Annotated in this window: 53 protein-coding genes and 3 pseudogenes (2 of these 56 cut by a window edge); 19 read left to right on the top strand and 37 right to left on the bottom strand. The window is 45.2% G+C overall.

The features are described from left to right. The 3 genes from B212_RS0109065 to B212_RS0109055 all read right to left on the bottom strand — a co-directional run. On the bottom strand, positions 1-2,063 hold the 5' portion of the coding sequence (locus B212_RS0109065) for a P-loop NTPase fold protein (RefSeq protein ID WP_019910300.1). It extends 955 nt beyond the left edge of the window; only the first 2,063 of its 3,018 coding nucleotides appear in the window; the start codon lies at positions 2,061-2,063; its stop codon lies beyond the left edge, outside the window. Between the two features lie 43 nt (positions 2,064-2,106). Further along, positions 2,107-2,655, bottom strand: a complete 549-nt coding sequence (locus tag B212_RS0109060; RefSeq protein WP_019910299.1) for a restriction endonuclease — start codon at positions 2,653-2,655, stop codon at positions 2,107-2,109. 394 nt (positions 2,656-3,049) lie between these two features. Continuing rightward, on the bottom strand, positions 3,050-3,361 hold the full coding sequence (locus B212_RS0109055; RefSeq protein WP_019910298.1) for a DUF6809 family protein: 312 nt from the start codon (positions 3,359-3,361) through the stop codon (positions 3,050-3,052). Between the two features lie 201 nt (positions 3,362-3,562). Between B212_RS0109055 and B212_RS35915 the strand changes: the two are divergent. Together B212_RS35915 and B212_RS34450 are read left to right on the top strand one after the other, a co-directional pair. Continuing rightward, positions 3,563-3,664: pseudogene (locus B212_RS35915) on the top strand (AraC family transcriptional regulator); the annotation flags it as partial. Positions 3,665-3,889: 225 nt separating this feature from the next. Next, a pseudogene (locus tag B212_RS34450) lies at positions 3,890-4,165 on the top strand (EamA family transporter); the annotation flags it as partial. A 16-nt stretch (positions 4,166-4,181) separates the two neighbouring features. Here the strand turns inward: B212_RS34450 and B212_RS0109040 are convergent. The 6 genes from B212_RS0109040 to B212_RS0109015 all read right to left on the bottom strand — a co-directional run bounded on the left by B212_RS0109040 (position 4,182) and on the right by B212_RS0109015 (position 9,860). After that, the gene (locus B212_RS0109040) at positions 4,182-4,700 is read right to left on the bottom strand and encodes a hypothetical protein (RefSeq protein WP_198015843.1); all 519 of its coding nucleotides are present in this window, start codon (positions 4,698-4,700) and stop codon (positions 4,182-4,184) included. 58 nt (positions 4,701-4,758) lie between these two features. Further along, a complete protein-coding gene (locus B212_RS0109035; protein WP_019910294.1) occupies positions 4,759-5,106 on the bottom strand; it encodes a DUF952 domain-containing protein in 348 nt (115 codons plus the stop codon). 52 nt (positions 5,107-5,158) lie between these two features. Further along, complete coding sequence (locus B212_RS0109030) at positions 5,159-5,767, bottom strand: methyltransferase family protein (protein ID WP_019910293.1); 609 nt, start codon at positions 5,765-5,767, stop codon at positions 5,159-5,161. 325 nt (positions 5,768-6,092) lie between these two features. After that, positions 6,093-7,742: a DUF1593 domain-containing protein gene (locus B212_RS0109025; protein WP_019910291.1), complete on the bottom strand. Its 1,650-nt coding sequence runs from the start codon at positions 7,740-7,742 to the stop codon at positions 6,093-6,095. Positions 7,743-8,086: 344 nt separating this feature from the next. After that, complete coding sequence (locus B212_RS31130) at positions 8,087-9,490, bottom strand: M56 family metallopeptidase (protein ID WP_019910289.1); 1,404 nt, start codon at positions 9,488-9,490, stop codon at positions 8,087-8,089. A 10-nt stretch (positions 9,491-9,500) separates the two neighbouring features. After that, positions 9,501-9,860: a BlaI/MecI/CopY family transcriptional regulator gene (locus B212_RS0109015; protein WP_019910287.1), complete on the bottom strand. Its 360-nt coding sequence runs from the start codon at positions 9,858-9,860 to the stop codon at positions 9,501-9,503. A gap of 180 nt (positions 9,861-10,040) precedes the next feature. Here B212_RS0109015 and B212_RS0109010 point away from each other — a divergent pair, with 180 nt between their 5' ends. Further along, positions 10,041-11,201 carry a serine hydrolase domain-containing protein gene (locus tag B212_RS0109010; RefSeq protein WP_019910286.1) on the top strand — a complete coding sequence of 387 codons (1,161 nt, stop codon included), beginning with the start codon at positions 10,041-10,043 and terminating at the stop codon, positions 11,199-11,201. A gap of 207 nt (positions 11,202-11,408) precedes the next feature. Here the strand turns inward: B212_RS0109010 and B212_RS0109005 are convergent, their stop codons facing one another. The 7 genes from B212_RS0109005 to B212_RS0108975 all read right to left on the bottom strand — a co-directional run bounded on the left by B212_RS0109005 (position 11,409) and on the right by B212_RS0108975 (position 20,751). Next, complete coding sequence (locus B212_RS0109005; protein ID WP_019910285.1) at positions 11,409-11,636, bottom strand: hypothetical protein; 228 nt, start codon at positions 11,634-11,636, stop codon at positions 11,409-11,411. Between the two features lie 212 nt (positions 11,637-11,848). After that, positions 11,849-12,214, bottom strand: coding sequence for a hypothetical protein (locus tag B212_RS0109000; RefSeq protein ID WP_019910284.1), 366 nt, complete (start codon positions 12,212-12,214; stop codon positions 11,849-11,851). Positions 12,215-12,335: 121 nt separating this feature from the next. Continuing rightward, a complete protein-coding gene (locus B212_RS0108995) occupies positions 12,336-13,220 on the bottom strand; it encodes an amidohydrolase family protein (RefSeq protein WP_019910283.1) in 885 nt (294 codons plus the stop codon). Next, entirely contained in the window at positions 13,207-16,377 is a 3,171-nt protein-coding gene (locus B212_RS0108990) for a GNAT family N-acetyltransferase (protein ID WP_019910282.1), read from the bottom strand. The genes B212_RS0108995 and B212_RS0108990 overlap by 14 nt, the downstream gene beginning before the upstream one ends. A 34-nt stretch (positions 16,378-16,411) precedes the next feature. Further along, positions 16,412-17,359, bottom strand: coding sequence for a phosphotransferase enzyme family protein (locus tag B212_RS0108985; protein ID WP_019910281.1), 948 nt, complete (start codon positions 17,357-17,359; stop codon positions 16,412-16,414). A 125-nt stretch (positions 17,360-17,484) separates the two neighbouring features. Beyond that, entirely contained in the window at positions 17,485-18,663 is a 1,179-nt protein-coding gene (locus B212_RS31125; RefSeq protein ID WP_036668059.1) for an MGDG synthase family glycosyltransferase, read from the bottom strand. A 615-nt stretch (positions 18,664-19,278) separates the two neighbouring features. After that, the gene (locus B212_RS0108975; RefSeq protein WP_019910279.1) at positions 19,279-20,751 is read right to left on the bottom strand and encodes a protein adenylyltransferase SelO; all 1,473 of its coding nucleotides are present in this window, start codon (positions 20,749-20,751) and stop codon (positions 19,279-19,281) included. A 293-nt stretch (positions 20,752-21,044) separates the two neighbouring features. On the opposite strand from B212_RS0108975, the gene B212_RS0108970 reads away from it, so the two are divergent. The 6 genes from B212_RS0108970 to B212_RS0108945 all read left to right on the top strand — a co-directional run bounded on the left by B212_RS0108970 (position 21,045) and on the right by B212_RS0108945 (position 27,932). Then, complete coding sequence (locus tag B212_RS0108970) at positions 21,045-22,421, top strand: radical SAM/SPASM domain-containing protein (protein WP_019910278.1); 1,377 nt, start codon at positions 21,045-21,047, stop codon at positions 22,419-22,421. 69 nt (positions 22,422-22,490) lie between these two features. Further along, entirely contained in the window at positions 22,491-22,625 is a 135-nt protein-coding gene (locus tag B212_RS35665) for a hypothetical protein (RefSeq protein WP_019910276.1), read from the top strand. Between the two features lie 64 nt (positions 22,626-22,689). Continuing rightward, positions 22,690-24,060 (top strand): radical SAM/SPASM domain-containing protein, encoded by a 1,371-nt coding sequence (locus tag B212_RS0108960; protein WP_019910274.1) that lies wholly within the window; start codon positions 22,690-22,692, stop codon positions 24,058-24,060. 29 nt (positions 24,061-24,089) lie between these two features. Further along, positions 24,090-26,045 (top strand): B12-binding domain-containing radical SAM protein, encoded by a 1,956-nt coding sequence (locus B212_RS0108955; RefSeq protein ID WP_019910273.1) that lies wholly within the window; start codon positions 24,090-24,092, stop codon positions 26,043-26,045. 40 nt (positions 26,046-26,085) lie between these two features. Beyond that, on the top strand, positions 26,086-27,342 hold the full coding sequence (locus B212_RS0108950; RefSeq protein ID WP_156830100.1) for an MFS transporter: 1,257 nt from the start codon (positions 26,086-26,088) through the stop codon (positions 27,340-27,342). A gap of 59 nt (positions 27,343-27,401) precedes the next feature. Continuing rightward, positions 27,402-27,932, top strand: coding sequence for a CDP-alcohol phosphatidyltransferase family protein (locus B212_RS0108945; protein WP_019910271.1), 531 nt, complete (start codon positions 27,402-27,404; stop codon positions 27,930-27,932). Positions 27,933-28,036: 104 nt separating this feature from the next. Here the strand turns inward: B212_RS0108945 and B212_RS0108940 are convergent, their stop codons facing one another. Next, complete coding sequence (locus tag B212_RS0108940; protein ID WP_019910270.1) at positions 28,037-28,900, bottom strand: alpha/beta fold hydrolase; 864 nt, start codon at positions 28,898-28,900, stop codon at positions 28,037-28,039. A gap of 163 nt (positions 28,901-29,063) precedes the next feature. Between B212_RS0108940 and B212_RS0108935 the strand changes: the two genes are divergently transcribed. Beyond that, positions 29,064-29,966, top strand: a complete 903-nt coding sequence (locus tag B212_RS0108935; protein ID WP_019910269.1) for a LysR family transcriptional regulator — start codon at positions 29,064-29,066, stop codon at positions 29,964-29,966. Positions 29,967-30,082: 116 nt separating this feature from the next. Here the strand turns inward: B212_RS0108935 and B212_RS34445 are convergent. From B212_RS34445 to B212_RS0108895, 7 genes and pseudogenes are all read right to left on the bottom strand, one after another. Next, positions 30,083-30,163, bottom strand: a pseudogene (locus B212_RS34445) (cysteine hydrolase); the annotation flags it as partial. Positions 30,164-30,182: 19 nt separating this feature from the next. After that, on the bottom strand, positions 30,183-31,295 hold the full coding sequence (locus B212_RS0108925; RefSeq protein ID WP_019910267.1) for a copper amine oxidase N-terminal domain-containing protein: 1,113 nt from the start codon (positions 31,293-31,295) through the stop codon (positions 30,183-30,185). A gap of 167 nt (positions 31,296-31,462) precedes the next feature. Beyond that, complete coding sequence (locus B212_RS0108920; protein WP_028530701.1) at positions 31,463-32,053, bottom strand: chloramphenicol phosphotransferase CPT family protein; 591 nt, start codon at positions 32,051-32,053, stop codon at positions 31,463-31,465. 55 nt (positions 32,054-32,108) lie between these two features. Then, the gene (locus tag B212_RS0108915; protein WP_019910265.1) at positions 32,109-32,963 is read right to left on the bottom strand and encodes a hypothetical protein; all 855 of its coding nucleotides are present in this window, start codon (positions 32,961-32,963) and stop codon (positions 32,109-32,111) included. A gap of 828 nt (positions 32,964-33,791) precedes the next feature. Beyond that, entirely contained in the window at positions 33,792-34,604 is an 813-nt protein-coding gene (locus B212_RS0108905; RefSeq protein WP_019910263.1) for an ABC transporter permease, read from the bottom strand. Continuing rightward, complete coding sequence (locus B212_RS0108900) at positions 34,601-35,626, bottom strand: daunorubicin resistance protein DrrA family ABC transporter ATP-binding protein (protein ID WP_019910262.1); 1,026 nt, start codon at positions 35,624-35,626, stop codon at positions 34,601-34,603. The genes B212_RS0108905 and B212_RS0108900 overlap by 4 nt, the downstream gene beginning before the upstream one ends. A 250-nt stretch (positions 35,627-35,876) precedes the next feature. After that, entirely contained in the window at positions 35,877-37,442 is a 1,566-nt protein-coding gene (locus B212_RS0108895) for a hypothetical protein (RefSeq protein WP_019910260.1), read from the bottom strand. Between the two features lie 247 nt (positions 37,443-37,689). Here B212_RS0108895 and B212_RS0108890 point away from each other — a divergent pair, with 247 nt between their 5' ends. From B212_RS0108890 to B212_RS0108880, 3 genes are all read left to right on the top strand, one after another. After that, positions 37,690-38,514 carry a lipase family protein gene (locus B212_RS0108890; RefSeq protein ID WP_019910259.1) on the top strand — a complete coding sequence of 275 codons (825 nt, stop codon included), beginning with the start codon at positions 37,690-37,692 and terminating at the stop codon, positions 38,512-38,514. Positions 38,515-39,055: 541 nt separating this feature from the next. After that, a complete protein-coding gene (locus B212_RS0108885; RefSeq protein ID WP_019910258.1) occupies positions 39,056-39,520 on the top strand; it encodes a MarR family transcriptional regulator in 465 nt (154 codons plus the stop codon). 7 nt (positions 39,521-39,527) lie between these two features. Continuing rightward, positions 39,528-40,298, top strand: coding sequence for a DUF6544 family protein (locus B212_RS0108880; RefSeq protein ID WP_019910257.1), 771 nt, complete (start codon positions 39,528-39,530; stop codon positions 40,296-40,298). Here the strand turns inward: B212_RS0108880 and B212_RS0108875 are convergent. Next, complete coding sequence (locus B212_RS0108875; protein WP_019910256.1) at positions 40,292-40,699, bottom strand: hypothetical protein; 408 nt, start codon at positions 40,697-40,699, stop codon at positions 40,292-40,294. The genes B212_RS0108880 and B212_RS0108875 overlap by 7 nt on opposite strands. A 125-nt stretch (positions 40,700-40,824) precedes the next feature. On the opposite strand from B212_RS0108875, the gene B212_RS0108870 reads away from it, so the two are divergent. Beyond that, positions 40,825-41,277 (top strand): VOC family protein, encoded by a 453-nt coding sequence (locus B212_RS0108870; protein ID WP_019910255.1) that lies wholly within the window; start codon positions 40,825-40,827, stop codon positions 41,275-41,277. A gap of 253 nt (positions 41,278-41,530) precedes the next feature. Here the strand turns inward: B212_RS0108870 and B212_RS0108865 are convergent, their stop codons facing one another. Together B212_RS0108865 and B212_RS0108860 are read right to left on the bottom strand one after the other, a co-directional pair. Beyond that, the gene (locus B212_RS0108865; protein ID WP_019910254.1) at positions 41,531-42,046 is read right to left on the bottom strand and encodes a GNAT family N-acetyltransferase; all 516 of its coding nucleotides are present in this window, start codon (positions 42,044-42,046) and stop codon (positions 41,531-41,533) included. Positions 42,047-42,636: 590 nt separating this feature from the next. Beyond that, a complete protein-coding gene (locus tag B212_RS0108860; protein ID WP_019910253.1) occupies positions 42,637-42,924 on the bottom strand; it encodes a DUF6809 family protein in 288 nt (95 codons plus the stop codon). 77 nt (positions 42,925-43,001) lie between these two features. Here B212_RS0108860 and B212_RS35910 point away from each other — a divergent pair, with 77 nt between their 5' ends. Further along, positions 43,002-43,229, top strand: a complete 228-nt coding sequence (locus tag B212_RS35910) for a putative holin-like toxin (protein ID WP_442950100.1) — start codon at positions 43,002-43,004, stop codon at positions 43,227-43,229. A 139-nt stretch (positions 43,230-43,368) separates the two neighbouring features. Here B212_RS35910 and B212_RS33105 read toward each other — a convergent pair whose 3' ends face one another. Genes B212_RS33105 through B212_RS0108845 form a run of 3 tightly spaced genes read right to left on the bottom strand, consistent with a single transcriptional unit; the run spans position 43,369 to position 45,115 of the window. Then, entirely contained in the window at positions 43,369-43,998 is a 630-nt protein-coding gene (locus B212_RS33105; protein ID WP_019910252.1) for a DUF5071 domain-containing protein, read from the bottom strand. A 23-nt stretch (positions 43,999-44,021) separates the two neighbouring features. After that, a complete protein-coding gene (locus tag B212_RS0108850; protein ID WP_019910251.1) occupies positions 44,022-44,513 on the bottom strand; it encodes an SF0329 family protein in 492 nt (163 codons plus the stop codon). Positions 44,514-44,545: 32 nt separating this feature from the next. Beyond that, complete coding sequence (locus tag B212_RS0108845) at positions 44,546-45,115, bottom strand: hypothetical protein (RefSeq protein ID WP_019910249.1); 570 nt, start codon at positions 45,113-45,115, stop codon at positions 44,546-44,548. A 125-nt stretch (positions 45,116-45,240) separates the two neighbouring features. Between B212_RS0108845 and B212_RS0108840 the strand changes: the two genes are divergently transcribed. Beyond that, the gene (locus B212_RS0108840) at positions 45,241-45,837 is read left to right on the top strand and encodes a hypothetical protein (RefSeq protein WP_019910247.1); all 597 of its coding nucleotides are present in this window, start codon (positions 45,241-45,243) and stop codon (positions 45,835-45,837) included. Between the two features lie 23 nt (positions 45,838-45,860). On the opposite strand, the gene B212_RS0108835 is transcribed toward B212_RS0108840, so the two are convergent. The 7 genes from B212_RS0108835 to B212_RS0108805 all read right to left on the bottom strand — a co-directional run bounded on the left by B212_RS0108835 (position 45,861) and on the right by B212_RS0108805 (position 53,376). Next, complete coding sequence (locus B212_RS0108835) at positions 45,861-46,655, bottom strand: SDR family NAD(P)-dependent oxidoreductase (protein WP_019910245.1); 795 nt, start codon at positions 46,653-46,655, stop codon at positions 45,861-45,863. Positions 46,656-46,789: 134 nt separating this feature from the next. After that, positions 46,790-47,800 carry a helix-turn-helix domain-containing protein gene (locus tag B212_RS0108830; RefSeq protein ID WP_028530699.1) on the bottom strand — a complete coding sequence of 337 codons (1,011 nt, stop codon included), beginning with the start codon at positions 47,798-47,800 and terminating at the stop codon, positions 46,790-46,792. A 235-nt stretch (positions 47,801-48,035) separates the two neighbouring features. Beyond that, positions 48,036-49,919 carry an FtsX-like permease family protein gene (locus tag B212_RS0108825; RefSeq protein ID WP_019910243.1) on the bottom strand — a complete coding sequence of 628 codons (1,884 nt, stop codon included), beginning with the start codon at positions 49,917-49,919 and terminating at the stop codon, positions 48,036-48,038. Beyond that, entirely contained in the window at positions 49,891-50,658 is a 768-nt protein-coding gene (locus B212_RS0108820) for an ABC transporter ATP-binding protein (RefSeq protein WP_019910242.1), read from the bottom strand. Before B212_RS0108820 ends, B212_RS0108825 begins: the two co-directional genes overlap by 29 nt. Positions 50,659-50,770: 112 nt before the next feature. After that, positions 50,771-51,766: a sensor histidine kinase gene (locus B212_RS0108815; protein WP_019910241.1), complete on the bottom strand. Its 996-nt coding sequence runs from the start codon at positions 51,764-51,766 to the stop codon at positions 50,771-50,773. Continuing rightward, the gene (locus tag B212_RS0108810) at positions 51,763-52,467 is read right to left on the bottom strand and encodes a response regulator transcription factor (RefSeq protein ID WP_019910240.1); all 705 of its coding nucleotides are present in this window, start codon (positions 52,465-52,467) and stop codon (positions 51,763-51,765) included. Before B212_RS0108810 ends, B212_RS0108815 begins: the two co-directional genes overlap by 4 nt. Before the next feature lie 3 nt (positions 52,468-52,470). Beyond that, the gene (locus B212_RS0108805; RefSeq protein ID WP_019910239.1) at positions 52,471-53,376 is read right to left on the bottom strand and encodes a WD40/YVTN/BNR-like repeat-containing protein; all 906 of its coding nucleotides are present in this window, start codon (positions 53,374-53,376) and stop codon (positions 52,471-52,473) included. A gap of 161 nt (positions 53,377-53,537) precedes the next feature. On the opposite strand from B212_RS0108805, the gene B212_RS0108800 reads away from it, so the two are divergent. The 3 genes from B212_RS0108800 to B212_RS0108790 all read left to right on the top strand — a co-directional run. Further along, positions 53,538-55,412, top strand: coding sequence for an LTA synthase family protein (locus tag B212_RS0108800; protein ID WP_019910238.1), 1,875 nt, complete (start codon positions 53,538-53,540; stop codon positions 55,410-55,412). A 194-nt stretch (positions 55,413-55,606) separates the two neighbouring features. Continuing rightward, entirely contained in the window at positions 55,607-56,950 is a 1,344-nt protein-coding gene (locus B212_RS0108795) for a hypothetical protein (protein ID WP_019910237.1), read from the top strand. A 110-nt stretch (positions 56,951-57,060) separates the two neighbouring features. Continuing rightward, positions 57,061-57,671, top strand: the 5' portion of a protein-coding gene (locus B212_RS0108790) for an alpha/beta fold hydrolase (RefSeq protein WP_019910235.1). It continues 199 nt past the right edge of the window; 611 of the gene's 810 nt are visible here — the first part of the coding sequence; it begins with the start codon at positions 57,061-57,063; its stop codon lies beyond the right edge, outside the window.

Genomic DNA, 57,671 nt, shown 5'->3' with positions numbered 1-57,671 from the left:
AAAAAGGGGAGAGTGAAGCTCCTCATTCCAATTCCAATATCTTCGATCTCAATACTTGAATATTGCGGTAAAGAGTATAGGGCATAAAGAATAACTTCTTTTGCCTTTTCAGATGAAAATTCATTCTGAGGGGAATTAACCAAAACTCTCCATAGTTGATTATGATTGGTCTCCCCTATTGAAAAAGAAAATTCCGCACGTTTGACAACCTTAGCAATGTCTTTATTATCTTTCAAAATATCATTTTTTAAATTCACGTAAAATTTATACTGCTCGGTGTGAGCTGGACGTGATACTTTAATTATTAGATTTAAATATTGTTCAAGATTCCTACCACCAGAGTCCCAAGAAGATCCATTAAAACAAGCATATGATGCTAATTGTTCCTCAGAAATATTTCTCGTCGATTCCAATCGTTGATCCGCATTAAAAATTTTATCTACAATAAATCTTTGATTTTCAGTTAGACTCTCTATATATTTAGTATATTTTGTGGAATTTTTATAACCCTCTTCTTTATCATTAGGGTTGTTATTTTTTGGATAATCACCATCATATTTTCTTACAAGTGAAAAAAAGCCTCGTTTACTTTGTGTTTCAGTATTGTATATTTTTCTGAATATATTAGGGTAGTTAATGTATATTATCAGCAAATGAATAAGATCATGCTTATCAAAGTCCGAATTCGAGAAATCTAATTGCTCAACTTCAAGTAAAAGAATTGTATTTACTAGTCTTTTTAATTTTCTTGCATCACCTATAAATGGAATGTACAAATAATATTCTTTTGAATTAAATATATCCTTGAGTCCCTCTACTGCTTTTGATACCAATTCTGGATTACTCAGTAGGTTTCTAGCCAATGATTCATCTTTGTGTTCAGTAAAATAATTCAATAATAGCCTATGATCTATGTACAAACTCGTTTTAATGTTGATGAATTTTTCTAAAAACTCAATGATTTTTTCAGTATCTAGTTTTTGATGTTCAAGTGCAGTAATATTCTCTGTATCGTAACAAAGTACATAAGAAATATTAGGGAGAATAAAAGATTTTTTAATAACAAACAGGATCTCTTTTATACTTGAAAAATTCAAGCGATCTAAATCATCTACAACAATAACAATTTTTTTATCTATTCTTCTTATGACACTTTCCAAGCGTTCAAATGTTTTATCAATAGATGAGTTATCGAAAGGCACACCAAACCTAATTCCAAAAATCGAGAAAGTTACCTTAGCGTTATTTAATAACTTTACATATTTTGAGATAAGAGACTCTAGTTCGGGTGCAAAAAAATTCCCTTTAATTACTTTTAATAGTCCATCCACAAATTTATCCAATATATTATCACTATTTTCAAATCTTAGTGGATCGAACGTGTACACTATAATTTCATCACTATAGTTGCTATTCCAATGTTCTTTGCAAAGATTTATGAAAGTTGATTTACCCGTCCCCCAAGGTGCATCAATTCCGAAAACTAAGCTTTCAGATGAACCTTGATTATATACTCTTTCTGCAAATCTTTTTGATGTTTCAAAAAACTCAAACGCGTCATCATCTTTACTTTGTCCTTCTTTATCACTCATGAAACTCGAATCTTTATCAATCATTTTCTCCATTTTGATTTGCAATTTTCTTGAATTTATCGCCACAAAAAAAACAATTGGAAGTGAAAACAATATAAACATATGTAACCAAGATAGCAAAGATATGCATTTCCCGAAATACTCCATCCCTATACCACCGAATAAAAATATTGTGGTAGCACCTGAAGCAAAAACAATAAGAATATCAAATCTCCTACTTTGAATAATAATTTTAATTTGTCGCCATACTTCTCTTTTGAAAAAGTAAGTACCAGCTATTAGAAGATATAAAGCGACATTAATCCAGAACCAAACTTCCTTTTGATTTTGTATAGAACTATTTTCGAAACTTAGGAAAATTACTTTAATGCCAAGTACAAATTCAGCCAATAAGACCCCCAGGAAGAACGATTTATATAGCAAGTAATAGTTTAATTTGTTTAATTGATATTTTTTGTTTGGTTCTTTCACGTCGATTCCTCCACGATACAATAAGCCCCAATTTGTTTGTGCTTTAATTGCAATTTAAAACAAATTCTCTCAAATACTCAGATATTGAGATATTGGTACAGCCAATGCTACTATCATTAATTTTATATTGAGCAATTCCTATAAACTGAGGGAGATCAGGAGGATATGCTATTTCATTCACTTCCTTACTTCTCACATTATATGTTATTTTCCCATCAACGATTTGTAATAAGGCAATGCCATGCGACGAAGCATATTCAATTGCTCCAGATTGAAAATATGATGTTGTGGCGAGTATGCCTTTGTGAGCCCCAATAATCCGTAGCTTATCGTAAAGAACTTGAACTTTCTCCCTAGAAACAGCATGCTTGTACATTTTACATTCTACTAGCGTTAAATATTCTACTCCCATAAGTTCAAATCTAATTGTACCGTCAATCTGATATGAGCCTTCTTTGGTCTCAATAATCTCATCATGCTGAACTACTACATTAGGCAAACCATCACTTGCCTTTTTTAATAAGAACATTACAAATTGTTCGAATTGACTTGAAGACATCTCAGTAAAATTTTCTTTTGTAGGAATTATCATTAATCCTCCTTAAAATCGAGTAGGAACCTAATTAAGATTCCTTCTCTTTTTGAAATTCCATGTTACTTTGCTCTGGTTAAAAAATTGCTGGAGGCTGTAATCTATCGAAATGCAGAACACAAAAAGGACAACATATTACTAAGTCAAATGCTCAAGAATTTTTAATATTCTTTTTCACTATTCCACAGTAGCTAAATTTAATATTTGTCGTCAGTTATATATCTGAAAGACTAAAGTAATAGGGATATTGTACCATATAAAAAGATACCTCTGGAAAATATTCCAGAGGTCACCAATGCAAATATCCTAATCTCTACCAACCCAATTCTTCCGATTCTCTTCCCGATTATAAACAATATCCTCCACCAGCCTCTTCAACAGTCGATTCTTCTTGTCACATGTCACCACTGTAATCCACAACAACCCCATTACCCTTCTCACCCACCCCCAACACCTCAATCATCATCAAAGCCCCCATCCGAAACCCTTCCGTATAAGCCGCCGCAGAATACATAGATGTCGATTGCCCTAGCAAATCCATTAACTTCTCCAACTCATCGTACTCTTCTGGTGAGAGCTTATTGTGATAGGCATCTATTAATGAAGAAATCTTGCGGTTAAGGCTGTGATATTCGGAATTTGTAGGGTGTATACATTCGTCTGGTCTGATGTTTCCATAGAATAAATTTTCCAAAATACTGCCCATGATTCTCCTCCTATGTATTGCAGATGTATGCTCCCGGGCACAGTGCCCTGTGTGTATCATACCTCATCTAATTGCTGCACATTGTATTTTAGCGATATAACCGCTAACATCCTTCATTCACCCTAAAGCAACACTATCCAAGAATCCTTCGATCGTTCATATTATAATAACCGTACATTACGGAACAAGAAGGTGCAGGCGGTGGCTCGTGAAGTTCGGACGGACGTTATTGATACAGATTTGAAGCTTGAGGCGTATCAGTATGAAGGGATTATGCAGAAGTTCCCGAACCATTTTCATGAGAGTATGTCCAGGAAATTACGGGAAGCAATGTTTTTGCCGCGATTTACACAGCCCGTTCTCTACCAGAGTGAGCTTTTTTTATAGGAAAAGAAATTGAATGTTCAATTTGTTACCGGATTTGTGATTGCGTTAGGAACTTGCTCGCCCCTGCTAACTGGGTCATTTATTCTGTGTTGATGCGTAAAATTAGCAGGCTGAAGTTCACCCCCTTGGGGCTACACGCAAAATGTAACAAACCTTCTATACTTAGGGCTGGGAGCCTCAGCCTTGTGTTTTGTGACCTGGAACCGGTTGGTAGGAATCTTGGGAGCGGTAATAACAAGCGTGTACATCTACATTGTGCCAGTAGTTACAGTCGCGGCCTCTGCCCTTATTTTGCATGAAAAGATCACTTGGGCAACTGTAGCGGGAACCTTACTGACTCTGACCGGTTCCTATATTTCTGAACGCAAAATCAAAACGACCCCCAAGAAGAGGATCACTGTAAGTAGTATGGAGTGATCGCTGCTTGCAAATATTACATTTCCTTTGCACCAAACATCTCATTAATACTATGCAGTTCAATTCTGTCATTCTCTGCCCGGTTGTCTGAATACTCATGTTCCTTGTCAATAAAGATCTCATTTTTGTTTAAGAACCCAAGCAACCTAACGGCTTCTTTTCTTATACTTTCCATGTAACTACCAAACTCGATAGGGTCTCTTTTTAGAATCTCCTTGTACTCGTCGGCTGTCATAATGAAGGTTAATGCAATATATCTTAGAAAATTGTAACCATCACAATACTCGTCATACAAAACCGCTAGCGTTTCCAAAGTATCAGCTTCATCTTCATTTGTTAGGAGATCATATAGAGCCCGTTCTAGTCGCTCTTGTTCAAATTGGCCAAAATTGATCAGTCTTCTGATTTGCTTTTCCGTTTCGTGATATGCATATTTGTCTTTATAGTCTCTGGAGATGAGTTCGTAGTATTCATCCTTACCAAGGATCTCTTCCAATTCATCATTCTCATACACCCATTGCTCGAAGTTCAGCATAGACTGCTCATTCTTCTTATTGTTAATGAAATAATACAAATAACGTTCCGCCGAGATTTTATCCATTAATTTCATCGGGCAACGAAAATGTTCCGTCCGGGTTAGGCTCGAACGCTACAGTCTTCAATACAGCATCCAGATTGAGTTCACCGTAGATATGCGGGTATTTGCTTCCTTCATTGTACAAATCTTCCCATTTGACTTCAGACGTTACTTTGGACTCCTCGATGCAGAGCAAGATCAGGCCTTTGACTCCTTTAAAATTATAATCCGCGACGGCTACCATTTTGTCAACCGGTGAACAATGAATGAAACCTTCGGTCTCTAAGGTGTTGCCTTTATAAACTCCGTTCACAACTGCTGCTTCCCATTCGGTTCTCAATACAGCATGCAAAAACATCATCATCAAACCCCCTCCTATTAAATATTGGCATATATACCAGTTTAGTGAATAAGCTCTAAAATATCAAAAAGTATCTTGGAACTCTCCTAGCATATCTCTCATAATCATCACCAAACATAGAATACAAATGCTTCTCCTCTTGCAATATTAATAAGTGAAAAGCAAGCAGATTCATGACCAATACAATCAGGGTAAAGAGGTTGGCGTAGGTAACAAATAGACCAATAAACATCAGGTTAAAGCCTACAAAAGCGGGATTTCTGCTGAACTTGTAGATACCGTCCGTTACAAGTGTTGTTTTTGTGGTTTTGTCTATCCCTACTCTCCAGGAGTTTTTCATATAAACGATTGCCGCAATAAATATCCCTACTCCTATTGCTGTTATCATTATGCCGATATATGTTGTGTAAATATTGTTGAACATGTAACCAAGTACAGAGGATAGTTGCCCATGAAATACGATCTCACTAGCCCAGGCCAGCAGCCACAATGCACTAGATATTTTAACAAACATTTCTGCACTGTAAATTGAAAAATCTTTATTACTTTTGGCCAATACATTCGCATGAATTTTCTCTCTTTGCTTCAACAATACCAGTTTGATTATGTATGCTGCGCCAAAAGCAACCAGCAAGACCAAAGAAATAATATCTGTTACCTGCATATTGATTCCTCCTATAAAATGAATACTTGAACAATCATTCATATGTATTATATTACATTATGTATCAGCAAAAAAACAAACTATTTATTCGGTGAAAATGAAACACGTGCAAATTCTTATTTATAGCGCGGGTGCAATTGGGCGTATATTCACCGGGAAGGTTGCGTTGGCGGGACATGACATTACTTTTGGTGAATTCAAATCATACGCAGATATTTTTGACGTTAAAAACCCTTAACACGCAAGCAGGGCTATCCCCGGCCTGCAATTGGCCTTTCGAAGGATAACCCTGCTGCTGTTGTCTGCTTGCTGTAATGCTTCAGCGTTATTTCACGGTGATGATCACACGCTGATAACGCTTCAACTGGTGCTTACCGTTGTCTTGTACCTCAGCAATCATATGAATGGTGTCGCCGGACTTGGCATCTGCCGGAATGGTGAACTGTACGGTGTTAGTATCGCTGCCTTGCAGCTTAATCGTATCCAGCTTCTCCCCGGCTGCGAGCGTGCGATGGAGTCCGAGCTGAAGGTCGCCGGCCATTTCTTTTTCCACTGCATTCTCCTTGACCTTGAAATCCTGATACGTGTCCGCCTCGAAATATCTCCACCAGCTATAGGTTAGCGCATCGCCATCCGGATCGGAACCTTCCGCATGCAGCGTAACCTGCTCACCCGGACTGGCCGCCAGATCCAGCCCTTCCTTGATGCTCAGCTTCGGATTATGGTTAGCATCCTTATAGTTGGCGGCAACCGCCCAATCCGCGCGAGCGGCAAAATCGTCCTGAATATCATCGAACCAGCGCATCAGCGAGTATTCGGCTTCATAGCGCTTGGTGAATACATCATAGTCCAGCACATTGTTGCGGAACAGCTTGTCGTTTACGGCGCCGAAACGGCCGCCCCACCCGCCGTAGCTCGGATTTTCCAGGCTCCGCAGACCGTTGTCAAGCAGGTAGAAGAAGGAAGGAGAGTCTCCCTCCGAGATAAAATCATACTTTTTATATTGCGGATTCTTCTTCAGGTAGTCGGCACTGCCCCGCTGTTCTTCAGGAAGCTCGCCGGCAATATTCTTCCCGTCGCCCATCAATGCGTACATCCCCAGCAGCTTACCGTGCGCATTCTGGATGTTCTTGTAATTCCAGTCGCCTTGCAGCCTGCTGTTCACTTCCTCTGTATGATATTTCCAGGCATAGGCGAAGTGCCAGAAGTTCGACTGGTCATTGATAATGCGGATATTCGGCCAGCTCTTGGCGATGTAATTACTATAGGTGTCGTCCTGGTCCAGAATGATGTACAGCACCAGCTTGTCGCTGACTTTCTTGTAAATCTCATTCCACTCGGCTGTATTCTTGTATTTCTCCTCAATGGACTTCAGGGCCCGGGCTGTTGTATTGGTGCCGCCCCAGGTCTGAACATACAGGTCTCTGGAATCCTCGTCGAGGAACAGCTCCTTCAGGAATTCAGAGCCTTCTGTTACCTTGTCCATCTCCCCTTTATTCGTAATGTTGCCGATCTTGGTGATGCTCTTGAGCGTCTCAGGCTTCGGATAACCTTCGGCATGCTTGCTCAGATTCGGATAGCTCTCCCCATAAGCGTCGATCATATTGTAGATCCACTGCGTACCTGTCCAGCGGAAAGGTGCAACTCCTGCAGCCTTATCGCCCGCATAATGGTAGACAGAGCTGGTCAGGACGATCCCGGCCAAATCCATCTCGTTGGAGTAGAGCAGAAAGCGGATTACGGAGTTCATATCGTCAACTTCACCATCTGTGGTAATAACTGTTCTGGCCTTGACCGCTTGGGCTGTTGGAGCACTCTCTCCGGTCTTCGTCTCTGTATTGGCTCCGGTGTTATTATTACCTTTATTGGCGCTGACCGCGGTTCCACCCGCATTATTGCTCTGGCAGCCACTCAGGATCAATGCACCGCCGAGCAAAGCCGCACCCACGGCTTTCGTTACATATACTGATCTCATCTTTATTGTCCCCCTAGTATTTTACATAAGTTTCCTGACTTAGTATAACCCGGCGCAATCAGCGCCATTCTTGCCCCCTTTCATGATGTAGAGAACACAAAAAAACCTGAATTGATAGCGTACCTCACGTAATCCGCAAGAATCCGCTCTCAACTCAGGTTTTGCCTTAAGATCAGTCACAACCCTGAAATTGAATATTTAGCTTATGGCCTGAATAAAACGCTGTCATCATTATTGAATTCAGTTTAGCATAATCAAGAAAGCGATTGCAAACTCTTTTTTGTACAAATTCTCTTGGTGGTTTAACCTGATCTGCTAATAGTGTTTACTGGATATCGTATACATCATTGTGCATTTTCGAAGTGCAGGCCGTCTTTTTTAAGTTCAAATCCATACGTTTTGCCCAAGGTCTGCAGCTCACTTTCGTTCACCTCTGCAACTTGGCTTACCTTGTTGTCTTTATCCCTGACGATAATGAAATCGGCCGCACCGTCCCCGTCATAATAAAACTTGTTGAACCTCTCTTGATGACTAAGATCCTGATCCAGGAATAGCCGGACATGCTTGCCATTGTACAGAAATCTGTCTTTGGTTTTGTCATATGCCAGGCCGTAGGCCATGTAATCCTTCAGCGCATCATAGTTAAAATCCGTCACTTCTCCGCTTTGCTCCGATGCAGCCGCCGAAACCGAAGTTTCAGACCCTGCGTTGTCACCGCTCTCCACAGCGTTCATTCCAACAGAGCTATCCGCAGATACGCTGCTCCGCTCTCCGCTAGATTGTTCTGCAAATGCAGACACTGCCCCCAGAACCAAGAGGAGCGAAATGGCTGCCGTCAATACCGTCACTTTGTTCAATTTCATGATCGACACAATCCTTTCCTTGGTTGCGTTTGTGCTGAACCCATTGTATAGGGGAGTAAATCTCCCTTTGTGCTCTGCTACCGCCAAAAGACATAACGCATAATCGGCCTTGTGTTCGGCTCCGATTTTGTTGATTACCCTTGCATCGCATACCCTTTCCATATCCCGGATCAGGTAGGCATACATCAGCCACACCAGCGGATTGAACCAGTGCAGGCAGAGGGCAGCGGCGGCAGTTATTTTCCATACCGTATCCAAGTATTTGATATGCATGTATTCATGGGTGAGCATATAATTCATTGCAGATTCATTCTTTGTATCCAGTGATTTGGGCAAAATAATCTTCGGGCGAAGTACCCCGCAGGTGATGGGCGTATCAATCCGGTCATAGGTGACAATCAAGAGAGGCCGCCGCAATGGATGTCTTGTTAACCAATCTTCGATAACGGGATGCTCCCCCTGCAAAGGCAGCGCTGTCCGCAGTTCCCTTGCACTTCTGAGATAAACCACCAATAACACCATGAGCATCAAGACAGCGCCCGCAAACCAAAGAGTCGTTAGAAGCTCCGGCTTCAGCCAGCCGCCTGAATTTGCCGGGATATTGATTTCGTTTGTCAGCATTCCGGTGTGCGCAGCAGATGTGTCAGTGAACGGGTATACTGCTGCTGTATGTGCATTCACGTTGTTACCAGAATTGAAAATTTCAACCGGAGCGGATAGCTGCGGAAGAATGGGAAAAGAAACTGGAACCAGCAGCCGGGCGATCACGATCCCCCACAGAACGAGGAACAACAACCGGGGCAATCTATGGAGCGCCACAGACCGCAGCAGGACGACAAGAACGATCAGCACACTAGCCGAAATACTCATCCGGAGGATATCCATCGTCGCCGCCTCAGCTTAAGTTCTTCACGATTTTTTTCAGTTTGTCGATGTCTTCCTTACTCAGGTTCCTCTCATTAAGGAATGCCGAAAAGAACATCTCTGCCGAACCGTCGAACATTTTGTTGATCAATTCCTTGGTTTCATACGTCTGCACCTGCTCTTTGGGAATAAGGGCTGTGCATTTAAAACCAGGATTGGTTCGCTGAACTGCACCTTTGCCGATCAGTTTTTTGATTACTGTGTAGGTCGTGTTCCTGTTCCAGCCCGTTTCCTTATTCAGAATCGCCGCCAAATCTCCAGCCGCCAGCATCCCTTCCCTCCATAAAATTTCCATCACTCTTAACTCCGAATCGAACAGCTTGATCTCCATCTACTTGCCCCCTAATAGTGACTACTGAAGTAGTCATAATCCAATACTACTCTAGTAGTCACACGTTGTCAATTATATCCTTTTTAACAATTTTGCTCTATAATAAGAAAGCTCATAAGTTAATAGATTCGCTTAGTAATTAATGAATATATTAACCAATACTAACTGGAGGGCTAGCTAATGAAAGAGCTGACATTCAATCCGCTGGAACAGGCGGGTGTATCAGATTACGGGGTGCAACGCATTCAGAGTGCGGCGGCACAAATGGTTAAGGACAACATCACACCGGCACAAGTCATTGTTGCAGCAAGAAGGGGAACATTACTCGTCCATCAAGCCGATGGCAGATTTGGGCCTGAGCCGGACGCAGCCGATTTATCGGTTGATGCTTTGTTTCCGCTCTGCTCGATAACGAAGCTGTTCACATCAACGGCCATTATGATACTGGTTGAACAAGGAAAACTGGGACTGAACAGACCTGTATCTGATTTTATCCCTGAATTCACAGGAGAAGGCAAAACAACGGTTTGCGTGCATCATTTGCTGACGCACACATCGGGCCTGGACATGGAGGCCATTTGGTCACACAGAGCCGCGAAACAGGATAAGGTGGATTTCCCCGCCTGTGAATCCAATCAGAATGCGGAAATTCATGAGTACCTGTACAGCGCATATGATGCTCCGCTCAGCTCCAAGCCTGGTACGGTGATGTCTTACTGCGGGTACGGTTATGAGCTGCTGGGTGAAATTATCCGGCGTGTCAGCGGTCAAGCCTATGATGAGTTCGTTAAGGAATTCATCTTCAAGCCGCTCGGAATGAACAATACATTTTATTGTGTTCCCCAGGAGGCAAGGGGCCGGGTGGTCCGGCGCGCACCGGATGCAGCTTGCGCGGAGTGGGTTGACAGCGAATACAATTTGAATTCGGTGTCTGCCGGCAGCGGCGCTTACTCTACTGCTATGGATCTGGCTGTATTTGGCCAAATGTTTCTGAACGGCGGAATTTATAACGGCATACGGCTGCTTAGCCCGGTAACTGTAAAGGAAATGACACGCAATCAGATCCCCGGTGTCTCCTCTGAGTACAGAGATGAAGTCTTCCCGGAAGCGTACTGGGGATACGGCTGGGCGGTCAACGGGACCAAGCGGGATGGCGGCGACCTCTTGTCACCGGCAGCGTATTCGCATTGGGGTGCAGCGGGACCATTTATCTGCGTCGATCCGATCTACGAAATTGTAACGGTGCATTTCTCGGTAGAGCTTGACCACCAGAAGCCGTTCAAAAATATGTATGTCGATTACTTCAACAACACCGTTCTTGGAGCGATAACAGAGCTGTGAGGTAAGCTGGACACTACGGTAGAACAACATATCGAAAAACAAGCCATCCCTTCTACACTGCCAAGGATGGCTTGTTCGCGTTCACTGTATTTGCCTTTGCTTCATTATGCTCTGGCTGAGCTGCCGCTCTATTACAAGAGCTCTGCTGTGGTGAAAATAAAGTATTAGACTGCCGCTTTTGACATTCAACTAATGTTTCCCGTTAGCTTAATCATCTGTCGTGAGTACTGAATATTTCTCAAAACTTAGTACATCATCTACAACCACTCCATTAAAATCTTGCATGTAGTGGTACTGGGCTATCAAGCTTTCTTTATAGCTCACGTTTAATGTCGTTTGAATAAATTCAATCGGTGTATCAAACTGATAATTAATAACCAAAGCAATTCGTTTTTTTGTTAGCTCTATTGAGGAGATATCTTCATTACCGAACATTTCATAATAGTCTTCGGGGTCATCTTCCTTCCAGGAATTTATCCAATTCCAAAAACATTCCTCGGCTTTCTCGAATGGGATCTTTTCATCTGCGAATTTTCTTAATTCAACCGTATCCAGTTCTATCGCTCCTTTGGAACAAGATTCAGTTTACATCTATTTCTTTATTTTACGTTAAGGTATTCAACTAGCGTTCACTTTGGCTCAATGAATTACTTTATTTCGGACGAATCAGATTGCTCTTTTTCGAGGACTTCATGGATTTTATTTGTTATCTCATTTATGTTGCGGGAACGATATTTCAAAATAGGATTATCCCAATATTCGGGTCCAGTGTCTTCATCACCTATTTTTACTAAATACAATGTATACATGCCCTCCGAACTCATAGATGGATACCATCCTAAATCCAAAATTAATCCTTTCTTTTCATTTCTAAAACAGAATATATCCTCCTGTAGTTCCAATGCATAAGGAAATGAGTCGTCATGAAAGTCATCGGGATTAATTTCGAAAAAATGATTCCATACAACAGTCCAATCTGACGAAATATTTAATGACACCAACCGTAGACTCATTTTAATAACACTTCCCTAATCATTCTTCATATTCAAATATCCGTGACTTGACTAAGTTATCCTACCCGTTAGCTTAATGAAGCCATGACAGTCTACAACTTTATTTTCCGAGCCCAATAGTTTATTTTCTTTTAACATCTGCAATCCGCTGCTGGATGCGCGGGAACAGCCCGAAGGCGTTCTCGTAGAATACCTTCTCATGATGCTGCTCAGGGATGAGCCGGCGGACGAATTCCGCGTACAGGTCAATTGGCGCAAGCGGCCAATCGGTGCCGAACAGCATTTTTTCGTAATGATCGGAGTACACCAGTGCCCGGCGAAAATGGTCCATGAACAAAGGCTCATTCATGAACCGTTCGAAATGGGGCCGGTCGCCGACGACAAGACCGGACAGGTCGGCATAGACGTTCGGATTCTTGGCGACCACTTCGGCAGCATCCATCACCCAGGGATCGCCCAGATGGCAGATCATAAAGTTCACGCCGCGCTGCTGATAGGCTAATTCATCCACGGTAAGAGGATGCGAATACTTAAGCAAGCCATTCATTGAATACGTATCGCCCGTATGAATGACCACAGGCACACCATACTTGGCAGCCAGCTCATAGACCGGTGTATAGATTGTGTCATAGACGTAATGATGGTAGTACCCGGCATACAGCTTAATTCCCGCTACCTCAGGAGCTTGCAGCCGCGCTTCGATCCGGTCCAGCTCCTCTTGGACGTGGTCCCCTGTGAGCCTGTTCGGATTGATCCCAACGCATTCCATTAAGAATGGCGGAACGCTGCCTTCCAAATCAAGGCCCATTGGATTAGGTGAAGCCGAGTCGGGGAAGGCCCCCTTGCTCTGCTCCGTGACGCCCATGCCAATGCCAAGGACGACGTTGTTCTTGTCAAATTCAGCCTTAAGGCCGGCAGCAGTATAATCGACTTTGGACAGCTCCACCGCTGTCTGGTGAAAGCTGTCGATATCCGACAAATGGATGTGAATGTCAATGATCGCCATTTGAGTTCTCCTTATCGTCAGTTGGATTGGCAAAGGTCAGCTTCATAAGGCCGCGTACATCCTCCTGATTCAGAGCAGTCTCCCCCAGGATCAGGAAGACCGGCTGTGTCCACGCGGTTGCTCCATTCCGGAGTGTAAAATCGTGATTCACACTAGTAACGAATGCCTTATTGTCCACATAGATTAAATCCCTCTGATTGAAGGAACGCTTCACAATATGCAGCATATCCTTACGTGAAGACGCGCCGATACGCATGATCTCTTTTAAATCAATTTGCGCATCCGCCTTCCCAAGGAGGAACTTGCCTTCCTCGGGGAACTCCATCCAGCCCTCAGAAAAGACAGGCGAAGGCTTGAAGTAACTATCCCCCGCCAGCGAATACCCCGGGAGAACCATGCCGCTTTTGTTGGTTACCGAATACAGCACGCAGAGCACAGGGACGCCGGGCAGCATAAGGTAATGCTGGTTGATTGTGATCCCCCGGTTTGCTTCCTGCTTCTCGATAGAAGTCGTTAACCGCAGTCCCTTCCAGACGTTGCCGTAATGATCAACCTGCTTCACCCATGCCGCGCTTCTCGGCTCCTCCTGCTGGCTGAATCCGCCCATGCCGGAAATCCCCACGCCAAGTCCACCGTGCCAAGGATTCCACCAGGAAAGCGGGACCGCTTGCGGGTACGAGCTATTCAGCCATTCTTCACCTTGGTACTTCAGCGAATGCACAACGCTCCCGAACCCAGGGGCAGCCGCTATCGTGAGTACTCCGTTGCTCACCGTATATATGGAGCCAGCCGGACCTTCTTCCAGTTCACACACAACGCTTGCATCCGTCTGAGGGAACCAGAGACCGGACCGCTCCTGAACACGGTCCTCCCCATGATAGACGACCCGGACCTTCCGCCCGGATTCGCTGCTTCCCGGCGATTCTGTCTTCTCAAGCGGTACCTCAAAGCTTGCGGAGTGCAAATCCTGCTCTCTTTGCAGCTCCATACCAGCCGCTCTCCGCTCTGACCCGCCATCGTTGTGTACATACAGTTCGAGGCTTCCAGCAAGCGGAGTCATCTTTCGTTCGATGACTTCTGCCTTAAGCGCTCCCGCCGCAAACGGATTTCCGCTGCCAAGCGTTAATTCAAGGTGGTCACTCAGCACGGGTGCAACCGAATCCCGCTGCTTCCCGGCGAAGAAGCGGAATTCACTCCACCCGGTGAAGGTGTTAAGCGCGAACACAGTCGTCTTTGTCCGCACGACATCTCCGGCAGAAATCCGTCCAAGATTATGCTCCAGCCCAAACGTGTATTCCGGGCGGAGCAGCTTCAGTGAAGGGTCCCAACAAATGCCGTATGTGCTGTTCTTGTCCTGCGAGAACAGCCAGTTCTCTGTAATCTGAGCACTGTCCCAATAATCCGGATGACTGGAGTACACATCGCCCATATCCACATATTGGCCCTGATATGGCAGGATGAGCCGTCTGCCGAAGAAGCCGAAATTCGTCAGTACATATATGTTCTCCTCCAGCGCTGAGCTGCTGGTATTACAGACTTCATGATGAAACTCAGCCATCCCGTTAGGGAACAGCCTGGCTACCGCTTTTACCTCCAGCCCAAGGAATTCTTCCGACTCGTAGAGGGCTTCGAGGACCTGGCTCTCCCCTGCCGGATAAATCTTCACTTCTGCGGCCTGCTTCTTGGAAAATTCCTCCGCAAACGGCTTGCCCAGCTTCGGATAGGTCCACCAGAAGTTGTGGCTGGAGTCGGGGCATTCTATCCACATTCCATTGCCGCTCTTGCTCATATGAAGGGAGAATGCACCGTTCACAGCAACCCACTGTTCATCAACCTGTCCACCAAAGCGTCCATGCGTTCCTTTCATCAGCACAGACAGCTTGCTTGTGAAGGCAACCGCCTGTTGTCCGGCCGGAAGAGCCGTGACTTCAACATCCTGTGAGTAGAGCCCGTAAGCATTCAGGATGAACGGTACCGGGACTGAGGTTTTGCCCTTAGCCGGAACCGTGAAGCGTACCTCACGATCGCCCCATTCCAGGAAATCATCCTCCGGCAATTCAAAAACGAACTCTGCTTCCGAGGCAAAATTATTCTCTACGTTCAGGTACAACTCAGCGGGAAAACCCGGATACAGCTCCTTGGTTGGCAGCACTATCTTCATCTTGGCCGGAAATTTCGGAGCGACGCCAATGCGGAACTCAGCCCGCTTGCCGCCGATGATCCATGTGCTCATCACAACCGGATGGGTCTGCTTAACATTCTGCTCCTCCCGGACAGGATCAAGCTCGAATTCCCCCTCCACGACGACTGTTTCTCCCGGAGCTAGCGTCCGTGCAGCGGACAAGGCAAACCGGATGTTCTTATCGTTCTGGCCCTTGATCTCAATCGCCAGCTCAGACGCAGAGCGGTTCTTAATATGGTAGCGGATCTTGTAGGCGGAACCGAATACAAGATCGTGGTCTTCTATCTCAGTGGAGATTGTGTAGTCGGGTGTATCAAGGGCGGTCAGCCCTCTGCCGGTCTTCTCAAATTCCGCCCGCAAAGAGAGCCCGCCCTTGTGCCAAGTGTAATCAAAGAAATCAAAACCCCGCTCCCGGCGGCCATCCGGCTCGATAGGGAGCTCGCGGGTGCTATCTGCGTACCAATCCAGCTCCCCGAAATAAGGGGCAAGCGCTTCCGTCTGCAAAACGGTTGGAATGAAGTTCATCAGGTGGACGGAATCTTCATTTTTTTCCCAGAAAAATCCACATTTCTTGTACATTGGCACAGCCTTGGTATTCCCTGCCCAGGTGAACAGGTCGAGGCGCGGCCAGCCTTCTTCCACGGTTAGGCGGACGGCATTCAGAATCAGATTGCGGCCTACCTTGCAGCCATGATAATCAGGACGCACATTCAACAGTGGTACATACAAGGCCCCATCGTCTTGACGGTAGTGGGCAAAGCTGCAGAAGCCGACCACTTCCTTGCCATCTACGGCGAGAAACACATGAAGATTGGACGACACCTCCATCTCCCGGCGCACACTATCCTCTGTTCTCTGATGGGTACCGCCGCCCCAGCTTTCGCTGCTGCGGTTCCACATCTCAGCAACCGCTCCAGCGTAGGAAGGATCGTATTCGATAATGCGGATTTGCTCCGCAGTCGTATTTACTGTCATGAACTCATCTCCTAATCTCCGGCTCCGCTTACACTTACACCAACGCAATACCCAGATATGAATCTTGGTTAATTATTGACTGACCCATGTCTTGCAAATAGTTTAGTTGCTTCTCATCTAAGTTATCTTTATCAGAGAATTGCATGTGGTACACATAAGAATATAAGTGCCTGTAATTGATAAAATAATCGACTTGTGTCCGTACCTCTTTCACCGGATGATTAACTTCATAACCCTCCATGAATGCATTGAAGAATCGCTTGGCAAATTCTTTTCTCTTGACGGCATCCTTCACTGTTTGCGCAGCATGATAGATCGCAATGGCTATATCGTAAGCGAACCAATGATATTCACTATCCCCAAAATCAATAAAAGTTAACTCTCCATTCTGGACCAAAAAATTGTGATGATGGAGGTCGCCATGAATAATCCCGTAATTAGCCGGGGAAGTATGCATATCCCTAAGTTCAGTGTTATATAGCGTCCATTTCTCGTTAATCCTTGAATCCAAATGGTCTGTGTTCAGGGTAAATAATTTTTGTTCCGTCCAATCGGGGAATACAGAGCTTCCCGTAAAAGATTGTGATAGAGCGTGCATACTGGCCATTCCCCTTCCCCATCGGGCAAACAGCTTGCTGTTCCACACTTGTTCGTCATTGATGTCAACATGCTCTCCTTGGGCCTTCCTGTAAACCACACAAAAATGCTCTCCAGCTAACCGGTTAATATATGAGTCGTTGTTATTTATCTTGATAGGGACCACAGTATTGACGTTATTGTTATGTAGATGCTCAATCCATTCAATTTCCGATAACACCTGTTGATCCTCATTAAATGTTCTATTAAAGAATTTCACGACCATCGGCTCTTCAGCGGCGATTTCATACACATTCTGATAGTACCCGCCAATTAAATGAACCTGTGGTTCCCGGCAGCCTAGTAATTCAATCATTTGAAGTATTACTGATTTTTCTACCATCATTCAGCCCCTTTCCTTCATAGTCCTTTCATACTATCAATTGGAAGAATATTCATCAATGCCAAAAACAACTATAACCATTCAGTATCTATCTGGTATACCAATGTTATATTCGGGTATATGGGCAGCTAAATGTAGGCATATTGCTGATCAGCAGATGTCCTAGCTTCCCTTGGAGCATATTGCTGCATGTTCGTTATCTCAGTTAAGGCCAGCCGCGCGGAGTCACTGTGCATGAACTCTCCGGCTCTTTTTTTCATCTCATCCAAAATCCTCCGGTTATCCATCAGCCGCTGCAACTGCTGCTTCAGCTCGCCGACTCCGCATTCCCATGCGGCTCCGGCACTGATCAAGTATTGGGCGTTATCCTGCTCCTGTCCAAGCCGTGGCTCAAAAAGCAGCATGGGCAGCCGGCTCGCCATCGCTTCAGAGGTGGTAAGCCCTCCCGGCTTGGTCATTAATACATCAGCCATCGCCATCCACTCATGAATGTCCTCTACATATCCTTTTAGCAGCACATTGGGTCTGCCTTCCAGTTCCTTTTGCAGATTATCCTTTAATTTTCTGTTTCGCCCGCAGATCATTATGAACTGAACATTGGGCGGCAGACTCCCCGATTTCATTTGGCCGATAAGAGCCTTGTCGATCATCCCTTCTCCTCCACCCATGACGAGTACAATAAAAGCCCCCTGATTCATGCCATGTTTGGCCCGCAGCTCCCTGCGATCCAAGTTCTGGCTATAGGAAGGACGAACCGGGATTCCTGTCACGGTAATTCTTGCCTTGGGAACTCCCCTGCGCTGTAAAGCGGAACGCACCAGGCCGGACCCCACCAAATAAAGATCCGTATGCGGATGAATCCAGTAACTGTGATCGGTATGATCGGTAATAACCGTAACGGACGGCAGATCCAGCAGCCCCCTCTCCTTCAGCATGGATATTGCCGCAGCCGCAGGAGGAAATGTGCAGACCACCACTGTAGGCTTGGATTCCTGTAATAATGTAATCATTCGCTGAATGCTGAACAAACGGAGTTGTTTTAATAATTGGGAGATGGAGTTGTCTACACGGGTCTTTTGAAACATATATCCGTAGAACGAAGGAAAATGCTTCACCCATTGCAAAAAACAATACCGCTCAAAGGTATGCAGACGGGGGTGCACCCGGGCCATTAAATCAATTACTTCCACAGCAACACCCGGACTATACAGAGCTGACGCTTCCACAATAGCTTTGGCTGCCTGCATATGCCCCTCTCCCAGAGTGCCGGATAGAATTAATATCTTCTGTCTTCCCCTTAATTTCATACCGTGTGCTTCCCCTTCCCATGTAACAGCTATTGTCCTCAGCGATTCTTATTCTACAGCTCTGAATTTTCTTTTTTCTTAACGGAATCTTACAATTACCTTAAGATGTTCTTCATAATAAAAAACATCTAAAGGGAAAAACTCCCTAAAGATGTCACGGTAGCTTAAGATTGCAAGACAGCACGAACCTGCCGGTACTGCATCAGTTCTAAATCTGTGCTTAGGTAGGGCCGGGCCTTTGTGGCTCGGGGAGAGACGGATTCGTCAACTCATCCTCTTGATCCTTTATAGACTGTAGAGCCCTTATTTTGCGGAAAAGGATACATTTAGCCGAGCTAAACGGACCATAAAGCGCTTATCCCCTCTTTCGCAGGTATATTTGGGGTGATGGTCCGCTCATAAAGGCGCTGGAGTCCGTTCACTTGCAGAAAAATGACCTCTAGTAGAAATAAGACCTGCTCTGTCCGTTACACACAGGAAAACTCTTCCAAACAGGAGATGATTCTGTTCGTGAGGCCCATTCTATCACATCCTTCTTGGTGAAGTATCCAACGATTAAACCGATGTAATAGTGTAGGCGCATAAACGTCATATGATTTTCATTTTCTCCATTTATCACGTACCGCAAAAGGTTCGATAAGGACCGCCGCATGACTCAGGCAGTGCCGAATACTCCGCTTGTTCGGAAGTGTAAGCGTAGGGATTCGAAAGAACTCCAAGCAGCCGCTCCATTAGACTGTAATCTCCTTGATTCACCGCGGCTTCCAGTGCTTCTTCCACTCTGTGATTGCGCGGAATGACCGCAGGATTGCTGCTGCGCATCAGTTGCTGTGAAGACTCTTGTGATTCCTCTTGTCTGCCCAGCCTTGCCTGCCATAGCTCATGCCACCGGGTAAATTCCTCAGTTCCGAACATGGCCGTATCCTCCGGCTTGTCCAAAGTTAAGGCACGGAAGGTATTGGCATAGTCCGCGCGATGCTTGTGCATCATGCCGAGAAGCTCTTCAGCAAGGGATTCATCCTCTGGCTCTTCGTTACAGATTCCGAGCTTCGCCCTCATCCCCGCGAGCCAATTCCGGTTAAATATCACTCCAAAATCTGAAATGGCTTCCTCAGCAAGCCCGATAGCCTGCGGCTCATTGTCATCCAGCAGCGGCAGGAGCGCCTCAGCAAACCTCGCAAGATTCCATGCGGCAATACTCGGCTGGTTGCCAAAGGCATAACGGCCCTGTTGATCAATCGAACTAAATACCGTTCCAAGATCATAAGTGTCCATGAAAGCGCACGGGCCATAATCAATGGTTTCTCCGCTAAGGGCCATATTGTCGGTGTTCATTACCCCGTGAATAAAGCCGACAAGCTGCCACTTCGCAATCAATTCCGCCTGACGTTTGACCACTTCCTGAAGCAGGAAAAGATAACGGTTCTCCTCACCATCTGTTTCCGGATAATGTCTGTGCAACGTGTAATCTGCCAAAGCCCGGAGGTCCTCCTTTATCCCCCTTGCTGCAGCATATTGAAAGGTTCCGACGCGCAGATGACTGGCGGCCACACGGGTCAGAATGGCCCCCGGCTGCTCAGTCTCCCGGATAATCGGCTCACCGGTTGAAACTACCGCCAAGCTTCGGGTTGTGGCTATGCCAAGCCCATGCATGGCTTCGCTGATGATGTATTCCCGAAGCATCGGCCCCAGCGCCGCCCGGCCATCGCCACCGCGCGAGTATGGCGTTCTGCCTGATCCCTTAAGCTGGATATCTGCCCGCTTACCCAGCGGAGTGATCTGCTCGCCAATCAGCACTGCCCGGCCGTCTCCCAGCATGGTGAAATTCCCGAATTGATGACCTGCGTAAGCTTGGGCAAGCGGCTCCGCACCTTCGGGTACGGCGTTGCCGGCAAGAACGGCTACGCCCTCATCACTTCGCAGGGCCGGACTATCCAGCCCTAATGAAGCTGCCAGCGGATCATTAAAAATAACCAGCTTAGGCAAGCGGACAGAAGCTGGCTTGAGCCGTGTATACAATGCTTCCGGCAGTCTGGCATAGCTATTGTCGAAGTTCCAGCCTGGATGTATTCCTTTGTGCTCAGTCATAAGGTCTCCTTTTGGGGGCGCAGATTGGGTTTTCTTTTTAGTGTATACTGGTGCCTACGCAATTATCAAATGTTCAGAAAATGTGCTGAGCTGCACTTATCCCCGACATACTTCTTTTCGCATGTATAGAGCAGGATTCCACGAACTAAATATCCCATCATATGACACATTATTTCATATATTATTATATTTTCTATTTTATGACTTTTTTCATAGTTATTAATTGGAAATAGATTTACTTTATTTACAAGCTAGTTGAATACAACTCTACAGTCCTGAGGAGGACGAGGCGTATGAGATTATCTAAGTACATCTATAAGCACAGATTAAATGCTGATGTTCTGCTGATTATGAATACTTTAACCGGTGCTGTGGACTTGGTTGAGCATAAGGTAGCCAAGATTCTTTTTAACAACAGGCTGCTTCCAATGGACGACCTGGATCTTGAGACCAGAACTATGCTGATGAGCAGAGGTTATCTTACGGAAATGAAAGAAGAAGAATATGTACGTGAATCGCTGGAAACCTACTACGCCTCGCATCCGACCTTACACTTCACGATATGCCCAACCTATAAATGCAACCTCACCTGCCCTTACTGTTTTCAATCGGGCATTCATCAGGACTCACCGACACTGGAGCTTACACAAATCAATGAAATGTTTCAGGCTATGGACCAAATGGTTGAGAAGCAGCCCAATGCGGCTGTCCAATTCGAGCTTTTTGGCGGTGAGCCCTTCCTGGCCCGCAATCAATCTCAGGTTGAATACATATTGCAGCAGGCGATTCATAGAAATTGGCCCATTCTCTCCATCACGAACGGAACAGAATTGAACGCTTATTTCCCCTTTCTCCAGGAGCATTCCGAGCATTTCCACCATATGCAGATTACTCTTGACGGCCCCAAAGAAATTCATGACCAGCTTCGAAAATATATGGACAACAGCGGCAGTTTCGACCAGATCTGCAATAATGTTAATTTCCTTCTTGAACAGCATATTTCCGTAACAGTCCGAATCAACACAGGCAAGGATAATGTCATATATTTGCCGGAAATGTTCGAGTTGTTCGAGCGGCTTCAGTGGACAAGCTCACCTGATTTCTCCTGCCAGATCGCCCCGATTAACGATAATTTCAATACGGGGAATGTCTCCGGCTTTCAGCCCGAATATGAACTGCTGGAGCAGCTTCATTCTATCTTTCCGGATTGGGAAGCAACCCGCGACAGGTATAAAGCCAGCTTGGGTTATTTCATGGAGAAGAAGCTGCGGATTCTCCGCAAAGCGATTTTTGACAAGGACGACGATCAATATTACTTCGATTTATCCGGCTGCAGCGCTTCCAAGCTTCATAATCTCGTATTTGGCGCAGACGGGCTGCTGTACCCTTGTGTGGAAACGGTTGGATTCCCGGATTATTCGATTGGCAGCTATCTTCAAGGGCTGCAATTAAATGAAGAGAAATGGCAGAGATGGAACCGGGATATCGTAGTGAATGAGAAATGCAGCCGGTGTAATCTCGCTCCTTTATGCGGAGGCGGTTGTGTTCTGCAAGGAAGCAGCGATGGTGAATTGAAGGACTTTGAATCGAACTGCAACTTTACGAGGCAATACCTCCAGACCTATCTCAATCTTCATCGGGAGCGTCTTCTTGAAGGCTACTACCAGTGAATTTCATGAACCTGATGTCAGGGTATCCACCTTGTCATAAATAATCTGATATGAGAGGAGGAAATGCAAATGAAATCATTAACTAAGGATAGTGATATCTGGACTAATCTCTCAGCCAAAGAACTCAAAGAACTTCCGGTTCCCTCAGCCTGTTGCGCAAAAGTAACAGTGAAAATCAGCAATCCTAACCAAAAGGCCAGTTAATGCAATAGCGGGAAGAGCATTGCTTATGCCTTCCCGCTATTCTTACTATGGGAGGGTGAACGCGATGTATATCTCGAAGTATATTTTTACATATAGGTTAAGGAATGACCAACATCTGATCTTCAATTCTTTGTCAGGAGCGATGGACATTGTTGAAGAGCATATTTGCCAGTTCCTCCTAAATGAACAACCCTCTACTCCATCTCTTAGCAATGAAGAACAACAATTTTTATTTTCCAGAGGCTATCTTTTTAGAGAGGCTGAAGAAGAGCAAGGTCTGATCGGCCGCTATAAAGATTACTTGGATCATCACAGCTCAGATGAAATTTCATTTGTTTTCTGTCCGTCCATGACCTGCAATTTGAAATGCGTCTACTGCTTCGAGCCGCAGGAAATTCGTTCCAGCAACGAACGGATGACCGAAGATCAGGTACAGGCGGCCTTTCTGGCTATGGATCAAATCATGCTGGAGCACCGTTCCCCGAAGCATCATTTCATTCTTTTTGGCGGAGAACCCCTCCTTCCCCTGAACCATGCTATTGTTGAGCTTATTCTTAAAAAAGCAAAGGAACGGGGGATTCCGGGCACAATTATTTCAAACGGTATGTTCCTGTCCCACTACCAGGATTTGCTGCAATCCTATAAGGATATGATTAAAATCCAGCTTACCATCGACGGCCCCCAAGCGATTCATGATCAGCGGCGGATCACCAAAGCCAGCCAAGGTACGTTTCTAAAAATAATAAACCAGGTTGACTGGTTCTTAGATCATCAATTTGATATCACCATTCGTGTCAATCTGGATAGTCAGAATATTGAACATCTGGATGAGCTTCTGAATGATTTCCAGGATAGACAGTGGAATAAATACCCTAATTTCTCAGTTGCTCTTTCTCCCGTTGAAAATTATGCAGGCAATTCCGCCCCGAACCTGCTGCCAAATTATCAGATCACAGAATCTATCAAAAAGAACGTGCCCATCGAAAAATTAAGAGCTGTGAATACTGCTCTAAACAGTGATTTGACCAGACTCTCCCTGCCGTTTGAAAAAGCATTACATACCGGCATCGCTACGGATAATTATTTTCCTAATTTTTACTTTTGCGAGGCTGCCGGAGGAAGAACATTCACGTTCTCACCGGATCATCAGATCTACCCGTGCACCAGCATTATAGGCGATAAGAAGTGGAGTCTCGGAACGTATTATCCACAGCTCCAACTGGATGAACAAAAGCTGGCGCTCTGGAATGGGCGTCATGTCTTGAATCAGCCGGAGTGCAGCGCATGTAATATAGCTTTTCTATGCTCAGGAAATTGCCCCGTTCAAGCCGACAGAAAAACCGGTTCTATCTTGGGTACGTACTGCGGGAATGTGAAGCGTGATCTTGGTGATCATCTTAAGCTTTTGAATTCTTCGTTCGTTGCTTTAAGTTAAAATCTTCTCTTGATGTGAGGTGCTATGCAATGATCCAATTGATCTGTCCACCCTATAATGCATCTGTAGATTCGCTTGATCCTCCTCTGAATCTACTTGTATTAGGTGCTGCCCTGCTCGACGCAGGATACGAGGTCTGCCTCACTGATTTGGCTTTACTATATTCGGGCACAAACCATTTTGATTCAGCAGCCCTTTTAGAGATTGCACAATTGATTCTCAATAAGCCTTCCAAATATCTCGGATTAACTGCGATGTGCGGCAATTACTCCATAGCTCTAAGGATTGCAGAGGAATGCAAACGGCTGGACCCGGACAGAATCATTATCCTGGGTGGTCCCCACGCGAGCTTTGTAGCTGAAGAAACGTTAACCCACTTCCCGTCTGTCGATTATATCGTCATTGGGGAAGGCGAGCTTACCCTGCCGGAGCTAATTGCAGCCTTGGAGTCTGACCATCCCCTTAAGGATGTAGAAGGGTTATGCTTTCGTTTGGAGGGAGCGGTCCACACCAATCCGCCACGGAGGATCCTTAAAGATCTGGACGAAACACCGTTTCCCGCTTTCCATTTAATTGATGATATTGATGCTTATTTTACAAGCTCAGAGCCTAAATATTTTCCGATTGAAGCTGGCCGCGGCTGTCCCTTTAATTGCAGCTTTTGCAGCACTTCAACATTTTTTTCACGAAAATACAGAACGAAAAGCCCCGCGCGGATCATTGCTGAGATGCAGTATGTTCGGGACCGGTGGGATATTGCCCATTTCAGCTTAACGCACGATAATTTCACCGTTAATCAGCAGTTTGTCAGACATTTTTGCCAGGAGCTTATCAAATGCAACGAGTCCTTCACCTGGAGCTGTTCATCCCGAACCGACCATGTAAATAAAGCACTGTTCGAATATATGATGCAGGCTGGATGCAACGGCGTATTTTTCGGGATTGAGAGCGGCAGCCAGCCCATTCAAAAGGTCATTGGTAAAAAACTCGATTTAAATCAGGCCTTTAGCCTGCTCCGGGAGCTTCATCAGCTTGGCCTTTCGTGTACGGTCTCGTTTATTATGGGATTTCCTGAAGAAACGCAGGAGGATATTAATCAGACCCTGGATTTGATTGTCCGGTTGTTTTCCATAGGTATAGCCGATGTGCAATTGCATCACTTATCGCCTTTTCCTGGAACCCAATTATATGATGCTGAAAAAGACGGCTTGGTGCTTGATGATCAATTCTGGAGCACCAACGACATGAACAGTGATTTCAAGCTATCCGGGATCGAAAAGGAATGGATTGCCACATACCCGCAAATCTTCAGCAACTATTACTCCTTGCGGTCTGTGGATACCGTCATCCTGCACCGGATTAGAAAGCTCTATTACCCTTTGGCACATTCTTTTTTCCGCACCATGTATTATCTGAATCATCAAGCTGCCGCTTCATACACCCATACCATTGATTTTGTCTCCACCAGGTTAGCTTCGAACGCAGCTCCTCCGCAAGAAGCTGAAGTAGCTTCCATACTCGATGAGCTAATCCAAGGTCTTGCGGGGGATGTCGGACTGCTCATCAAGGATTTCTTTTCTTACGAACAGGCTGTAATGGAACTGATGCAACAGGCTGCAAGGCCGCTTAACAAGGACAAAATTAAACCCGTAAAAGTCATCCAGCTACACCATTCCATCCTTGAACTGAATTTGCACAGACCTCTTCCTGCCGATATTCAGCTTCTGGAAGGAAATGAAGAATGCATTCTACTGGTACTGGAGAGTGCGTCAGCTCCTGAAGGTCACAACCGCTACGTTCGGGTTATGAGCATGGATGATTTAAGTATTGCGATTATACGGCGGATTGATATGGGAGGCGACTTCCAGACAGTCGTACATAACCTGTCACTTGAGAACCCTTTTGTCTCCAGTGAGGAAGAACGGCAGGATTGGATCGGTCAGGTGTACGATCATTTCTATACTCATCAATTGCTGACTTCTTAGATGACAATACCAATAGAGAGGTGGCCTTTTCTTGTGGAGTATGCTGAAAAACGGAGTCTTTCGCCGATTATGGTTCACTCAAACCTTATCCTCTGTAGGAGATGAAATCAGAAATTGGGCCATCCTATTCTGGGTATTTGCGGAGGCGGATCAAGCTGTCTTTTACCGGACGGCTCTTTTGTTTGCTGAAATGCTGCCTGTATTTATAATGGCACCCCTGGCCGGGACGTGGGTAGACAGAAGAAATCCAAAGAAAGTGCTGCAAGCGACTCTAGTCATTCGGGCGTTGATGTCGATTGTTCTTGCCGGATTAATCTGGTTTGAGCAAATTCCACTTTTGTTAATCATGCTGGCCTTCACTTGTACCGTTCAACAATTTTTCCAGCCTGCCATCAGTAAATTAACTGTCGCTGCCGTGGACAACGAGGATTATGGAACAGCCAGCTCTTCTGTACGGACAGCGGATACGCTGATAAGTCTAGCAGGGCCTGCGATTGGAGCATTTGTCTACCAATGGTGGGGGGCATCTACTTCTTTGATTGTAGACGGATTTTGCTTTTTCTTTGGCAGCTTGCTTATTTTGAAAATAAATCTTAAACCCGCCCCCCCGGCAGCTCTGTCCGATTCTGATCCGGTGCCGTCTTTTTGGAAAGACCTGCTGGAAGGATTCCGGTATATCCTCTCTTCTCCCCTCACCAAACGGTTATTTGTCTTATTAGCGATTATGGGGATGAGCACAGGGGCTATCAACTTGTTAAACATTTATTTCGTGGTTAATGAGCTGCATTTAGACCAGAATTTCTTAGCTTGGGCAAGCACCGCTGGCGGGATTGGCATGTTCGCCGGTGCGTTCGGTCTGAATGTACTTGGCGCAAGATTCAAGAATTACATACAAATCAACATTTGGGGAGCAGCGATCATGACCCTTGGGCTGTTGCTGCTTACGCTCTCCTTCAGCTCCATTTCCATGCTGCTTAGCCGGATTATTATTGGGATCGGGATATCCCTTCTAAGCATAACGCTGTCTACATTATTAATGACCTATGTTCCAGAGAATTTACTTGGCCGTGTCGGTTCCGTGTTTGAAGGGGGGCCGCTGGCAACCAATATGCTGTCCTATGTTTTTTTCGGGTGGCTATATGTTTATACCGGGGCCAGGTTCATCTTCGGCATCTCCTTTATCCTGTTCTTTATTGCGTTTCTTCTGGCCATTAGCCTTCAGTCTTTAACATCACCGGCCAGGAAAGCTCAAGCAGACCCAAAAGAAACAGCCGCAGCTCTATTCCCCCCAGACTAGAAGAGGGTGGGTTCCAATGATATACTAAGATACATCCCTGCACAAAGGCGGTGCCCCCGATGAAAGCGGTACCTAACTGTATAACGCTTGGCAGAATCGGTATGGCCCTCATACTGTTATTCCTCGAACCGCTAGGCCCGGCTTTTCTTGTTGTCTATATAATGTGCGCATTTACCGATCTGCTCGACGGACATATTGCGAGAAAGACGGGCTCAACAAGCCGGTTGGGCGCAAAGCTCGACTCCGCTGCCGACACTATAATGGTAGGGGTCTCATTATATACGCTCTATCCCTTCCTTGGACTTACCCGTGGAATCATCCTATGGATCTTAATCATCGCAGTCATCCGTGCAGCATCGGTCATAACAGCCCTGTACAAATTCAAAACCTACGCGAGTATTCATACCTACGGCAATAAGCTCACCGGCTTTATTCTTTTCATCACTCCCCTATGCCTTCCTTACATCTATACTTCCATATGGACAACTGTTGTCTGCACAATTGCAACCTTATCCGCTGTAGAGGAATTAATCATACAGACAACCTCAAGTGAGTTGCAGCTTAACCGGAAAGGTTTGTTTATAAAATAGGAAAAGACACTAACGGAGAGTTAGTGCCTTGCTGGATATTTTCCAAGCTCAATCTTCTCAGCGCTTAACCTCATCGACATTGGATCAATGGGTTCATTGAAATTTCAGGTTGTTGTTAACTTTTTTAAAAATTGTTGAATTAGCTCACTGATCTTTTCAGCATGTGTTTCGAGAGCAAAATGCCCGGTATCAAGTAAATGGACTTCCGCAGATGGAATATCATGCTTATAAGCTTCAGCTCCAGCAGGGAGAAAGGCAGGATCATTTTGTCCCCATACGGCTAAAAGTTTAGGTTGATACTTACGGAAATAAGCCTGAAAGTCAGGATAACGATCTACATTTGTTCTATAATCAAGAATCAAGTCCAGTTGGATTTCTTCAGCCTCCGGGCGCGACATGTAAGCAATATCCAAGGAATACCCGTCTGGCGAAACAAGGCTGGCATCAGCTCCATGTAGATACTGAAAGTTACGAATGGTCTCGGGGGTCAAGGAATCGCGACATGCTTCACGATTATCAGGTGTTGGAGAGTGCCAATATGTCTCCCAGGATCCCCATGCATCACTAAATCCCTCAGTATATGCGTTGCCATTCTGACTAATAATTGCTTGAATTCTTTCCGGGTGAGCCACTGCCAAGCGATAACCAACAGGTGCACCGTAATCAAACACATAAAGCACATACTGCTTGAGAGCTAATGCTTCAGTAAAACCTTCAATGACCTGGAAAAGGCTATCAAATGTGAATTTAAACTGACTGCGCGGTGGGGTTGCAGTAAGACCGAATCCAGGGAGATCAGGGGCAATCACACGGTACTGTTCTGCCAGTTTGGGAATTAGGTCGCGAAACATATGACTTGAAGATGGAAACCCATGTAATAATAAAATAACTTGACCGTCTCTAGGCCCAGCTTCACGAAAAAAAACTTCGACATCTCCAACCTTCTGCTTATGATAACTAATCTTCATTTTTACATCTCCTTCTAAATCAACAGTATTATGGTTCCGTGATTTGATGGTGTTACGGTAATTGGCTTTGAACTAAGGTTATCGTATAATAAAAGCATGTATTTGACTAACGAATAAATTGAATGCCTACTATTTCAAATCGAAATACAGAAAGGTGATAGATGTGATAGATTTATTAGAAGGTCGTTTTTTTCTGGCCTTTATTGCTTTACTTGAAGAAAAAAGCTTCAGCCGTGCTGCGGATCGCTTAGGTTATGTTCAGTCCACAGTAACCACGCATATCCAACAATTAGAAAAAATCAGCGAACAAAAATTGTTTCACCGGTATCCACGAGGGATAGAACTTACGGAAGCGGGAAAGGTATTTTCCAAATATGCTTATCAGTATGTTCATTTAAGCCAATCCCTTAAAGAAAGTATGAAAGAACTGGATCAGCCCTGCGGAACAATACGCATTAGAACACAGGAATCTTTTTTTCTTACACGTATGCTTCCCTTTGTTCAGGAATACGCCAGAAACTTTCCAAACGTAAATTTGCGTATTGAACAAGGAGCGCATCAAGACATCCTAAAAGGAGTACTGGATTATGAGCTGGATTTTGGAATTGTCCCTCAAAATCCAAATCGCCATGAAATTCTTTTTTACCCAATTATTGATGAGACGATCGTTTTTGCTGCATCTGAGGATGTCGCTCGGAAAGTGGAAAATGCGGGAGTGCAGATTCTAAATGACGAGGTTTTTATAAGTAGCGGTACATCTTGTTTGTATCATACGACTGCTGTAGATGTTTTAAAAAATGCCGGGATTATGGTGAAAGATGCGTTAGAGCTATCCAGTCTTGAGATGTTAAAGCAATATGTAAGCTGTGGAAAAGGCTTTGCCTTAGTCCCTAAAATAGCTATCAGCAACGAACTAAAGACTGGCACACTAAAGCTCCTTCCTTTTCATTCCGAAATGAGCTTTTCGCATGGCCTTATTATTCATAAAAATCGTGAACTTAGTTTTACTGCAAAAAGTTTTCAATCGAAACTACTTTGTTTTTTCAACTCAACTATCTCTTCATGAAATTGGTACAAAGGAATTCCCATCCGTTCAGCCCAGGGTGAGCATTCCTTTGTAATAGGCGCCTGCCGCCTGATCTTTAAACTGGGCCAGCAGTTTCACCTTTTTGCTGCGTGCTCCTTGTTAAATACAGCACTTTCCTCCTGGTTCCCATCTATCAATTCTTGCTGCGCATCAATAATAATTAACGCTTGTTTCAAATGGGTTTCCCCTTTCCTTCTACTTCAAAATATATTTATAAACCTTACCATCCCGCACGTACTCGTTCGTAAACAGCAGCGTATCCCCCTCACGCTTCACGAATTTCAGATTGTCCCCAAAGAACGGAAGATCATTCGTTTCTGCATACTCTTGCTGCTCGGCGTCGAGGAGCTTTTGGTATAATAACGTCTGTTTTCCTGTCTTGCGTTCGATCAGCTTGAGGATACCCTTCTGATTCGGACGAATCAGCAGAAAATCATCATCCATTCCTTCAACCAAATACGTATCGGCTTCGCCGCCAAGCTTGACTAAGTCAAGCGTCTCCGTTACTTTCCCCGTTCCGTCTTCAATCAGCCGGAGTTTTTGGCCATCTGTAAGCACCAGGGTATTGCCATACATTTTCACGTTATCTCCATATCTCTTCCAGTATTTTACGTTATCCTGTCGGATAACTACTCCATCCTTGAGAATCAGCGTATACCATGCATTGTTGATATGCGGCTCTCCGTAAACATCCGTAATTGTCAGGTAAATCAGGCCCTTTGGGGTCTTTTGGAAATCAAACTGAACCATATCGTAAAGCTTAGGCCCGAGCTTCGCGAGCAATTTGGGTTCGCCCGATGGGCCGTTGACATAAAGGTTCCCGGTTTGTTTATCCACGGTATATTGTTTTCCGGCATAGGTTGCGCTTACGCTGTCAAAAGTCTTCAGCCCTTGTGCAGTATAGACGCCCTGCGCTGAATCCCAGCTCACCGTAGTACCGCCCAGGGAACGGACCAGGAAACGGGCGGGTACATACAATTGTTCACCATATACAAAAGGAATACCTCCAAGATCAACGATTGCACCGTCAAGAACGCCTTTGGTACTCCCAAGACGAACACCAATCTTTTTGTTCCAGCCTATAAACTGCGCCTTTTGATGGGACTTATCCCATGTGACCCGAAGCCCTAGCGACTCATAGTGACTGGTTGGTACATAGGTAATTCCATTCTTAAGCAGCGCCGAACTGGTACTTGCTCCCCCACCCTCCAAGGTATACTTGAAATAAGCAGTTGAAGCAGCATCTGTAATTGGGGCTATAAGTAATGAGGCGGCAAGTATTGGGGCGATCAGCCATTTTTTAACCATAATCCTCCGTCCTTTCCGGTTGTAAATACTCCTGTGATGTATAGACGCAAATTCCTCTGATAGGTTTCTTGTTTTTCCCATTTAAAAAGCAGCCCATCGGCTGCTATACATGATCACATTTTTTTGGGAGGATTCGAATCTGCCCTCTGTATCTGATGAATTGCTATCTAGGAAACACTAATATTTCGTTTACTTAATTTCTTAAATACTGAGTATTCCTGACCGGATTTAATAAAGCCTAGTATTTTTTCGGCACTTTCTGTGGGACTCAATGCTTCAGTATTTACTGTAAGGTCATATTCATTAAAGGAATAGATTTGGTCGTATTGGGAATTCGCTAGTCCAATTTGTCGATCTCCTCTGATTTGCTCTCTTCTTGTGAGTTCTTCTTTCGAGCATAATACGCCTACAAACAATGTTGGATGACCAAACAATACATCAAGGCAATCATTAAACCTCTTGTCATTGTCGATTACGGTATCGACGATTACATTTAAACCCATTTCTGAAAACAACTTAATTGTTGCATAATAAACTGAGTTTATGGGATCAAAAAGTATTTTACCGACATCGTCTACTTCTCTTGTAGGTTCAATATCCGGAAAATTATTATCAATAAAATCATTGTAATTACCAAAAAAAGCATCTATGGATAAATGATGAAAAGGAATCTCTTTCTGATTCATCAGTTCCATAGAAATACTAGTCTTCCCTGAACTTGAAGTTCCGTTCATCAACACAATGATTCCTTGCTGCAAACGAATCACCCTCACATATAAGATTTGCGTATTTTTCACATAACCTAGACTCTCGTTAGTTTGTTGCGCCAAAATATTCTGATAAAACCTCCACTATAACTTGCTTATATTTGCTTTTATCATACGAAGAGTTGTCCACTTTTTTCTTGGCTATATTTATTCCATTAAATATTTCTTCTTCCAAATCCCTTCTTGCCTTAAGAATTTGCAGAGTTCCCTCTAAACCTTTGTAACTATGTTTTTTTCCATATCCTTGGCTTGTATAATATTCAATGAATCCCTCTGACCATTCTTGGGGTCTATCCATTACAGCCTTTCTGAATGAATGTTCAAGATCGTCCTGTTCGACGTAAATCAACAATGGATTCAGCGGCTCCACAATTGTTGCCAGTTCTAAAACATAACTTATAACGTCTTCCTTCTTTGCTGCATTTTTAATCATCCCCAGGGTTACAGGGTTTTGTAAAAAACAACAATCAAAAACAAAGGTGTCTGTACCTTTCAAAACACTCTCCGCAAACTTCTTCCATTTCTCTGTTATCAGTTTCCTGTTTCGGTCTAGCGACAGTTCATAAACATCATTTTTGACAACTGCATGTAGCAATTCATCTGGAAAACTTGACTCGTATTCATTTTTTATTTTCCGATATTCTAAGAAGTAATTGTCGCCATGTTTAATTACAAGATTACTCAACAAATCTTTGAACGTTTCATGGGTATTCAATAATTTATCAAATTCATTTTTCTGAAAATAGGCGACACCATCATAATCAGCAGGATGTTCTAGATTTCCTTCTAAAAACAGTTGAGATTTAATGTTCATTTCCGTAAGAATTTCATGAACTAGTTGAGCCGTTGTTGTTTTCCCGAATCCTGGTAATCCCTCAATCAAGACTAACTTAGGTCTCATAATAAAGTTCCTCCATTCATTATTAGGAGGATACGCAGGTAAGAATCAATAGAGATGCGGTTTCCCATGAAATTAAAAGCGGATACCATTAGGTATCCGCAGAATGGGTTGATGAGACACCTTTCCCTGCATACCCTGTAAGATTAAAGAAAAGCATGCCTAATAAAATAGTGTAGCCACTATTAAAGGCATCTTTTCGAACTGTTAATCTTTACAGAGTAATCCACATGATAAGGTTTAAGCTCCTTTATTTGCATCTCTATTGTTTAGATTAACATTACACATAGACAAATACAATCAGGGGCTAATGAAGCAGCAGCCAGACATAGGCATGGTTAGAATTATCTATATGCTCAATTTCGTGTTCCTCTACCAGACCAGCGAATGCATGTATACTGCTTCTGATTTTCTCGTCCGCCCACTCTTCAGTACTGGGAAGAAATAACACAGGGCATTGTACCTTTGTGTAGTATTGTTCGAACTTTAGATCCCAGTATTTTTGAACATACTCTGTCTAACGCGGTTTAGGTAGCAATACATATACTCACCGTTTGGCAACTGTTGCAGACTATTTTCAAAGAAGGCTAAGAAGTTATCATTCCATAACCCACCCCGTCCCACATATGCAAATTCCCGCCGCTAAAATGCAGAAACAATACACCCGGTTTATGGTTTAGTGCATACCGTACATTGATTCCAATATGGTCAAGCTCCATAATTTTCTCAATCATTCAATGAGATTTCACATCGTTTACCTGTTGGAATAGCTTAAGCAGCCAAAAAAAAGGCAACCCCCATCAATAAGGGTTACCTGATGATCACTTGCTATTACGTACGGCGCATGTATGCGCGCACGGTGATCGGTGCAAAGATCGCTACGATAGCTGCGGCACCTACAAGGGAGTAGACAATATCTGAGCCCATCGTTCCTGCGTTAACAAGATTCCGGACAGCCGACACCAGATGCGAAATCGGGTTCACGTTGACGAACCACTGCAGCCAGTCCGGCATCGTATTGACCGGCACAAAGGCATTGGAGAGGAAGGTCAACGGGAACAGCACGAGCATGGATATTCCCTGTACACTGGAAGCCGTACGCGCGATTACACCGAAGAAGGCAAAGATCCAGCTAACCGCCCATGAGCAGCCGATTACAAGCAGAGCCGCGAGCGCAACATATCCGAGTCCGCCTTCAGGACGAAAGCCCATGATATACCCCATTACGAAAGTGAGCACAGTCGCAATGGTATACCGCACCGTATCCGCCAGCAGCGCTCCCGCAAGTGGAGCAATCCGTGAGATCGGCAGGGACTTGAACCGGTCAAATACGCCCTTCTCCATATCCTCACGCAGTTGGACACCTGTAACAATCGAAGTGCCGATTACGGTCTGGACTAGAATCCCCGGGATGATCACCGGCAAATAATTCTGGACATCGCCAGAGATTGCCCCGCCAAAGATATAAGTAAACATCAGGGTGAAAATAATCGGCTGAAGTGTGACGTCAAACAACTGCTCTGGAGTGCGTTTGATTTTCAGCAAGCCCCGGTAAGCCATTGTAAGTGAATTGCGTACTGACTGTCTGAAGCTTGTGCGGTTTTTCAATTGGCGCGTGGCGCCTGGCTTAATTAATGTATTCATATGGTTTGTCCCTCCATTTGAATTGATTGGGCAGACGAAGAAGCTGATTGTTCTGTTGCCCCGTGGCCTGTAATGCTCAGAAACACCTCATCGAGCGTCGGCTTCTGCACACTCAGCTCCGCCAAAGAAACCCCCACCTCACGGAGAGCAATCAACAAGTCGGTGACCCGATCGGCGTTCCCCATAGGCGCAGTAATCTTTGCGGCTTCCGCAGAGATACTGCTCTTTACTCCCAGCACCTGTTCAACGGTCTGTCTTGCTAGTTCCATTTGCAGCGGATTCTGAACTCGTAATTGTAAGGATGAGGTACCGACTGATGATTTCAGCTCATCTACCGTTCCCTCAGCGACCACCCGGCCATGATCAATTACAGCAATGCGGTCCGCGAGCTGATCTGCCTCTTCAAGATATTGTGTGGTTAGCAAAACGGTTGAACCGGCTTTAATCAAACGCCGGATCGTATCCCACATCTGATTGCGTGTGCGCGGATCGAGGCCCGTCGTCGGTTCATCTAGGAAAATAAGCGGCGGCTGCGCGATCAGGCTTGCAGCCAAATCGAGCCGCCGGCGCATCCCGCCGGAGAATTTTTTGAGCGGGCGCTTAGCCGCTTCACTGAGACCGAATTCCTCCAGCAAATCCGCTGCCTTGCGGTACGCTTCGGCTCGTCCCAGCCCGAGCAGCCGGGAGAAGATCACCAGATTCTCAGTTGCACTAAGCGACTCATCCACTGATGCGTATTGGCCGGTCACACCAATCAATTGACGCACGATCTGCGGCTCCTTTACTACATCATGCCCGAATATCCGCGCGTAACCGGCATCCGGTTTCAGCAGCGTTGCCAGCATTCTGACCGCTGTAGTTTTCCCGGCTCCGTTGGGACCCAGCACACCGTAAATCGAACCCGTAGCTACCTGCAGGTCCACCCCATCCACCGCCCGGTTGTCCCCGAAATCCTTGACAAGCCCCCGGGCTTCGATGGCCCAGTCTCTTGATTGTGAACCAGCTTGTGAGTGTTGACTCATTTGTTACTCCTCCTAAACGTTCGTTATGCAAGGATCATAAATGGCTAATTTAAACTGAATATAAACTTGCCATTGATTCCTTAGTGCTGCTTCATTATAACGCCAAGGATTGAGCAGCTTAACGGTCTCCAAGCGCATTTATGTCTCGGTCCCCGGACGTAGAAGCGGGCCTACGATCACACAAAAAAGGCTTGAGATACGGCATTTAGCCATTCTCTCAAGCCTTGGATATTATGGTTGCGCTCTGTAACTATTCAACTGGAACATTCGCTATCGTCACGGGTTCGGTGTATTTTGCCGTACCGTTCAATCGGAGCCGCATATTGGCCGCACCGGTGGTGTTCGGATTGATGGTTACAGTAAAGGTCTTGGTCGCAACACCGCTGGAATTGGCCGTCAGTGAAAATGTTGAGCTATAGCCATAGGATGACGGCCACGAACCATCGCTGTTCTTAACCTTCGCGACTTGCGTCCCGGAGCTGGTGTACACTCCCAGGCTATAACCGGAGGTTGTCGATCCGGCTGTAAGACCCGTAAGGGTGACTACCACCTGAAACTCATATTGATTCGGAAGCGTCGCCTGATGGCCGAATGCGTACGCCGGCGCCGGGTTGGAGGTTGAACCGGCGCCATAAGAGCCTGCCTTGAAGGTGGAGGAATCATACCATTTGTAACCGGCAGCCGGCGCAGCCCAAGGTTCCGGCTGCGGTTCCGTAGAACTGGCAGGCGCTTCCCAATTGTATAACGAAGTGGCTGTATCCAGCGTTAGCCCGGGTACCGAGGAGAGTGAAGTATAGCTCTCCGGTGTCGCGAGCCAGTTCACCATGTTGATCAAGAGAGTGGCATCGTCCTGCTCCTTATACCCGTCGTATGTCGTTTTCGATCCGCCTGTCTCTTCTCGCTTGTACTTAGGGGAAGCGTCCTCGATAGGGGAAGAATCTCCAATGAAGCCCGCTTTGCCTGCGCTGACCTTGGCTACAGCGACAAATGGTCCTTCCGCAACTCCGCCGCCGTTATAGACTCCGGCATCCACTGCACTCGACCAGGCGGTAGACGTTGTCGGCACATAGACGATTCCCTTCGCCTTCGTCGGGTCGGTGATGGCAAGTGTTGATCCGGCATGAACCGCTACGCTGGATACCCCGCTTGTAATATTGAACGCTTGCGATGGCGCTACAATGCTGCTTGCCGTTACATCTCCGAGCGCGTTGTAGCGGAATCTCACACCGAAATTGGAGGCGAGCCAGTCCGAGCTGGCAACCCCGGACATCGCGGACGAAGCCGCTTCCTCCGTAGTCATGCCAAGCGCGGGATTTGCCCAGGCTCCCCGGCGATAGCCGTTGAAGACCTCAGAGGCATCCCAGCGGTTTTTGTTCCGGTCCGCATTGTAATGGTCGCTGATGAAGAAAAGGCTGCCCCCGCCCTGCACATAGCTAAGCAGTGCGCTCTGCTCGGAAGTCTTGTACGGGATATTTGCTTCAGGAATGACGAACACATCGTAGCCGGACAAATCGGATAACGTAATCGGCGTGCTCTTGCGAAGCTCTTTAACGTAGTAGCCTTGAGCTGCCAGCCCGTTGGCGAAATCCGAGAAGCCGCCGTCGATCACCCAATCCGCCGCACCGGCTGTCTGGGCATGCGTATTGTCGAACAGCACCTTCTTGCCGTTCGCCGTAGCCGGGGTAATACTAGGCGCGGGATCGGATGCCCCTTCCGCATTGGCCCGGACCGGCGCGATACTTACAGCCGATGCCAGCATAGCGGCAATCGCCAGGCTTGTCCATGTTTTGCGCAGACGCAGGAAGCTTTGAAACATTCTTCATTCCTCCATTCTCTTCACTCGATTGTAGCCAAGGATGGCTGTGGATAGAATAACATAGAAATTTTTGGAATAGAAGATGGTTTTGCTATTTTTTACAATTTGCGAACATTTTTGACCCAAGAACAACAAAACTTCAGACAAACTGCTGTAGCTTTTAGCTGCATGGATATGAATTTCACCATCTAGGCACCAATCCAGTAGGTTCATCATAAATAGATAGTAGAGAAAGGCGGGGATTCAGGTGAACAGCACTAATTATTTTCAAGAGCGTGCGATCTTTCTGGCAGCAGTCTGCGGTCAGACCTATGACCAATTTACGAACACGGACGGTGCGTTCACCGTTCCAGCCGGTTACTCAGTCCATTACACAATTCAAGCGAAGTCGATCACCCAGGCATGGGAGCGGTTTGGGTTTATTTTGGAAGCTCCGCAAGAGATTATTGTTGCCTTCCGGGGAAGCAGTTCAATGCCTAATTGGATCTCTAATGCCAATGCCTCGCAAAAACAGTTCAAATACATCAAGGAGGATTGCCTGACCCATCGCGGCTTCACAGGCATTTATGCTTCTGCCCGAAGCGGCATCCTCTCTGCGCTGGACAGTCTGTCGTCCGATAAAACCCTCTACATCACAGGCCACAGCCTGGGCGGCGCGCTCGCAACCTTGTGTGCTGTTGATGTTGCCGCCAATTCTTCTTTTACCGCTCCCCGCCTTTACACCTTCGCTTCCCCCCGTGTAGGCGACCCGGCGTTTGCAAAAGCCTGTGCCAAATACGTCCAGACCAGCCACCGCATTGCCAATCCTTTCGACATTGTGACACACGCTCCGCCTTCGATTTACAAGCTGCCGAGACGGGAGAAACGCTACTACTACAGCCATGTGCAGTCCCTCTCTTCCCAGCCATTCCAGAATGGAGCCATTAACCTCAATCACATCCTCAGCAGCTATTTTGCCAAGCTCTCCAAGCCTGAGCCGGAATTCACCGAAGCGTTATGTACTTCGAACCCCGGCTTCTGTCCAATTGTTGCAGAACAAACCCATAATTCAAGAGAGTTATACGCAGAGTGACGGATCTTGAGGAAAAAAGAGGACTTTAACGAAGTATGGCTATGACCAGCGCTGGTATCATTAAATAAAGGTAGACATAAAGGTAACCTGTTACGTATAATAAAATCGTAATAGGTTACCTTTTTAACACTAGCAGAACGTCAGACTCTAAATGTTGGAATTCAAACGATGCTCCGCCAAATGGATTAGGGTGTAGAAATCACAATGCAGGCGTATCTGGCCCCGCGAACAGAGTCATCTCCTGATTGGAAGAGTCTCCCTGTTTTTAACGGACTTGGCGGCTCTTATTTCTACTGGAAGTCATTTTTTCGTAAGTCAACGGACTCCAGAGCCTTTAAAGGCAGTCATTCACCCCAAATATACCTGTTGAAGAGACGATAAGCGCGTTACAGTCCGTTAGCTCGGCTACATGTATTCCTTTTGGGAAAATAAGGGCATTATGGTCCGTTAAGGAACAGGAGGATGGATACGACGAATCCCTTTCTCCCCAAACTACAAAGGCTCCGAATTAGAACGGATACTGTACTAGGAGATGAACGCATTGGACGAAAAAGAGCAGCAAGCTTACATACTGGGCGCTATTCTCACGCTAGCCAACCGTCTGCAAGTGCTAGGCGACAAATTGGACGATCGAATGACGATGAAGCAGTGGCTGCTGATCGCTATCATTTTGAAAAGCGGGTCGCCCGCTCCCACCTTGAGCGATGTTGCCGAAATGATCGGCAGCTCCCGGCAAAATGTGAAGAAGATGGCTCTGATTCTGGAGAAGCAGGGATTTGTCACCCTCACAAAGGATAGCAGCGATGCGCGTATGGTCCGGTTGCAGCTTACGGAGAAATGTATGGTTTATTTTGCGGGAAGAAGTGCGCGGGAAGATCAGTTCATGGAGGCTTTGTTCCACTCCTTCGATGCCGGGTTGACTGGCGGCCTATACAGCGGTCTGACCCGGCTCGCTGACAACATCTCCCGAATGGAGACTGATGCTGCCGATGAAGAAAAGGAGTAGAAAAATCATGTTTCCTCGGTTAAAAGCAGATTTCCAGCAGATCGCTGAAGAGCAGCTTGCCCGTGCGGCCATTTCGGACGTGGTATTTACACATGAAGACTGGAAGCCGCTGCCGTCCCCTGTGCGGAAGTATTTTGAGACCGGCGGATTTACCGGCAAACCTAAAATGTCTTCGATGAACATCATTTTTTCAAAGGTAAACTTCATTCTGTCCCCTAAGAAGCCTGCTATTTCGATAGACTACACGCAATACAACTTCGTTCAGCAGCCAACCAGAATTGCCCTAATTGATACAAAAATGTACGGTATCCCCTTTCAGGGCCTTGATTCTTATGTAGACGGCGAAGGCAGTATGAAGGGCGTTCTAGCTAAAATGTTCACTCTCTTCAACCAGCGGGGCGAGGAAATGGATCAGGCAAGTCTGGTTACTTTTTTGTCGGAAACTCTCTTGCTGCCGAGTGCGGCTATACAGAGCTATATCACTTGGGAACCCATCGACGATACTCATGCCAGAGCGAATATTTCTTACTACGGCATTACAGCGGGTGGAATTTTCAGCTTCCGCGACAACGGTGAATGCCTGTCCTTCACAACGGACGACCGCACCGCCATCGGAATGGACGGTACCAAGCAGCGGGTGCGATGGTCAGCATATATGGAGGATTACAAGCTTATTGACGGCGTTAGGCAACCTACCCACCTGAAGGCCGTGTGGCATTATGACAGCGGGGATCTTGTTTATTTTGACAGCCGGAATTTCCAGGTAAAGTATCAATGATCAAGTCCATAATAGCTTTTATAGCCGTCCATCCATTCCTTTTTTGAAAAATCCTCCAAATCATAAGGCTCACACTGTTGCAGGTATGCTAATTGCTTCTGAGCTTCCTCATTCGGCTGAGCCTGCAGATATTTCATAGTCTCCTTGACACCTGCGCCGCAGAGAAGCTGAACGTCGATATAAGCGCTGGCGTCGAAGTTTTTCCTTTTGGCCGCCCATATCAGCAGAGTGTCCTCAACAATTCCGATGGAGAACAGCAGGATGCACAGTGTTCTTAAATACTCATTGTCCTCCGAAGCTTCATTCTTGATTTCTGCCTGTAAAAGCTGCCGGATGCTGTCTCGATGCTGGTTTTCCGGCTCTATTCCGAAGCGTTCGAGGAGTTGTTCATCATTGTTCATGTTGTTCACTCGTTTCTTTATTAGAATATTTAGTTAAACTTTGTTTGGAATAAAATAGTAATCATTGGTGGAATAAATATGAAGATGCTCAGGTAATACATTTGTACACATAAGGAGATAAAGCTATGGCAAACAGCAAATTACTAAGAATGGACAATGTTGGCATCGTCGTAGAATCCCTTGATAACGCAATTTCTTTCTTCGAGGAGATTGGCCTGAAGCTCGAAGGGCGAACTACTGTCGAAGGTGAATGGGCTGGTCGCGTAACCGGGCTGGGTTCACAGTGTGTAGAGATTGCTATGATGGTTACCCCAGATGGCCACAGCCGACTTGAGCTTTCGCGATTTCTCACCCCACCTGCTATATCAGATCACCGAACTGCTCCTGTAAATGCCCTCGGTTATCTACGCGTCATGTTCGCCGTTGAAGACATTGACGAAATGGTATCCAGGCTCACTAAGCATGGTGCTCAGCTCGTTGGCGAAGTGGTTCAGTACGAGAACTCGTATCGGCTCTGCTACATTCGTGGAATTGAAGGACTTCTAATTGGTTTGGCGGAACAACTCGGTAATAAATAAGTGACTTTAACGGAAATCAATGAAAAACCAAATTAAAGAGACTCAACTAACGGGTCCGATAGTTCAATAAGCCGCCTCTTCAACGAGGCGGTTTTCTTATCGTAAAGATCAACATTAGGATTTATCATAGCCTTGTGTCAGAAGAAAATAAAGTCCTAGACTGTCGCTGTCTTCATTGAACTAACGTTTTCCGTTAGCTCAATTTCAAACAGTATATGGGTTCATCATGGAAACCTTTTTCAATTTCACCTGCTCATTTTGTTCGCTCTACAGAATACAGAAAAAATTCCATATCTATATTTCTAAAATTCTTAGTATCTTTATCAATAATATTCATACCGTTTCGAACAGCAACTTTTTGAGAGGCTATATTTGTGTCCCTAATAATAGAATAAATCCTATTTTCATTAAGAACTGAGAAAGCGTATTCCTTGCAAGCAATTGCCGCTTCTGTTGCGTAACCTTTGTGCCAATACGCTTTTTGAAACAAAAATCCTATTTCCAAAATTTCTTTTTCTCTCCAGCCTTGCATTGTCAAGCCACATTGACCAATCATTTCGTTTGTTTCTTTTAATACAACAGCCCAAAGTCCAAAACCATATTCTTCATATCTTTTAAGATGTCTGTTAAGCCAATTTTGTGCTTCTTCTAAGTTGAATGCACTTTCATAAGCAGCACGCATTACTTCCTCATCACACAATATTCCGCACAATGCATCATAATCGGACTGCACCATTTCTCTAATTATAAGACGTTTTGTTTCTATCAAAAATCTCCCACCTTTCTATTATATCAATAATCTTCCAAAAATTCCTTATCCTGCCGTTAGCTTAATGAAGCACCACCAGTCTAATATTTTATTTTCTCAGTCTACAACTTTATTTTCTTTGGACACCTTGATTTTAGACTGAAATATAAAATATCCAAAAAAGTGAAGCAGATAAAAACGACACAATACAATACATATATTTTTTAGACCAAACTATTGATAGAATAAACATCAACAAGCTTACGATAAGAATCCACATGTACATTCTCATAGCTTCTTTATCTCCTGGAATATATCCCCCTCCAACATTGAAAATGTACCCTAGAAATGCAGAGGGGACCATGAATCCCGATATTTAGGTTGCACAAATGGAAATAACAACTTTTATGTATTTTTTAATATAAAACATCCTTTCGATTTATTTGATTACATATACATATTAATCGGATTTTTCCATGCTTTTAGTAGATGAATAATTTGCATTTAACAAAAAAACCAAGCCCTAGCGAATCACTCCGCGCTCTGGCTTGGTTTTACTTGTGTATTACAGATACCATCAGCGATCCCTCCAGAATGCTTTTATCTAAAAGCTACTTAGGGCCAGTTTCCTTCTCCTCACTGAATACTTCAATCATCATTAATGCACCTGTTCGATACCCATTTATAAACGCCGCTGCCGCGTGCATTGAGTTCAATTCGCCTACCAGATCAAGCAGTTTCTCAAGCTGTTCAAATTCTGCTTGCGGCAAATTCTTTTGATACTTTAACATGAGGTCACTGACTTCCCGATTCATTTGCCGGGCCTTTGGATCATTAGGATTAGTAGATTCATCAGGCTGTACCTTCCCATAGTAAAAATCCTCTAAAATACTTCTCATATAACCTCCCGTTTATCACTGTTTTATTCCAGTTTAATGCACGGGAGACTTCATATTGATATTTATGCGATATTCGCATGAAACACAAGGAACCGATAAATTTTTCTACGAGAATACTGGATGTTTTGTGGGGCGCAACTATGTTATCATCTCTTATGGCTGTTTCATATCGAATTTCTGGAAGACATATCCAAGCGTTGTCACTGATGTTCATGTTCGGCATGTTCATTATTGCTCTGGCTAAATTACCTCAAAAAGAAATAGGCCGCCCTTTGACCAGGATCGCGACCTATTTCTCTGGGTAGTGCCTGTATAAAGCCGCCGCCCTTAAAAGCGGCTATTGCACCGGAGAGTCGTGTAACAGCACGGCTCTCTTTGCATTGTACGCATTTTCTGATTCCACTATACCAGAGATAAATTAATAATGTAATACATGTTATTACGTTACAGATTCTTTATCCTCACCTCAATTTCTTGCTGACGGCGAAGCAAATTTTCGTACTGGTATTTTTGATTCAAGGACTCACTATTTTCCTTTACGTAATTAACGATTCGCTTACCTTCTGTGTTTAGAATATCTAGCCGTTCATTTTCCAACTCCAAAAATATGACTTTTTGTTCTGCTGTAAAGTTTTCGAGATAACCTTTTGTTTCACTCTGTTTTCTTACTAAAAGTGCTACTGCTTCATTTGTCTCAATCAGACGGTGAGTGTTTAAAATTTCAATGGACAGCAAATCCGTATCTTCATAGTTATCCATAGTTTGCGCCAGTTCCTGTAAACTTGCAGACAATCTTGAGACAAACTCCGTATCCCATTCGCTGATTAAATACCTAAGGATGTTATTTATCCAGCCAGTGTCATTTTGAGAAAGAATCATTTTGACGTGCGGAATCGTTTCAATCCTATATTTGAGTAATATCTCAACAACTTCTATGGCTATAGGCCAATTCATGTCCTGCACCCATGTTAAGAGTTCTGGTAATAAAGGAATAACCACTGACCCTTCTGAGCGAGACAGTATTTCAACACTTTTATTATCATGCTTATCTCTTGGCAGATTAGGGTGATCCATTCGTTTTCCACTCCCCTGTCGAACTAGCTTTCAAATTGTTCTTTACGTAATTCATAAAATATTTTTACTAGTGGGTGCTCATTTTCGGACAAAATTATTCGTTGAAAGCTTTTCCTGCCAAGTCTTCTATCAATGATACCGAATGCCTTATAAATAGGATTATTAGATTTCATTATCTCGTTAAATGGTGAATTGAGATAATTTCTTAGATTTTTAGTAATATGTGACGTCTCATGAAGTCCAAGTTTCATAATTCTTTCGATTTGTTCTGTTTCTATATTAATTTTATAAAAATCTTCATGATATCCATTTTGTAATGCTGCATCTTCTGGCAAAGAGCTCACATGCCAGTGATAATATCCACCTCCAAAAATTTTCTTTCCATCAAGTGTTATCCAAACTTCTCCAAATCCATCATGAGCCTTATGGTACCTTGTCTCATGTATATCAATTCTGCGCTTTAGTTCTGGAGTTATAAAACTTCTGATCAATACTCTTTGCTTCGACCAATCCATTAGTTCCCTATCCTCTCAGGGGGCTTCTTAAGTCAACCTCCAATATGCTTAATATCCTGAAAAAAATCTATGTAGTATCCTTCTGAGGCACAGTAGTCGTCATACTCCTGATAAATATCCTTTATTCTTTCCTTTGGTTCGCCACATCTTTGCAGGAGCCAGTCCCTTATAAATTGTATGTCTTCATTTCTATCATCCCATATAAAATCTAAGATTCCTGATTCTCTTGCCCCACTATCTGGTACGTAAATTGCGAATGAGGCTGACAAATAATTGGCTAGATCAAACGAAACCTTCCTAAGATAGAGTTGATTGTCATCATCTAATAGAAAATTATCCCACCTAATGTAGTGATGGAAGTAACAAACCTTTTCGGAGAAAGTAAGGTTTATGCCGCATGGACCATTTAACTCAATTGTTCCTCCAATTGAATCCGGCACAACCTGCCATGGTTTACCTATATTTTTTGGATTATAGGGATATAAATGCTTAATAAATTGATCTATATAGACCAACTTTTCAGAACTCAGTGCATGACACAGTTTGTGAATATCATTTTCAGTAAAACTATGGCCAAAATAGGCCGTAAAATCCATTCCCACAACATTACCCCCAGCTTCACGAAATTTCTATATTGGAGGTATTCGCGAAGTTAATTAAACTATCCTGCACGTTCGCTTAACGATACATCTTCTGACATTATAAAATTAAAGGAGGTAGTCCACTTATGAAAAGACAGTATAATATCCTATCTATTAGTGCTGTAGCTCTGTTAGTTGTTTCTTTCATGGCTCTTTCAAATAACAAAGCCGAAGACAGCGTACAATACATCAATTCATCAGCAAAAGTCATTAGTTATGCAGATTTTAATGAGTTAGATACATCTGCAGAATTAATTATTAAGGGGACCAAAGATCATGTTGTAGAAACAATTCTTAATAAGAACCCTAAAGGGGAAGTACTAAGCTATGGAACTCAATCCGCTATAAAGGTGAATAAAGTATTTAAATCTGACAATAAAAATATTGAAGTCGGTTCAGAAATTATAGTTCAGGAAAACGGAGCAATGAACAAAACACAAGAAGGTACTTTCGTTTATGGAATTGAAGGATACCAACTTATGAATGAAAATGAAGAGTACTTACTTTTCTTGGATAAGAGTTTAACGGATTCTAATATTTACTTTGTCAAAGGTGTTTATTATGGAAAAGTACCTTTGAAAGATACAACTAAGATTCAGTATCAAGGCGAAACTACTGAAAAGTTAGAGCAAATTTTCAAAGAAGCCCTAATAAATATAGGGAGTAATTGTAGGTGTGCCTGAGGCTAAAGGCCCATTCAACACTTTTAAAAAATAGTCGGTACCATTCCCCCATCCATACGGATCGGAGAACCTTTAAAGGCGGATGCATAAGGACTGCATACAAATGCAGCTAGTCTTCCAATTTCAAAAGGCCTGATAAACCGCTGTATTTCAGATTGAGGCAGATTAGTAGTCATAAATTTTTTCTCTTTTTCGGAAAACGATATATCGTCATTAGCGTAAATCCCCTCAATGATGTGCTGTACATTTTCAGAGAGTGTCGGTCCTGGCAAGATCGTATTGATTGTAACTTCTGTTCCTGTTGTCAATTTGGACAAGCTTTTAGACAGCGATAGCAGCATTGATTTTGTCACTGCATACTGAGGCATTTGTCCTGAAGGCATAACGGCTTCTTCACTGGCAATAAAGATAATCCGGCCATAATCATTGTTCAACATTCCAGGTAAATAAAACTTAGATAATCCATTTGCAGCAAGAACATTAGTGCGAAAGTATTGTTCCCAGACTTCATCGTCAACGTCCTCATATTGCATAATTTCATAGATCCCCATATTGTTAACTAAAATATCTACATCGGGGTATTTTTCAAATAACGCTTCTCTTTGCGTTATATCCACAATATCGGCTGTTGCATTTTGAGGAGAGGTACCCGGGAAATCCAACTTAATTTCTTTTACAACTCGTTCCACTTCTTCATGATGCCGTCCATTTATGAGTACATTAACACCTTCCTTGGCAAGTTCAATGGCGATTGCTTTCCCTATACCCTTCGTTGATCCAGTAACCAAAGCTGTTTTGTTGCTTAATCCCATATCCATATACAGTTCTCCTTTGTAATTATGCTCGGATAGGGATTATAGTACCTGTTCTGGATCGTTCAGTAACTAGCGCTTTACGCCAAAGTTATTGTAGAACACGCCAAATGATAAAAGCTCAGTAAAACCCGGAATTTCTAGCTTGCTCCTAAATGTTCAGTACGCCAATTTGCAGGAGTATTCCCCTCCCAAAGGCGGAAAGCACGGTAGAAAGAGCTCTGATCTTCATATCCAATCAAGAAAGCTACTTCTTTAATATCAAGCGAGGGGTCTGCCAAGTACTCCAGTGCCTGCTCATGTCTAGCTTGGGTTAACAGATGCTGGAAGCTTGTGTTCTCGTCAGTAAGCCTGCGCTGCAAGGTACGATCACTCATACCCATTTCCTTCGCAACAGCCTGAATCTCGGGACGCCCTCCTGTAAGGCTGCGTTTCATGATCCATTTAATCATTTCGGTAATTGAGCGGCTGCGCTGTTGCTCACCCAGTGATCGGTCCAAAGCAGGAGTCAGGATCTCCAGCAGTTCTTCATTGTATGAGATAAAAAGACGGTCCATGTCACTTCGCTGCAGCGTCAACCGATTGCATTCGGCACCAGTCCGAATACTGCAGCCAAAGTAAGCTTCAAGGATCTGTACATCGCCCATTGGCTGCGAAAATTCGACGAACTGCGCTACCATATGATGACCTGTGCCCCGGCGCCCTAGCTCGAGAAGAAATGCCAGTGTAATACCAGCCAGCATCGCCGGACCGGGTTGCCCGGTATCCAGCCATTTCAATTCGATTGTGCATTGCTCGCCCTTCTCGGTGATACGCAAGCTTTCGGGGGGACATAGCTGTTTGTACCGGGCCATCCGGTGTAGAGCGTCACGGTAGTCGCGTGCATGATAAGTCGCCAAAACAGACGGTGGATACTGCGCTGTTTCAAAGACGGTCGCAAGCTTAATGATCCCTTGGGCAGTGTCACCCATGAGATCCGAATAAGCCTGCCAGATCGCGAAATATTGGGCAGTGGTCACTACCGAATCAGTAATGACCGTGAGCGGTAACCGCGCTTTGCGGGCTACATCATGAGCATCAATCCCCAATTGACGTACTCCTGTCCAGAATCCTGGCGGGATTTTAATACGGTTAGAGGGTTGAGACTTCATATTATATAGGCCTCCTTTTGTTCTTAAGTACACATAAGAATACTCTTAAGTTCGTTATTTTGTTAGTGAGCCGGCTCAACCACAGCCAACAGAATGTAATACACAGTTTCGGTCAACGGCAGGTTCCTGTCTCTATCCGTACTTCCCCTCCTGGAAAAAAATTTAATATCGCAAAAAAACGACCGCCAATTCAATAAGCTGGTTACCGTTCCTCTGTAAATCGCTTCAATGAATTTTATCCGGCCAGTGCCGATTTGATCTGTCTGGTGTAGAACATTCGTACTATGAAGAAGTAGACCACCTGAATAACGAAGAACAAACCAAGTACAAGCAGAGATTCTCTGAACAGTGAATACTGGAACATGTGGGAGAGTGTGGTCAGGGCAATGGCCCCATGCACAAGTGCAACAACGATAGGGGCGAAGAAGAGCAGGATGATCTGGCGGTTCAATATTTTGCCCAGCTCCTTTTCGCTCAGTCCCAGCTTGGAAATTGCCTTGAACTTTTGCTTATCCTCATCCAGATCACTGTAGAGCCTGAAATAGAGAAAGCTGCCTGCGGAGACAAAAAATACGATTCCGATAAAAAAGCCGATGAACATCAGAGGACCAAAGCTTTCATTAATCCGGGAGGTCTGATATTCCAGTGCATAAAATTCATAGTTTTCGCTATTTGGAAGTATATTGGTCAGCTTCGCGCCTGTGGCAATTGCTCCTTGCTGTCCAATTGAACCATGCCAGGCATAATAATGGCTCTCCTGGACCGGCTGGGCGAGCCGCGCCAGCAGCTCATCTGAGACAACCCAATAACCGCTGAGGCCTCGTACTGCGGGCGATACAACCGCCTTGTCCGCTTCGATTACGATCCCTGACTCCAGTTGAACAGGCTGGTTCAGCATCTTCTCACCCATCCGCGACAGTCCGAAATCAACGGCTGCTGCGTTGTCGCCCTTAAGCTGAACAGTTTCAGTTCCAAGCAGCTCCGCCAGATGGTTGAATTCCGATTGCTTCACAAGGACAAGGGTTTGGCCGCCTTCCGCAGCTTTGTAATAGTTAAGCTTCAGCTCCATTTTGTTAGCCGTAATCCCGGATTCGCTTAGGCGCTGGTCGATAAGCTGTGTATGCACCGGTTCCTTGCTATCACCATCCTTTGCCAGGTAAGTGAACAGATATGGATTGTCCTTCGTAAGTGATCCGTTCAGCATAGATTGAAATCCGTACAATGCGCCAATGGCGCTGAAGGAGACGGTTGAGATAATGGCAACCAGGAAAAAAGACCGTGCATTGTCCTTCATCCGGTAGGTAAGATCGGATAACAGCAGCATATTCGTTTTATGCCAGAAAAAATGTTCTTTCCCCTTCAGCTTGCGGATCAGGTACACGCTGAGCTGTGTGAACAGCAAATACGTACCGATAGTCACCATAATAACAACAGGCGCCAGCAGTACCACCACTTCCATTCCGCTTGCCCGCAGTGACAGGAAGTAGCTGGTCCCCAGCAGCAGTACAACTAACAAAGACAACAAGGGTGACGCTTTCGGCTCCCGTTTGGGCTGGCGGTCTGCACGGATGAGAGTAATCAGCTTTCCGCTGCGCAGCACCACCGAAATAAACATTGAGATCAGGACGAACAGCAGCAGGAACGCAGTCAGCGTAAGGCAGATCGCCTTGAAAGGGAAATAAAATTTCAATTGCTCATTTAGCGACAGCATATTCTCTCCTGCAAGCAGAATCCCCTTCGCGAAAATAACGCCCAGACCAATACCGCTGAGCGTGGCAGCAAGCCCGATCATCATATTCTCCATAAAAATCATCAGCCGAAGCTGCCGTGTAGTCATGCCCTGCATCATCATCAGGCCGAACTCCTTCTTCCGCGACTGCAGAAATGCGCTCATCGAATACAGCACAAAAAAGAAGGAAAATACATAGATCAGCCATTTGGAAACCGAAAGAGCAGTAGACGCACTGGAATGAATGCTGTTCTCGCTCAGCACCGGATGGTAGGCAAAGATGGAAAAGGTGAAAAACACCATCACCGTAAACATACTGCTGAGGAAATAGGCGGTATATAGACGTTTATTCCGGGATACATTACGGAATGCGAACTGACGGAACGTCATTGCTATATCCCCCCAGCAGCGATAATGTATCAATAATTTTCTGAAAAAAGCTTTGGCGGTTGTCACCGCGGTGAATCTCCGTATAGAATCTGCCGTCCTTAATAAAGACTACGCGATGGCAGTAGCTGGCGGCCACTGCGTCATGTGTTACAAGCATCATGGTGGTCTGCTGCTCCCGGTTGATCGAGTCCAGCAGATCCATCACATCCCTTGCCGCCTTGGAATCCAGATTGCCGGTCGGTTCATCCGCAAGCAGCAGCTTAGGTGAATGTATCATAGCTCTGGCGATAGCCGTCCGTTGGGCCTGCCCCCCGGAGATTTCATAGGAACGTTTTTTCATAATCGCAGCAATTCCAAGCCTCTCTGCTATCGTCTGTGCCTTTTGCTTCATCTCACTGACCTTCGTTCCGTCCAGCGTCAGCGGCAGCACAATATTCTCCTCTACAGTCAAGGTGTTAAGCAGATTAAAGTCCTGAAAGACAAACCCCAGCTCACGGCGGCGGAAGACTGCCAATTCATTGTTGCTCAGCGTACCCAAGTCTTTACCGTCAATCACAATCTTTCCGGTAGTTGGACCATCGACGGTAGCAATCATATTCAACAATGTTGTTTTGCCGCTCCCGGAAGGCCCCATGACCCCCACAAACTCTCCTGCTTCAATGGTTAAATCAATGTCCGTCAAAGCCCGATAGGCCACATTCCCTTCATATATTTTACTAACCTGTCTTATCTCCAGCATCTTGCCGTACTCTCCTCTCTTTGACAAAAGCATTTCATCTGTGATTAATATACCGGAGAGCAGTGGTTATTAACTATTGATTTAGGTTTCACTTTTATTACACGCATGTAAGCTAAAGAATGGCTGCAAGAATAATGCGCACCACTGTACCGCTGCCAATCTCAGATTCCAGCTCAATCCGGTGCCCCAGGCGGTCGGCAGACTCCTTCGCCAAATAGAGTCCCATGCCTGTAGACTCACGCAGTCCCCTCCCGTTTGCACCGGTGAAAAAAGGGTCGAATACCCGCTTGAGATCAGATGCCTGAATTCCGATCCCCTGATCTTCAACCTCAATAACGGCCTCCCTGCCCCGTACATAACAGGAGACAGTAATCTTTTTCTCCTCGGACGGCTTGGCCGCTGAATATTTAATGGCATTATTAATAATTTGCGACAGCATGAAGAACAGCCATTTTTCATCGGTCTGGGCCGAGATTCCGGGAACAACTGCCTCTACCTCGGGAAAGATCCGGTTGCGGATGAATTGCCGTTTGTGGTCATGGACTACCTCGTTAATGAGCTTAGGGAGAATGACCGGCTTGATAATAAAATCTTTTTCAAACGCCCGCAGCCTCGCCATATACAGCACCGTATACAGACCGCTGCGCATGGACTCCAGCTCCTCGCGGATGCTTGCAAACTCAGGCTCGTCTATATTCTGGACCGTAAGCTCAATGACCGACAGCGGAGTTTTCATCTGATGAACCCATTGATCAATAAAGGTTAGATGCTGCTCTTGTTGTTTTTTCACTGCTGTAAGCTGCTGCATGGAATGGCGGTAGTGGGAATGCAGCAGCCCTTCAAGCGCCTTGGACACAGGTGTATTCTCAATCTTCTGAAAGGATTCATCCAGCGTTTCCAGCGGCTTGCTGAGCCGCAGATAGTAACGGCGCCTGGTCAGGTACTGATAGACCAAATAACAGCTCAGAAAGAAAAAACCAATACAAACCGAATAGAGCGCAATTGAAAGATGACGGTAGCCGTCAAGCCAGTAGAGGGTTATCATAGCGCCAAATTGAACCATTTGAACTGCAATCAGCAGTAGATGCTCCCGGATAAACAGCTTCATCGGCGATTCTCTTGCCAAGTGACATTTAACCGGTAGCCCGAACCCCTAACCGTAAGCACAGCTTCCTCAATGCCAAGCTCCTGGAGCTTTTTTCGGACCCGGGTAATATTCACGTTGAGAGTATTTTCATCTACAAAGGCCTGCGGGTCCCACAGCTTCTCCAGCAGAGCTTCTCTGCTGGCTACTCTGGGGTAGCGCTCCATAAGGCTCTCTATAATATCCGCTTCTTTTTTGGTCAGAGTCACCGTGGATTGCCCAAGCTGCAGTTCCAGTCTTTCGGGATACAGAATAAGCCCTTCGTGTTCCATTACCGGTTCCTCGCGCCTCGCGGCATATTCCCCATAAGCACGGCGGAGATGGCTATGAATCTTGGCCAGCACAACCCCCGAATGGAACGGCTTGGTGATGTAGTCATCGCCTCCATTCTCAAGCGCCATAATCTGATCCATTTCCCCTTCGCGGGCAGAAATGAACAGGACGGGGCAGGTGGAGACGCTGCGGATTTGCCGGCACCAGTAATACCCGTCATAGCTCGGCAGATTTATGTCCAGCAGGACCAATTGCGGCTTCACCTGTTCGAATTCCTGCAGCACCTGATGGAAATCCTTGACTTTTACCACTTCATAACCGTACTTTTGAATTCCTGACAGCAGAAGATCCGCTATTTTAGGATCATCCTCCACAATCATAATCTTGAACATGCTTCAATTCTCCTTATAGGTCACTACCTTCTGATACTTCCACGTCTTCCCATAGTCGCTGCTGGTTAAATATGCGGTTCCGACAACATTGCTTGCGCCGTCCTTGCTCAATTGAACGGGAAATTGCCCTTTTGCGCCATTGAACACGGGAGACAGCGGCGTCAAGCTATAGTTCATGAGGTTATCCGGCAGCTTCACATGAAGCTTGGCCCAGGTTTTGCCTCCGTCCTGCGTCCAGGAAATGGCCGGTTGGAATTCGGTCTCATAGCGGAAGCCCATAAACCCGATTTTGTCATTAGCAAAACCCGCTCCGGTCAGCACTCTGGCGTACACCTCATTGGCATTACCCTTCACTTCGCTCCAGGTTTTGCCGCCATCCTTGGTCTTGTAGATTTCATGATCTTCTCTGCCCATTCCATAAAACTTGCTGAGCATCATCCAGCCATCATTTTTGGTGAGAAAACCAATGTTTTTGGTGGTGCCTGTAAGCTCTTTTGTCACGGGATAGGTGTTCCACGATTTCCCTTGATTATTGGAGATCAATACCTGAACCGGCAATCCCCTCGCACCGCCATAGACAATCGCTGTTTTGTCCGTGGAGATGAAGAATCCTGTTCCCTGAGCGGTTAGTCCTGACTCTTCATGACCACTTGCGTATAGGGTGAGAGGCGCCTGTACCTTCCTCTTGCCGTTGCTGTACGAAATAGTAACCCGGCCATCCTTATCGAGCGCATAGGTATGGCCCGCATTGTAGGCGATCACTTCCTCCCCTGCGGAGTTACGTGTATAGACCGTGCCCGGCTGGATTGCCGAGCCGCTGCCATCGCTTGGTTCTGAGACCAGCACCCCTGCTGCAACCAATGAAATAGCTGCAATACAGACGATTCTGGAAAAGCTGCGTTTGAACATTTTCTCATCCCTCCTACAGCCACATTATAATCTATACCGGAAATTAAACTGTTACAAAAAACTCCTTTTTTTGTCTTTTGCCTATGCACAAATCTAGTTGATTTTGAATACTTTTATGTAATAGAATGAACTAATTAATAGGAAAAGGATGCGCATAAGCAATGCGGTTGAAGGCACCACGCACACTCAGCAAACGGTCTATTTTGTTTTTTTCTCTCATTATGCTCGCTAAAAGCTACTTTGCCTGGTATTACCTGTTCGAAGACGGGCCAACGTGGACAACCTGGTTCAAGGAAATTCCGTTTGTGCTCTTAATCTTCTGCCTGATCGAATGGTTTGCCACGAAGCGGAAGATTGCCATCTATATGTTCGTCAATCTGTTAATTACGGTTTTGTTCTTCTCCTTGATTGTGTATCATAATCATTTTGGAATTATTGCGACTTCCCAGGTGATTGGTCAAGCCAAACAAGTGGGAGCGGTCAAGAAAAGTATCTTTGCGGTCATACACCCTCAATATATGCTGATTTTTTTGGACATTATTATCATTAGCTGGGTGATGCTTCGACGGAAGAAGGCGCTCGCCTGGAAGAAATCCATGTCGCGCCGCAGCAACCGCAAGGTGGTCGCTGCCTTGTTCTGTATTTCCTTCGCGATCTGCATGATGAATATTTTCCCGAACTCCGCCAGCATGAATGAAAACGTCCAAGCTGAGCAAATGGGCATTCTTAATTATGAAGCCTATAACCTGCTTGCCGATGATGAAGAAGAGCAAATTGACCTCTCGCAGATTACCCAATCCGCCATTGATCAGACAAAAGGCATTAAGCCTCAGACTAATCCGGCCCTGTTCGGAGCCGCCAAGGGTAAGAACCTGATCATCCTTCAGATGGAGTCATTTCAGAATTTCCTCATCCATCTATCCATAGATGGTCAAGAGATCACACCGAATATGAATAAACTGGCCTCTAGCAGCCTCTACTTCCCGCGTTTCTACCAGCAGGTGGGACAGGGCAACACGTCCGACGCGGAATTTATCGTGAACACCTCCTTCTATGTTCCGCCGGATGGTGCAGCTACGGAGATGTATGCGCCCAAAGAGCTTCCGAGCTTACCCAAGCTGCTGCAGGCAGAGGGCTATGACACCGCAACCTTTCATACGAATGATGTAGATTTCTGGAACCGCGGAGAATTGTACAAGGCACTCGGATTTGACCGGTATTATGACAAGTCGTGGTTCGGTGAAGAGGATACCGTCTTCTATGGCGCTTCCGATGAAGTGCTGTATAAGAAGACCTCCGAAGAATTGGCGAGAATGGACCAGAGCAGCCAGCCCTTCTATTCCCACGTGATCTCCATGTCGTCACATAATCCGTTCTCGATTCCCGAGAATAAATACAAGATGGCTCTGCCGGAGCGATTCGAAGGAACACTCGTTGGAGATTATATTCGTGCCCAGAATTACGCGGATTACGCGCTTGGGCAATTTATCGGCGAGCTTAAGCAGAACGGTGTATGGGATAACAGCTTAATCGTTCTATATGGCGACCACCGGGGCCTTCCAATTTTCTCACTCCAGGACGAGGATAAGGTTCTGCTGGAGGAAATTCTGGAGCATGAATATACGGAACGCGATCTCATCAATATTCCGTTAATCATTACAGCTCCGGGCGTTACAATACCAAGTGTAAAAGATCAATTAGGCGGACAGGTGGATATTTTGCCAACGGTCTCCAATTTATTAGGTGTATCGCTTGACGATCATATTCATTTTGGACAGGATCTATTGAATCAATCATCCTATAACCTGCTCCCGCAGCGCTATTATTTGCCAACGGGATCATTCGTCAATAACGAAGAATTATTCTTGTCAGGCAGCGGGTTCGAAGACGGCCAGCACTACACCTTATCCGGCAATGGCAATAAGCCGCTTCAATCCACAGAGGATGAATTCAACCGTGCGCTGAAGCTCCTCCAGTTGTCAGACAGCTATGTGACGCAATTGCCGGATCGGGAAGTTCAAGATGAAGAAATATAGCACAGCAAGCTCCCACTTCGAAATTTCGAGGTGGTTTTTTTTTCTACAGAAACGTTTGGATTACACAATGCTCTAATATATAACAAATAATTCTAGATATATTAATGAAATGGTAGATTATTCGAGAGAAAAGGAATAGAATAGATTTTGGGAATAATTTCCTTAAAATCAAAAATAACTGGAGGTGCTTTGTTATGCGAAAGTCAATTCCCATTCTTTCTTCACTGGCCGTCTCTCTGTTGTTTTCGTCACAGTTGGTATTTGCACAGGAAGCCCAGATGGAAGCCCAGCTTCCAGCCAGTAACATCCTTCCTCATGCCGAGAGTCAAGAAATTACTACACAGGTGGATTTAAAAGTTATTGATTTGCTGGACAATAGCAGTTTGGGAGATGCAAGCCAAAAGGCTGCACCATCAAAACAAGCGGCAAGCCTGCTGCCTCCTGTGCTGCAAGCAGCCAGCAATTACAATTTCTCGGCGCGCGATTTCGGTTACTCCGTCGTGCAAACAAGCGATGGAGGCTACGTGTTCGTCGGCTCAACTGCCGTAAATGGAAATGAAGATATCCTGTTTGTCAAGACAAACGCCTCTCAGACTATTCAATGGGCATACGCTTATGGAGGAACAGGAGCCGAATCCGGCGCTGAAGTACGGGTAGCCAGCGATGGCGGATATATGATTGCCGGAACAAGCAATGCAAGCGGTTCTTCAGATGTCATTCTGATCAAGACGAATGCAAGCGGTACGATGGAGTGGTCGAAAACCTATGGAGGGCCAGGCAAGGAAGAAGCCCAGGCTATGGAGCGTGGTGCTGACGGCGGATATATCATCGCCGGAACCAAAGAAAGCAGCAGCAACTCCAACGACGCTTATTTGCTAAAGGTAGATGCGAGCGGGAATGTTCAATGGACCCGGACTTACGGCAAGGATAACCTTGAGGATCGTTTTTACGGGGTGACTGCAACACCGGATGGCGGATATGTAGCGGTCGGATATAAGACGCTTTCCGAAGTTATTAATCCAGGAACGGCTCAACGGATGTATGGCTTAATGGTTAAGGTCAATGGAAGCGGCAGCACCGTTTTTGAATCTACACTGGACCGCTATGCAATGCTGAACGGCGTTGCTGCGACATCAAGCGGTTACGTGGCAGCCGGGGCTATTAATAATGTTGATCTACCCAATAACAGTCAACTATACAACGTCTATATAACCAAAGTCGGTACGTCCGGCGCTCAAAGCTGGAGCAAACAATTCCATTCGACCAATGGCGATTTTGCCAACGACATCAAGCTTGCATTGGATGGCAACTTTATTGTGACAGGGTTTATTACTCCGGCAGTATACAAGGAAGACCTGTTGATGCTGAAAATTGACGGCTCCGGGAATGCACTATGGTCCAACACCTATAGCTTTGGCGATACCGGCGAAATTGGCAGAAGCGTCGCAACTACCAGTGACGGCGGCTATGTCGTTGCCGGTTCGTATCTATCTAACAGTGATTATGACGCCCTCTTGCTTAAGTTTGGCAGCGATTGACTTTTTATTAATGCGCTATAATTCCAACATTCAGCTTTCTAGGCACTTAACCCTGTCAACTGAATAATATATCCCTATAGATTATTCAAGGGATAAGTGAGGGAAGCCTAATGGAGCGTTGGATTCAGGTTGAACCGAATGTGAATGTGTATGTAAATGATATCAATCTGCTGGGCACAAAGACGATTTTGTTCATTCATGGCTGGCCCGCGAACCATAAGATGTTCGAATACCAGTACAATGATCTGGTGCCTATGGGGTTTCGTTGTATCGGAATGGACATGCGGGGATTCGGAAATTCAGATAAACCTCTGCATGGATACGACTACAATCGGCTGGCTGATGATATCCGGTGTGTTATCGGAGCTCTGGGACTGGGGGATATCACACTCGCGGGGCACTCCACCGGAGGAGCTGTAGTGATTCGGTATATGGCCCGCCACAACGGGTATGGGGTTTCTAAGCTTGCGCTTTTTGCCTCGGCAGCTCCCAGCCTGATTCAGCGGCCAGGCTTCCCTTATGGCATCACCAAAGAAGCCGTAGTTCAGATCATTCAGACGACCTATCAAGACCGGCCCAAGATGCTCCGCGACTTCGGAGAACAATTTTTCTATCAAAAGGTTTCACAGCCCTTCTCGGATTGGTTCTTCCAACTAGGTCTGCAGGCGGCAAGCTGGTCTACAATAGCTGTCTCCAGAGCTTGGCTCACCGAAGAATTATT

This window comes from Paenibacillus sp. HW567, from assembly GCF_000374185.1.
GTDB lineage: Bacteria > Bacillota > Bacilli > Paenibacillales > Paenibacillaceae > Paenibacillus_AQ.
This window is presented reverse-complemented; position numbering and strand designations above follow the sequence as displayed.

Bases quoted from the DNA above. Each gene is read 5' to 3' on its own strand.
- B212_RS0109060 (WP_019910299.1), bottom strand. From the start codon at position 2,655: ATGATAATTCCTACAAAAGAAAATTTTACTGAGATGTCTTCAAGTCAA.
- B212_RS0109055 (WP_019910298.1), bottom strand. From the start codon at position 3,361: ATGGGCAGTATTTTGGAAAATTTATTCTATGGAAACATCAGACCAGAC.
- B212_RS0109040 (WP_198015843.1), bottom strand. From the start codon at position 4,700: ATGCTGAACTTCGAGCAATGGGTGTATGAGAATGATGAATTGGAAGAG.
- B212_RS0109035 (WP_019910294.1), bottom strand. From the start codon at position 5,106: ATGATGATGTTTTTGCATGCTGTATTGAGAACCGAATGGGAAGCAGCA.
- B212_RS0109030 (WP_019910293.1), bottom strand. From the start codon at position 5,767: ATGCAGGTAACAGATATTATTTCTTTGGTCTTGCTGGTTGCTTTTGGC.
- B212_RS0109025 (WP_019910291.1), bottom strand. From the start codon at position 7,742: ATGAGATCAGTATATGTAACGAAAGCCGTGGGTGCGGCTTTGCTCGGC.
- B212_RS31130 (WP_019910289.1), bottom strand. From the start codon at position 9,490: ATGGATATCCTCCGGATGAGTATTTCGGCTAGTGTGCTGATCGTTCTT.
- B212_RS0109015 (WP_019910287.1), bottom strand. From the start codon at position 9,860: ATGGAGATCAAGCTGTTCGATTCGGAGTTAAGAGTGATGGAAATTTTA.
- B212_RS0109010 (WP_019910286.1), top strand. From the start codon at position 10,041: ATGAAAGAGCTGACATTCAATCCGCTGGAACAGGCGGGTGTATCAGAT.
- B212_RS0109005 (WP_019910285.1), bottom strand. From the start codon at position 11,636: ATGTTCGGTAATGAAGATATCTCCTCAATAGAGCTAACAAAAAAACGA.
- B212_RS0109000 (WP_019910284.1), bottom strand. From the start codon at position 12,214: ATGAGTCTACGGTTGGTGTCATTAAATATTTCGTCAGATTGGACTGTT.
- B212_RS0108995 (WP_019910283.1), bottom strand. From the start codon at position 13,220: ATGGCGATCATTGACATTCACATCCATTTGTCGGATATCGACAGCTTT.
- B212_RS0108990 (WP_019910282.1), bottom strand. From the start codon at position 16,377: ATGACAGTAAATACGACTGCGGAGCAAATCCGCATTATCGAATACGAT.
- B212_RS0108985 (WP_019910281.1), bottom strand. From the start codon at position 17,359: ATGATGGTAGAAAAATCAGTAATACTTCAAATGATTGAATTACTAGGC.
- B212_RS31125 (WP_036668059.1), bottom strand. From the start codon at position 18,663: ATGAAATTAAGGGGAAGACAGAAGATATTAATTCTATCCGGCACTCTG.
- B212_RS0108975 (WP_019910279.1), bottom strand. From the start codon at position 20,751: ATGACTGAGCACAAAGGAATACATCCAGGCTGGAACTTCGACAATAGC.
- B212_RS0108970 (WP_019910278.1), top strand. From the start codon at position 21,045: ATGAGATTATCTAAGTACATCTATAAGCACAGATTAAATGCTGATGTT.
- B212_RS35665 (WP_019910276.1), top strand. From the start codon at position 22,491: ATGAAATCATTAACTAAGGATAGTGATATCTGGACTAATCTCTCAGCC.
- B212_RS0108960 (WP_019910274.1), top strand. From the start codon at position 22,690: ATGTATATCTCGAAGTATATTTTTACATATAGGTTAAGGAATGACCAA.
- B212_RS0108955 (WP_019910273.1), top strand. From the start codon at position 24,090: ATGATCCAATTGATCTGTCCACCCTATAATGCATCTGTAGATTCGCTT.
- B212_RS0108950 (WP_156830100.1), top strand. From the start codon at position 26,086: ATGCTGAAAAACGGAGTCTTTCGCCGATTATGGTTCACTCAAACCTTA.
- B212_RS0108945 (WP_019910271.1), top strand. From the start codon at position 27,402: ATGAAAGCGGTACCTAACTGTATAACGCTTGGCAGAATCGGTATGGCC.
- B212_RS0108940 (WP_019910270.1), bottom strand. From the start codon at position 28,900: ATGAAGATTAGTTATCATAAGCAGAAGGTTGGAGATGTCGAAGTTTTT.
- B212_RS0108925 (WP_019910267.1), bottom strand. From the start codon at position 31,295: ATGGTTAAAAAATGGCTGATCGCCCCAATACTTGCCGCCTCATTACTT.
- B212_RS0108915 (WP_019910265.1), bottom strand. From the start codon at position 32,963: ATGAGACCTAAGTTAGTCTTGATTGAGGGATTACCAGGATTCGGGAAA.
- B212_RS0108905 (WP_019910263.1), bottom strand. From the start codon at position 34,604: ATGAATACATTAATTAAGCCAGGCGCCACGCGCCAATTGAAAAACCGC.
- B212_RS0108900 (WP_019910262.1), bottom strand. From the start codon at position 35,626: ATGAGTCAACACTCACAAGCTGGTTCACAATCAAGAGACTGGGCCATC.
- B212_RS0108895 (WP_019910260.1), bottom strand. From the start codon at position 37,442: ATGTTTCAAAGCTTCCTGCGTCTGCGCAAAACATGGACAAGCCTGGCG.
- B212_RS0108880 (WP_019910257.1), top strand. From the start codon at position 39,528: ATGTTTCCTCGGTTAAAAGCAGATTTCCAGCAGATCGCTGAAGAGCAG.
- B212_RS0108875 (WP_019910256.1), bottom strand. From the start codon at position 40,699: ATGAACAATGATGAACAACTCCTCGAACGCTTCGGAATAGAGCCGGAA.
- B212_RS0108870 (WP_019910255.1), top strand. From the start codon at position 40,825: ATGGCAAACAGCAAATTACTAAGAATGGACAATGTTGGCATCGTCGTA.
- B212_RS0108860 (WP_019910253.1), bottom strand. From the start codon at position 42,924: ATGAGAAGTATTTTAGAGGATTTTTACTATGGGAAGGTACAGCCTGAT.
- B212_RS35910 (WP_442950100.1), top strand. From the start codon at position 43,002: ATGAAACACAAGGAACCGATAAATTTTTCTACGAGAATACTGGATGTT.
- B212_RS33105 (WP_019910252.1), bottom strand. From the start codon at position 43,998: ATGGATCACCCTAATCTGCCAAGAGATAAGCATGATAATAAAAGTGTT.
- B212_RS0108850 (WP_019910251.1), bottom strand. From the start codon at position 44,513: ATGGATTGGTCGAAGCAAAGAGTATTGATCAGAAGTTTTATAACTCCA.
- B212_RS0108840 (WP_019910247.1), top strand. From the start codon at position 45,241: ATGAAAAGACAGTATAATATCCTATCTATTAGTGCTGTAGCTCTGTTA.
- B212_RS0108835 (WP_019910245.1), bottom strand. From the start codon at position 46,655: ATGGATATGGGATTAAGCAACAAAACAGCTTTGGTTACTGGATCAACG.
- B212_RS0108830 (WP_028530699.1), bottom strand. From the start codon at position 47,800: ATGAAGTCTCAACCCTCTAACCGTATTAAAATCCCGCCAGGATTCTGG.
- B212_RS0108825 (WP_019910243.1), bottom strand. From the start codon at position 49,919: ATGACGTTCCGTCAGTTCGCATTCCGTAATGTATCCCGGAATAAACGT.
- B212_RS0108820 (WP_019910242.1), bottom strand. From the start codon at position 50,658: ATGCTGGAGATAAGACAGGTTAGTAAAATATATGAAGGGAATGTGGCC.
- B212_RS0108815 (WP_019910241.1), bottom strand. From the start codon at position 51,766: ATGAAGCTGTTTATCCGGGAGCATCTACTGCTGATTGCAGTTCAAATG.
- B212_RS0108810 (WP_019910240.1), bottom strand. From the start codon at position 52,467: ATGTTCAAGATTATGATTGTGGAGGATGATCCTAAAATAGCGGATCTT.
- B212_RS0108805 (WP_019910239.1), bottom strand. From the start codon at position 53,376: ATGTTCAAACGCAGCTTTTCCAGAATCGTCTGTATTGCAGCTATTTCA.
- B212_RS0108800 (WP_019910238.1), top strand. From the start codon at position 53,538: ATGCGGTTGAAGGCACCACGCACACTCAGCAAACGGTCTATTTTGTTT.
- B212_RS0108795 (WP_019910237.1), top strand. From the start codon at position 55,607: ATGCGAAAGTCAATTCCCATTCTTTCTTCACTGGCCGTCTCTCTGTTG.